The organism is Modestobacter versicolor (genome assembly GCF_041028285.1).
Classification (GTDB): domain Bacteria; phylum Actinomycetota; class Actinomycetes; order Mycobacteriales; family Geodermatophilaceae; genus Modestobacter; species Modestobacter versicolor_A.
This window is the reverse complement of record NZ_JABGDB010000007.1, coordinates 1-57,671: the sequence shown is the minus strand read 5'-3', so window position 1 is coordinate 57,671 and position 57,671 is coordinate 1. Positions and strand designations below refer to the sequence as shown.

General features: G+C 75.9%; 50 protein-coding genes, 1 tRNA gene and 2 pseudogenes. 11 read left to right on the top strand and 42 right to left on the bottom strand.

From position 1 onward, the window contains the following. Nucleotides 1–72: 72 nt before the first annotated feature. Nucleotides 73–1,155: a DNA integrity scanning diadenylate cyclase DisA gene (gene disA / locus HL054_RS18915; RefSeq protein ID WP_369140620.1), complete on the top strand. Its 1,083-nt coding sequence runs from the start codon at nt 73–75 to the stop codon at nt 1,153–1,155. 33 nt (nt 1,156–1,188) lie between these two features. Here disA and HL054_RS18910 read toward each other — a convergent pair whose 3' ends face one another. Next, nucleotides 1,189–1,863 (bottom strand): MucR family transcriptional regulator, encoded by a 675-nt coding sequence (locus HL054_RS18910; RefSeq protein WP_369140619.1) that lies wholly within the window; start codon nt 1,861–1,863, stop codon nt 1,189–1,191. A 172-nt stretch (nt 1,864–2,035) separates the two neighbouring features. On the opposite strand from HL054_RS18910, the gene HL054_RS18905 reads away from it, so the two are divergent. Beyond that, nucleotides 2,036–2,941: an A/G-specific adenine glycosylase gene (locus HL054_RS18905; RefSeq protein ID WP_369140618.1), complete on the top strand. Its 906-nt coding sequence runs from the start codon at nt 2,036–2,038 to the stop codon at nt 2,939–2,941. A gap of 184 nt (nt 2,942–3,125) precedes the next feature. On the opposite strand, the gene HL054_RS18900 is transcribed toward HL054_RS18905, so the two are convergent. The 9 genes from HL054_RS18900 to HL054_RS18860 form a co-directional block, all read right to left on the bottom strand. Then, nucleotides 3,126–5,669, bottom strand: a complete 2,544-nt coding sequence (locus HL054_RS18900) for an ATP-dependent Clp protease ATP-binding subunit (protein WP_369140617.1) — start codon at nt 5,667–5,669, stop codon at nt 3,126–3,128. Between the two features lie 377 nt (nt 5,670–6,046). Further along, nucleotides 6,047–6,400 carry a histone-like nucleoid-structuring protein Lsr2 gene (locus HL054_RS18895; RefSeq protein WP_369140616.1) on the bottom strand — a complete coding sequence of 118 codons (354 nt, stop codon included), beginning with the start codon at nt 6,398–6,400 and terminating at the stop codon, nt 6,047–6,049. Between the two features lie 142 nt (nt 6,401–6,542). Then, a complete protein-coding gene (gene lysS, locus HL054_RS18890; protein WP_369140615.1) occupies nt 6,543–8,048 on the bottom strand; it encodes a lysine--tRNA ligase in 1,506 nt (501 codons plus the stop codon). Nucleotides 8,049–8,057: 9 nt separating this feature from the next. Continuing rightward, nucleotides 8,058–8,882, bottom strand: a complete 825-nt coding sequence (locus tag HL054_RS18885; RefSeq protein ID WP_369140614.1) for a type III pantothenate kinase — start codon at nt 8,880–8,882, stop codon at nt 8,058–8,060. A gap of 3 nt (nt 8,883–8,885) precedes the next feature. Beyond that, the gene (nadC, locus tag HL054_RS18880) at nt 8,886–9,794 is read right to left on the bottom strand and encodes a carboxylating nicotinate-nucleotide diphosphorylase (RefSeq protein WP_369140613.1); all 909 of its coding nucleotides are present in this window, start codon (nt 9,792–9,794) and stop codon (nt 8,886–8,888) included. Nucleotides 9,795–9,864: 70 nt separating this feature from the next. After that, nucleotides 9,865–11,535, bottom strand: coding sequence for an L-aspartate oxidase (locus HL054_RS18875; RefSeq protein ID WP_369140612.1), 1,671 nt, complete (start codon nt 11,533–11,535; stop codon nt 9,865–9,867). Then, nucleotides 11,532–11,957 carry an aspartate 1-decarboxylase gene (gene panD / locus HL054_RS18870; RefSeq protein WP_369140611.1) on the bottom strand — a complete coding sequence of 142 codons (426 nt, stop codon included), beginning with the start codon at nt 11,955–11,957 and terminating at the stop codon, nt 11,532–11,534. The genes HL054_RS18875 and panD overlap by 4 nt, the downstream gene beginning before the upstream one ends. Further along, complete coding sequence (panC, locus tag HL054_RS18865; protein ID WP_369140610.1) at nt 11,954–12,826, bottom strand: pantoate--beta-alanine ligase; 873 nt, start codon at nt 12,824–12,826, stop codon at nt 11,954–11,956. The genes panD and panC overlap by 4 nt, the downstream gene beginning before the upstream one ends. After that, the gene (locus HL054_RS18860; RefSeq protein WP_369140609.1) at nt 12,823–13,788 is read right to left on the bottom strand and encodes a Rossmann-like and DUF2520 domain-containing protein; all 966 of its coding nucleotides are present in this window, start codon (nt 13,786–13,788) and stop codon (nt 12,823–12,825) included. Before HL054_RS18860 ends, panC begins: the two co-directional genes overlap by 4 nt. Before the next feature lie 300 nt (nt 13,789–14,088). Between HL054_RS18860 and HL054_RS18855 the strand changes: the two genes are divergently transcribed. After that, entirely contained in the window at nt 14,089–14,841 is a 753-nt protein-coding gene (locus HL054_RS18855) for an SDR family oxidoreductase (protein ID WP_369140608.1), read from the top strand. Here HL054_RS18855 and HL054_RS18850 read toward each other — a convergent pair. After that, nucleotides 14,838–16,460 carry a DUF6779 domain-containing protein gene (locus tag HL054_RS18850; protein WP_369140607.1) on the bottom strand — a complete coding sequence of 541 codons (1,623 nt, stop codon included), beginning with the start codon at nt 16,458–16,460 and terminating at the stop codon, nt 14,838–14,840. The two genes, HL054_RS18855 and HL054_RS18850, sit on opposite strands and share 4 nt — an antisense overlap. A gap of 93 nt (nt 16,461–16,553) precedes the next feature. Here HL054_RS18850 and HL054_RS18845 point away from each other — a divergent pair, with 93 nt between their 5' ends. After that, on the top strand, nt 16,554–17,162 hold the full coding sequence (locus tag HL054_RS18845; RefSeq protein ID WP_369140606.1) for a DUF1684 domain-containing protein: 609 nt from the start codon (nt 16,554–16,556) through the stop codon (nt 17,160–17,162). Between the two features lie 75 nt (nt 17,163–17,237). Here the strand turns inward: HL054_RS18845 and HL054_RS18840 are convergent, their stop codons facing one another. From HL054_RS18840 to HL054_RS18830, 3 genes are all read right to left on the bottom strand, one after another. Further along, the gene (locus tag HL054_RS18840) at nt 17,238–18,251 is read right to left on the bottom strand and encodes a glycine betaine ABC transporter substrate-binding protein (protein ID WP_369140605.1); all 1,014 of its coding nucleotides are present in this window, start codon (nt 18,249–18,251) and stop codon (nt 17,238–17,240) included. A gap of 149 nt (nt 18,252–18,400) precedes the next feature. Next, the gene (locus tag HL054_RS18835; protein WP_369140604.1) at nt 18,401–19,123 is read right to left on the bottom strand and encodes an ABC transporter permease; all 723 of its coding nucleotides are present in this window, start codon (nt 19,121–19,123) and stop codon (nt 18,401–18,403) included. Continuing rightward, on the bottom strand, nt 19,120–19,815 hold the full coding sequence (locus HL054_RS18830) for an ABC transporter permease (RefSeq protein WP_369140603.1): 696 nt from the start codon (nt 19,813–19,815) through the stop codon (nt 19,120–19,122). Before HL054_RS18830 ends, HL054_RS18835 begins: the two co-directional genes overlap by 4 nt. A 26-nt stretch (nt 19,816–19,841) precedes the next feature. Between HL054_RS18830 and HL054_RS18825 the strand changes: the two genes are divergently transcribed. Beyond that, the gene (locus HL054_RS18825; protein WP_369140602.1) at nt 19,842–21,026 is read left to right on the top strand and encodes an ABC transporter ATP-binding protein; all 1,185 of its coding nucleotides are present in this window, start codon (nt 19,842–19,844) and stop codon (nt 21,024–21,026) included. A gap of 14 nt (nt 21,027–21,040) precedes the next feature. Here HL054_RS18825 and HL054_RS18820 read toward each other — a convergent pair whose 3' ends face one another. The 10 genes from HL054_RS18820 to dacB all read right to left on the bottom strand — a co-directional run bounded on the left by HL054_RS18820 (nt 21,041) and on the right by dacB (nt 31,467). Then, nucleotides 21,041–21,565, bottom strand: coding sequence for a DUF3180 domain-containing protein (locus tag HL054_RS18820; RefSeq protein WP_369140601.1), 525 nt, complete (start codon nt 21,563–21,565; stop codon nt 21,041–21,043). Further along, on the bottom strand, nt 21,562–22,065 hold the full coding sequence (gene folK, locus HL054_RS18815) for a 2-amino-4-hydroxy-6-hydroxymethyldihydropteridine diphosphokinase (protein WP_369140600.1): 504 nt from the start codon (nt 22,063–22,065) through the stop codon (nt 21,562–21,564). The genes HL054_RS18820 and folK overlap by 4 nt, the downstream gene beginning before the upstream one ends. Further along, the gene (folB, locus tag HL054_RS18810) at nt 22,062–22,424 is read right to left on the bottom strand and encodes a dihydroneopterin aldolase (protein ID WP_369140599.1); all 363 of its coding nucleotides are present in this window, start codon (nt 22,422–22,424) and stop codon (nt 22,062–22,064) included. The genes folK and folB overlap by 4 nt, the downstream gene beginning before the upstream one ends. Continuing rightward, nucleotides 22,417–23,277, bottom strand: coding sequence for a dihydropteroate synthase (gene folP / locus HL054_RS18805; RefSeq protein WP_369140598.1), 861 nt, complete (start codon nt 23,275–23,277; stop codon nt 22,417–22,419). Before folP ends, folB begins: the two co-directional genes overlap by 8 nt. Before the next feature lie 90 nt (nt 23,278–23,367). Further along, nucleotides 23,368–23,985, bottom strand: a complete 618-nt coding sequence (gene folE / locus HL054_RS18800) for a GTP cyclohydrolase I FolE (RefSeq protein ID WP_440347956.1) — start codon at nt 23,983–23,985, stop codon at nt 23,368–23,370. Between the two features lie 38 nt (nt 23,986–24,023). Further along, complete coding sequence (gene ftsH / locus HL054_RS18795) at nt 24,024–26,036, bottom strand: ATP-dependent zinc metalloprotease FtsH (protein ID WP_369140597.1); 2,013 nt, start codon at nt 26,034–26,036, stop codon at nt 24,024–24,026. A 153-nt stretch (nt 26,037–26,189) separates the two neighbouring features. Beyond that, complete coding sequence (gene hpt / locus HL054_RS18790; protein WP_440347955.1) at nt 26,190–26,789, bottom strand: hypoxanthine phosphoribosyltransferase; 600 nt, start codon at nt 26,787–26,789, stop codon at nt 26,190–26,192. A gap of 5 nt (nt 26,790–26,794) precedes the next feature. Further along, the gene (gene tilS, locus HL054_RS18785) at nt 26,795–27,799 is read right to left on the bottom strand and encodes a tRNA lysidine(34) synthetase TilS (protein ID WP_369140596.1); all 1,005 of its coding nucleotides are present in this window, start codon (nt 27,797–27,799) and stop codon (nt 26,795–26,797) included. 19 nt (nt 27,800–27,818) lie between these two features. Further along, complete coding sequence (locus HL054_RS18780; protein WP_369140595.1) at nt 27,819–28,910, bottom strand: zinc-dependent metalloprotease; 1,092 nt, start codon at nt 28,908–28,910, stop codon at nt 27,819–27,821. 85 nt (nt 28,911–28,995) lie between these two features. Next, a complete protein-coding gene (dacB, locus tag HL054_RS18775) occupies nt 28,996–31,467 on the bottom strand; it encodes a D-alanyl-D-alanine carboxypeptidase/D-alanyl-D-alanine endopeptidase (RefSeq protein WP_369140594.1) in 2,472 nt (823 codons plus the stop codon). Nucleotides 31,468–31,569: 102 nt separating this feature from the next. Between dacB and HL054_RS18770 the strand changes: the two genes are divergently transcribed. The 3 genes from HL054_RS18770 (at nt 31,570) to HL054_RS18760 (ending at nt 34,285) form a co-directional block, all read left to right on the top strand. Next, nucleotides 31,570–32,067 carry an inorganic diphosphatase gene (locus HL054_RS18770; RefSeq protein ID WP_369140593.1) on the top strand — a complete coding sequence of 166 codons (498 nt, stop codon included), beginning with the start codon at nt 31,570–31,572 and terminating at the stop codon, nt 32,065–32,067. A gap of 123 nt (nt 32,068–32,190) precedes the next feature. Continuing rightward, on the top strand, nt 32,191–33,786 hold the full coding sequence (locus tag HL054_RS18765; RefSeq protein ID WP_369140592.1) for a helicase HerA-like domain-containing protein: 1,596 nt from the start codon (nt 32,191–32,193) through the stop codon (nt 33,784–33,786). Nucleotides 33,787–33,826: 40 nt separating this feature from the next. Next, complete coding sequence (locus HL054_RS18760; protein ID WP_369140591.1) at nt 33,827–34,285, top strand: SRPBCC family protein; 459 nt, start codon at nt 33,827–33,829, stop codon at nt 34,283–34,285. Nucleotides 34,286–34,353: 68 nt separating this feature from the next. On the opposite strand, the gene HL054_RS18755 is transcribed toward HL054_RS18760, so the two are convergent. From HL054_RS18755 to tmk, 4 genes are all read right to left on the bottom strand, one after another. Further along, entirely contained in the window at nt 34,354–34,950 is a 597-nt protein-coding gene (locus HL054_RS18755; RefSeq protein ID WP_369140590.1) for a class I SAM-dependent methyltransferase, read from the bottom strand. Between the two features lie 173 nt (nt 34,951–35,123). After that, nucleotides 35,124–35,196, bottom strand: a tRNA-Thr gene (locus HL054_RS18750). Nucleotides 35,197–35,255: 59 nt separating this feature from the next. Beyond that, nucleotides 35,256–36,434 (bottom strand): DNA polymerase III subunit delta', encoded by a 1,179-nt coding sequence (locus tag HL054_RS18745; protein ID WP_369140589.1) that lies wholly within the window; start codon nt 36,432–36,434, stop codon nt 35,256–35,258. 43 nt (nt 36,435–36,477) lie between these two features. After that, nucleotides 36,478–38,814 carry a dTMP kinase gene (gene tmk, locus HL054_RS18740; RefSeq protein ID WP_369140587.1) on the bottom strand — a complete coding sequence of 779 codons (2,337 nt, stop codon included), beginning with the start codon at nt 38,812–38,814 and terminating at the stop codon, nt 36,478–36,480. A gap of 228 nt (nt 38,815–39,042) precedes the next feature. Between tmk and HL054_RS18735 the strand changes: the two genes are divergently transcribed. Next, entirely contained in the window at nt 39,043–39,843 is an 801-nt protein-coding gene (locus HL054_RS18735; RefSeq protein WP_369140586.1) for a trans-aconitate 2-methyltransferase, read from the top strand. An 18-nt stretch (nt 39,844–39,861) separates the two neighbouring features. Here the strand turns inward: HL054_RS18735 and HL054_RS18730 are convergent, their stop codons facing one another. The 6 genes from HL054_RS18730 to HL054_RS18705 all read right to left on the bottom strand — a co-directional run bounded on the left by HL054_RS18730 (nt 39,862) and on the right by HL054_RS18705 (nt 48,648). Further along, entirely contained in the window at nt 39,862–40,482 is a 621-nt protein-coding gene (locus HL054_RS18730) for a maleylpyruvate isomerase family mycothiol-dependent enzyme (protein WP_369140585.1), read from the bottom strand. Between the two features lie 103 nt (nt 40,483–40,585). Beyond that, nucleotides 40,586–41,329: a class I SAM-dependent methyltransferase gene (locus HL054_RS18725; protein WP_369140584.1), complete on the bottom strand. Its 744-nt coding sequence runs from the start codon at nt 41,327–41,329 to the stop codon at nt 40,586–40,588. Nucleotides 41,330–41,342: 13 nt separating this feature from the next. Beyond that, nucleotides 41,343–44,195, bottom strand: a complete 2,853-nt coding sequence (gene topA, locus HL054_RS18720) for a type I DNA topoisomerase (protein ID WP_369140583.1) — start codon at nt 44,193–44,195, stop codon at nt 41,343–41,345. Nucleotides 44,196–44,392: 197 nt separating this feature from the next. Next, on the bottom strand, nt 44,393–45,931 hold the full coding sequence (locus tag HL054_RS18715) for an alpha/beta hydrolase (RefSeq protein WP_369140582.1): 1,539 nt from the start codon (nt 45,929–45,931) through the stop codon (nt 44,393–44,395). Next, complete coding sequence (locus HL054_RS18710; protein ID WP_369140581.1) at nt 45,928–46,254, bottom strand: hypothetical protein; 327 nt, start codon at nt 46,252–46,254, stop codon at nt 45,928–45,930. Before HL054_RS18710 ends, HL054_RS18715 begins: the two co-directional genes overlap by 4 nt. A gap of 132 nt (nt 46,255–46,386) precedes the next feature. Then, nucleotides 46,387–48,648 carry a sodium-translocating pyrophosphatase gene (locus tag HL054_RS18705; RefSeq protein WP_369140580.1) on the bottom strand — a complete coding sequence of 754 codons (2,262 nt, stop codon included), beginning with the start codon at nt 48,646–48,648 and terminating at the stop codon, nt 46,387–46,389. Between the two features lie 197 nt (nt 48,649–48,845). On the opposite strand from HL054_RS18705, the gene HL054_RS18700 reads away from it, so the two are divergent. Continuing rightward, nucleotides 48,846–51,365 (top strand): DEAD/DEAH box helicase, encoded by a 2,520-nt coding sequence (locus HL054_RS18700; protein WP_369140579.1) that lies wholly within the window; start codon nt 48,846–48,848, stop codon nt 51,363–51,365. 93 nt (nt 51,366–51,458) lie between these two features. Here HL054_RS18700 and HL054_RS18695 read toward each other — a convergent pair. From HL054_RS18695 to ssd, 7 genes and pseudogenes are all read right to left on the bottom strand, one after another. Next, nucleotides 51,459–51,794, bottom strand: a pseudogene (locus HL054_RS18695) (Rv3654c family TadE-like protein); the annotation flags it as partial. Next, complete coding sequence (locus HL054_RS18690) at nt 51,791–52,168, bottom strand: TadE family type IV pilus minor pilin (protein WP_369140578.1); 378 nt, start codon at nt 52,166–52,168, stop codon at nt 51,791–51,793. The gene HL054_RS18690 and the pseudogene HL054_RS18695, both read right to left, overlap by 4 nt. A gap of 3 nt (nt 52,169–52,171) precedes the next feature. Further along, nucleotides 52,172–52,402, bottom strand: a complete 231-nt coding sequence (locus HL054_RS18685) for a DUF4244 domain-containing protein (RefSeq protein ID WP_369140577.1) — start codon at nt 52,400–52,402, stop codon at nt 52,172–52,174. Between the two features lie 143 nt (nt 52,403–52,545). Next, nucleotides 52,546–53,280: a type II secretion system F family protein gene (locus HL054_RS18680; RefSeq protein ID WP_369140576.1), complete on the bottom strand. Its 735-nt coding sequence runs from the start codon at nt 53,278–53,280 to the stop codon at nt 52,546–52,548. Beyond that, nucleotides 53,277–54,062, bottom strand: a complete 786-nt coding sequence (locus HL054_RS18675) for a type II secretion system F family protein (RefSeq protein WP_369140575.1) — start codon at nt 54,060–54,062, stop codon at nt 53,277–53,279. Before HL054_RS18675 ends, HL054_RS18680 begins: the two co-directional genes overlap by 4 nt. Further along, nucleotides 54,059–55,210 carry a TadA family conjugal transfer-associated ATPase gene (locus HL054_RS18670; RefSeq protein ID WP_369140574.1) on the bottom strand — a complete coding sequence of 384 codons (1,152 nt, stop codon included), beginning with the start codon at nt 55,208–55,210 and terminating at the stop codon, nt 54,059–54,061. The genes HL054_RS18675 and HL054_RS18670 overlap by 4 nt, the downstream gene beginning before the upstream one ends. Further along, a complete protein-coding gene (ssd, locus tag HL054_RS18665; protein ID WP_369140573.1) occupies nt 55,207–56,286 on the bottom strand; it encodes a septum site-determining protein Ssd in 1,080 nt (359 codons plus the stop codon). Before ssd ends, HL054_RS18670 begins: the two co-directional genes overlap by 4 nt. Before the next feature lie 125 nt (nt 56,287–56,411). Here ssd and HL054_RS18660 point away from each other — a divergent pair, with 125 nt between their 5' ends. Continuing rightward, nucleotides 56,412–57,272, top strand: a complete 861-nt coding sequence (locus HL054_RS18660) for an HAD family hydrolase (RefSeq protein WP_369140572.1) — start codon at nt 56,412–56,414, stop codon at nt 57,270–57,272. 11 nt (nt 57,273–57,283) lie between these two features. On the opposite strand, the pseudogene HL054_RS18655 reads toward HL054_RS18660, so the two are convergent. After that, nucleotides 57,284–57,671, bottom strand: a pseudogene (locus tag HL054_RS18655) (oxidoreductase); the annotation flags it as partial.

Genomic DNA, 57,671 nt, shown 5'->3' with positions numbered 1-57,671 from the left:
CCCGAGGTGGTCGGGGGGTCGTCACCGCACCGTAGAATCAGCCCCCGTACCGCCCGACTGTCAGGAGCGCTCGTGCCCCCCGCTGTGGACCCTGAGGCCTCGCTGCGGGAGCTGCTCGGCCGGATCGCCCCAGGCACCGCCCTCCGGGACGGTCTCGAGCGGATCCTGGCCGGCCGGACCGGCGCGCTGATCGTCCTGGGCTACGACCGGGTGGTCGAGTCGCTGTGCACCGGTGGGTTCGCCCTGGACGTGGCGCTGTCGGCCACCCGGCTGCGCGAGCTGGCGAAGATGGACGGCGCGGTGATCGTCTCCTACGACGGCACGCGCATCGTCCGGGCCGGCGTGCACCTGATGCCCGACCCGACGATCCCGACCGAGGAGTCCGGCACCCGGCACCGCACCGCGGAGCGGGTGGCCCTGCAGACCGACTTCCCGGTGATCTCGGTCAGCCAGTCGATGCACATCATCTCGGTGTACGTCTCCGGGCGCCGCTACACCCTCGAGCACCCCACGACGATCCTGGCCCGGGCCAACCAGGCGCTGGCCGCGCTGGAGCGGTACAAGCTCCGGCTGGACGAGGTGGCCTCCACGCTGTCGGCGCTGGAGATCGAGGACCTGGTCACCGTGCGGGACGCGATGAGCGTCAGCCAGCGGCTGGAGATGGTCCGCCGGATCGCCGACGAGATCGAGGGCTTCGTCGTCGAGCTGGGCACCGACGGCCGGCTGCTGGCCCTGCAGCTGGACGAGATGCTGGCCGGGGTCGAGGAGGACCGCGGGCTGCTGGTCCGCGACTACCTGCCCAGCGGCCGCCGCAACCGCACCGGCGAGGAGGTCCTCTCCGATCTGCGGGCCCTGTCGGCGACCGAGCTGCTCGACCTCTCCGCGGTCGCCCGGTGCTACGGGCTGCCCACCTCCCCCGACGCGCTGGACTCCCCGGTCAGCCCGCGCGGCTACCGGCTGCTGGCCCGGGTGCCCCGGCTGCCGGCTGGCATCATCGACCGGCTGGTCACCCACTTCGGCGGGCTGCAGAAGCTGCTGGCCGCCACCATCGAGGACCTCCTCGCCGTCGAGGGCGTCGGCGAGGCGCGCGCCCGCGGCATCCGCGAGGGCCTGTCCCGGCTCGCCGAGACCTCGATCCTCGACCGCTACAGCTGAGGCAGGGCCGGGCCCGGCGGGGTCCGGGGACCGTCAGGTGAGGGTGAAGGCGGTGTCGCCGCTGATCGCGGCGTCCAGCCGGCCGCGCAGCACGTAGCTGCCCGCGCCGGGCGTGGTCCGTGCCGCGGCGCACCCCGGCGCGCTGCTCAGCCCGCTCCACAGCACCGGGAAGACGACCGACTCCCCCGGCTGCAGGGTCCGCTGGTCGGAGCTCGCCTCCGGGTAGCAGTCGTTGCTCCCCCAGACCCGGTTGCCCGACCCGTCGAGCAGCACGATCTCCTGCAGCCCCTTGTCCAGGGTGCGCACGCAGGGGACCGCGGAGGTGTTGGTGACCACCAGGTCGAAGGTCGGCTTGCTGCCCACCGCCGTGCTCGACGGGTTCGCGCGCACCCCGACGCTGATCATGTCGTCGCCGCAGGCCCCGCCGCTGACCCGACCGGCCGCCGCCGGCTCCGCCGTGCCCGGGTCGACCGGTCCGCGGGTGGGCACCTGCACCGCCGCCAGCGAGGGCACCACCTGCTCGAGGGCCGGTTCCGGGGCCGCGCCCGTGGCCCCGGCGACCACCGGGTCGTCCGGCGAGGTCCCGCCGGTCGCGACCGTCGCCCCCAGCCAGCCACCACCGCCCAGCACGCCCACGACACCGACGAGCACCAGCAGCCGCCGCCGCCAGTAGACGGCGGTGGGCAGGGGGCCGACCGGGTGGAGCACACGGCGACGCTAACCGTCGGTCGACCCCGGGGTGCGCGCGCCACGCCACGGCAGCGGTGGGCTCGTCCTCGCAGGTCACGCCGGTGTCACCCGATCCCACCTGCCCGGTGACCCACCGTGGCGGACCGGTCCGCTCCCGGGTCCGCCTGCCACCGGGGCAGACTGGTGCCTCGTGAGCAGCGCAGGTCCCGCCGAGCCTCCCGCCGGTGCCGAGCAGCCGGTCGGTGACGTCGTCGTCGACTGGTACGCCGGTGCCGCACGCGACCTGCCCTGGCGCGAGCCGGGCACGGACCCGTGGGCGGTGCTGGTCAGCGAGGTCATGCTGCAGCAGACGCCGGTCGCCCGGGTGGAGCCGGTGTGGCGGACCTGGCTGGCCCGCTGGCCCGACCCGGCGTCGATGGCCGCCGCGAGCCCGGCCGAGGTGATCCGGGCGTGGGGGAAGCTCGGCTACCCCCGCCGGGCGCTGCGGCTGCGGGAGGCCGCGGTCGCCATCACCGAGCGGCACGGCGGTGTGGTGCCCGCCGACGTCGACGAGCTCGAGGCGCTGCCCGGCGTCGGCACCTACACCGCCCGGGCCGTCTCCTGCTTCGGCCACGGCCGCCGCCAGCCGGTGGTGGACACCAACGTCCGCCGGGTGGTCGCCCGGCTCGTGCACGGCCGGGCGGAGGCGGCACCGGCCCGGGCCGCCGACCTGACCGACATCGCCGCGCTCGCCCCGGCGGACGACGCCCGCGCCGTCCGCTTCTCGGTGGCGGTCATGGAGCTCGGCGCCCTGGTCTGCCTCGCCGGCACGCCACGGTGCCCCGCCTGCCCGGTGCGGGACCGCTGCGCCTGGCGGCTGGCCGGCTCACCGGCGTACGACGGGCCACCGCGGCGGGTGCAGGGGTTCGCCGGCACCGACCGGCAGGTGCGCGGGCGGCTGCTCGACGTCCTGCGGGCCGCGACCGCGCCGGTCCCGGCCGACGCCCTGGTGCCGGTGTGGGACGACGCCGTCCAGCGGTCCCGCTGCCTGGACTCGCTGCTGGTCGACGGGCTCGTCGTCCAGACCGAGGACGGCCGCTTCTCCCTCCCCGACTGAGCCCCGGGATCAGCTCAGCTGGTCGTACGTGCTCCTGGCTCACGTCAGCAGGTGAGCCAGGAGCAGGTACGACCAGGTCACCTGATCCCGGGGAAGCGGGGCAGGCGGGCGGCAGGGGGTGCTGGAGACGGCACAGGGCCGCCACCCGCGGTGCGGGTGACGGCCCTGTGCAGGGTCGTGCCGGTTACTCGGCCTGGGCGGCCGCGGGGCCGTCCTCGTCGCCGTCGGCGACCGCGAGGGCCACCGGCGGGGTGTCGGGCAGGTCGACCGGCTTGGCCTCCGAGCGGAAGGTGAACGTCGACTTGGTGGTGTCGGCGTTCTCCTCGACGTCCACCACGATGATCTCGCCGGAGGCGATCTCGCCGTAGAGGATCTTCTCGCTCAGCGCGTCCTCGATCTCGCGCTGGATCGTCCGACGCAGCGGACGGGCGCCCAGCACGGGGTCGAACCCACGGGCCGCCAGCAGCTTCTTCGCCGCCGGGGTGACCTCGAGCGACATGTCCTTGTTCGCCAGCTGCGTCTCGACCCGGGCGAGCATCAGGTCGACGATGTGGACGATCTCGTCCTCGGTCAGCTGGTGGAACACGACGATGTCGTCGATGCGGTTGAGGAACTCCGGCCGGAAGTGCTGCTTGAGCTCCTCGTTGACCTTGAGCTTCATCCGCTCGTAGTTGCTGGTCGTGTCGTTCCCGGCCTGGAAGCCGAGGCCGACGGCCTTGGAGATGTCCCGCGTCCCGAGGTTCGTGGTCAGGATCAGGATCGTGTTCTTGAAGTCCACGATCCGGCCCTGGCCGTCGGTCAGCCGGCCGTCCTCGAGCACCTGGAGCAGCGTGTTGAAGACGTCGGCGTGGGCCTTCTCGATCTCGTCGAAGAGGACCACCGAGAACGGCTTGCGCCGCACCTTCTCGGTCAGCTGGCCGCCCTCGTCGTAACCGACGTAGCCCGGAGGGGCACCGACGAGCCGCGACACGGTGAACTTGTCGTGGAACTCGCCCATGTCGATCTGGATGAGGGCGTCGTCCTCGCCGAAGAGGAACTGCGCGAGCGCCTTGGCGAGCTCGGTCTTACCGACACCCGAGGGGCCGGCGAAGATGAACGAGCCACCGGGACGACGGGGGTCCTTGAGGCCCGCCCGCGTGCGCCGGATCGCCTGGCTGACGCTCTTGATGGCCTCTTCCTGGCCGATGATCCGCTTGTGGAGCTCGTCCTCCATGCGCAGGAGGCGGGTGGTCTCCTCCTCGGTCAGCTTGAAGACCGGGATGCCGGTCCAGTTGGCCAGGACCTCGGCGATCTGCTCGTCGTCGACCTCGGCGACGACGTCCATGTCGCCGGCCTTCCACTGCTTCTCGCGCTCGGACTTCTCGCCGAGCAGCTGCTTCTCCTTGTCGCGGAGCGAGGCGGCCTTCTCGAAGTCCTGGGCGTCGATCGCCGACTCCTTCTCGCGGCGGATGCCGGCGATCCGGTCGTCGAACTCGCGCAGGTCCGGCGGGGCGGTCATCCGCTTGATGCGCATCCGGGCGCCGGCCTCGTCGATCAGGTCGATCGCCTTGTCCGGCAGGAAGCGGTCGGAGATGTACCGGTCGGCCAGCGTCGCGGCAGCCACGAGCGCGCTGTCGGTGATGCTGATCCGGTGGTGCGCCTCGTAGCGGTCGCGCAGGCCCTTGAGGATCTCGATGGTGTGCTGGAGCGTCGGCTCGCCGACCTGGATGGGCTGGAAGCGGCGCTCGAGCGCGGCGTCCTTCTCCAGGTGCTTGCGGTACTCGTCCAGCGTGGTCGCACCGATGGTCTGCAGCTCACCACGGGCCAGCATGGGCTTGAGGATGCTGGCGGCGTCGATCGCGCCCTCGGCGGCACCGGCCCCGACGAGGGTGTGGATCTCGTCGATGAACAGGATGATGTCGCCGCGGGTGCGGATCTCCTTGAGGACCTTCTTCAGGCGCTCCTCGAAGTCACCGCGGTAGCGGGAACCGGCGACCAGGGCGCCGAGGTCCAGCGTGTAGAGCTGCTTGTCCTTCAGCGTCTCGGGCACCTCGCCCTTGACGATGGCCTGGGCCAGGCCCTCGACGACGGCGGTCTTGCCGACGCCGGGCTCACCGATGAGGACCGGGTTGTTCTTGGTGCGGCGCGAGAGCACCTGCATGACCCGCTCGATCTCCTTGGCCCGCCCGATGACCGGGTCGAGCTTGGAGTCGCGCGCGGCCTGGGTGAGGTTGCGGCCGAACTGGTCGAGGACCAGGGAGGTCGACGGCGTGCCCTCGGCGGGGCCACCGGCAGCGGCGGGCTCCTTGCCCTGGTAACCGCTCAGCAGCTGGATGACCTGCTGGCGGACGCGGTTGAGGTCGGCGCCGAGCTTCACGAGCACCTGGGCGGCGACGCCCTCGCCCTCGCGGATCAGGCCGAGCAGGATGTGCTCGGTGCCGATGTAGTTGTGGCCGAGCTGCAGCGCCTCGCGCAGCGACAGCTCCAGGACCTTCTTGGCACGCGGGGTGAAGGGGATGTGACCGGACGGGGCCTGCTGGCCCTGGCCGATGATCTCCTCGACCTGCTGACGCACGCCCTCCAGCGAGATGCCGAGGGACTCGAGCGCCTTCGCGGCGACACCCTCACCCTCGTGGATCAAGCCCAGGAGGATGTGCTCGGTGCCGATGTAGTTGTGGTTGAGCATCCGGGCCTCTTCCTGGGCCAGGACGACCACCCGACGGGCTCGGTCGGTGAACCGTTCGAACATCTGCTGCTTCTCCTCTGACCGGCTGGACCTGCTGTGCTCGTGCCCCCTCGCAGGGGACGGTGGACACCCGACGTTCGTCGGCGCGCTGGGCACCGGTCGCTCCACTGTAGTTCGCACCACCCACCCGGCGTCGAGACGTAGCCGTCAGACCGTGGAGGTGGCTCGGTGGACACAACTGTCGTCCCACGAACGCTGTTCCGCCGCCATTACGCCGTCAGCGGACGCCAGCCCCAGCCGTACCGTGCGCCCCAGCGCCGGAACGCACGACGGCCCGGCACCCCTGGAGGGGTACCGGGCCATGGTGGGGAACTGGAACGGCCCCGCTACAGGGGCCCGCGCTGAGCTCGCGAAGCGTGGGGGGGTAGCGGGGTCCTCCTTCAGTGGGCGGCTTCGAAGGCCTCGACGACGGCGGCCGGGATGCGGCCCCGGTCGCTGACCTCGTGGCCGTTCTTGCGGGCCCACTCGCGGATCGCGCCGGCCTGCTCGCGGTCCATCCGGCCACCGCCACCGGTCGCGCGGGAACGGCCGGCGCCCGAGGCGCGGGTGCCGCGGCTGCTCACCTTGCGGGCGGCGTTCACGTACTTGCCGAAGACGTCACGCATCTCACCGGCGTTCTTCTCGGACAGGTCGATCTCGTAGGTCGTCCCGTCGAGGGCGAACGTGACCGTCTCGTCAGCGGAGATGCTGTCGTCGAGGTCGTCGCTCAGGATCACCTGGACCTTGCGTGCCATTGTCTTCTCACTCCTGTTGCTCCGGGTGCGCGGACTGTCGTCAAAGCCACCCCGTGTTTCGACCAGCCCATGGAATCACACGGCGTCGCATTCCGGCGAATGCCGGCGCATTCCTCCGGGAAAACGCCCCGAAGTGGTGACGCTATTGGTGGAGTGGGCGCACCAAAGGGAACAGGATCGTCTCCCTGATGCCCAATCCGGTGAGCGTCATCATCAACCGGTCCATGCCGAAGCCCATGCCACCGGTCGGTGGCATGCCGTACTCGAGCGCCTCCAGGAAGTCCTCGTCGAGGGCCATCGCCTCGGGGTCACCGGCGGCCGCCAGCAGCGCCTGGGCGGTGAACCGCTCACGCTGGACGACCGGGTCGACCAGCTCCGAGTACGCGGTGCCCTGCTCGATCCCGCCGATGTAGAGGTCCCACTTCTCCGCCAGTCCTGGCGTGGAGCGGTGCGCCCGGGTCAGCGGTGAGGTGTCCACCGGGTAGTCGATGACGAATGTCGGCGACTGCAGCGTGTGCTGGACCAGCGCCTCGAAGAGCTCCTCGACGACCTTGCCGGGCAGCCACGCCGGGTCGACGCCGACGTCGTGCCGCTCGGCGAGGTCGCGCAGCCGCTCGACCGGCGTCCCCGGCGTGACCTCTTCACCGACCGCGTCGGAGACCGCGGTGTAGAGCGGCAGCTGCGGCCACTCGCCGGACAGGTCCAGCTCGGTCCCGTCGTGGTGGCGCGCGACGTGGTCGCCGAACAGTGCCGTGGCACACTCCTGGACCAGTTCCCGCGTCATCGTCGCCATTGTCTGGTAATCCCAGTACGCGGCGTACGCCTCCAGCATCGCGAACTCCGGTGAGTGCGAGGAGTCGGCGCCCTCGTTGCGGAAGTTGCGATTGATCTCGAAGACCCGGTCGAGGCCGCCGACGATGCACCGCTTGAGGAACAACTCCGGTGCGATGCGCAGGTACAGGTCGAGGTCGAAGGCGTTCATGTGCGTGCGGAAAGGGCGGGCGGCCGCGCCGCCGTGCACCGTCTGCAGCATCGGCGTCTCGACCTCGAGGAAGCGCCGCTCGGTGAGCCCGGCGCGCAGCGTGCGCATCACGGTGGAGCGCTGGTGGACGGTGCGCCGGGCCTCGTCGCGCACGATCAGGTCGACGTAGCGGCGGCGGACCCGCAGCTCCTCGCTCATCGGCTTGTGCGCCACCGGCAGGGGCCGCAGCGCCTTGGCCGCCAGCTGCCAGGAGTCGGCGAAGACCGACAGCTCGCCGCGGCGCGACGTCCCGACCTCGCCGGTGACCAGCACGTGGTCACCGAGGTCGACGTCGGCCTTCCAGGCGGCGAGGGACTCCTCCCCCACCCGGTCCCGGCTGAGCATGACCTGCAGCTCGGTGTCGCCCTCGCGCAGCGTCGCGAAGCAGAGCTTGCCGGTGTTCCGGGAGAAGATCACCCGGCCGGTGACGCCGACCTGCTCGCCGGTCATGGTGTCCGGCTCGAGCTCGGGGTGGCCGGCGCGCACCTCGGCCAGCGTGGTCGTCCGGGCGACGGAGACCGGGTACGGGTCGATGCCCGCCTCGCGGAGCCGGTCCAGCTTGGCCCGCCGGACCCTCAGCTGCTCGGGGAGTTCGTCGTCGGGCAGGCCGGAGGGTTCCTCACTCACGTGGCGAGCCTACGGGCGGGACGACGGCGTCCCACCACCGCTGGCACCGAGGGAGGCCTGGTGGCGCTCGAACGCCAGCCGGAGGCCGTGCACGGTGAGGTCCGGCTCGCGCTCGCCGATCGACCGGCAGCTGTCGACGACGAGCCGGTGCAGCCCGCCGGTGGCGACGACGACAGGCGCGGCCCCGAACTGGGCGACCAGTTCCGCGGCGATCCGGGCCACCAGCCCGTCGACCAGCCCGGCGAAGCCCAGCACGAGCCCGGACTGCAGGGCCGCGACGGTGTTCTTGCCGATCGCCTGGGGCGGCACGGCCAGCTCGACCGACCGCAGCTGGGCCGCGCGGTCGGCGAGCGCCTCGAGGCTGACCTCCACCCCGGGGGCCAGCGCCCCGCCGAGGAACTGCCCGTCCGGGCCGATCGCGTCGACGTTGGTCGAGGTCCCGAAGTCCACGACGACGACGGGGCGGCCGCTGCCGTCCGCGCGGCGGCCGAAGAGCTCGTGCGCGGCGAGCGCGGTGACCACCCGGTCCGAGCCGACCTCGCGCGGGTTGTCCACGTGCAGCGGCACCCCGGTGCGCACGCCGGGGCCGATCAGGGTGACCGGGACGGCGAGCCGGTCCAGCAGCTGGCGGATCGCCGGCAGCAGCGCCGGCACCGTGGAGCAGGCAGCGACCCCGGTGACGACGGTGTCGCGGAGCAGCCCGCGCCAGAGCATGTGCAGCTCGTCGGCGGTGGCCCGGGCGTGCGTCGTCACCCGCCAGCAGTCGACCCGCCGGTCGCCGTCGAAGGTGGCCAGCACGGTCTGGCTGTTGCCGACGTCCACGGTGAGCAGCACGGCTCAGACCTCCCGCAGGTCGAGCGCGAGGTCGAGGATCGGTGAGGAGTGGGTGAGCGCCCCGACCGACAGGAAGTCGACGCCGGTGTCGGCGACCGCCCGCGCGACGTCCAGGGTGAGTCCGCCGGTCGCCTCCAGGTCGACGTCCAGGTCGCCGACCAGCGCGACGGCCGCCTGCAGCTGGTCGGTGGTCATGTTGTCCAGCAGCAGGAAGTCCGCGCCGGCGTCCACGGCCTCGCGGACCTGGTCGAGGGTGTCGCACTCGACCTGCACGGTCACCCGCGGCGCGCGCTCGCGGACCAGCCGGACGGCGGCGGCCACGGAGCCCGCGGCCGCGACGTGGTTGTCCTTGACCATCGCGACGTCGTAGAGGCCCATCCGCTTGTTCGCCCCGCCGCCGCAGCGCACCGCGTACTTCTCCAGCGGGCGCAGCCCCGGGGTGGTCTTGCGGGTGTCCAAGACGACGGCGCCGGTGCCGGCCACCGCGTCCACCCAGGCGCGGGTGGCGGTGGCGATCCCGCTGGCCCGGCTGGCGATGTTCAGCGCGCTGCGCTCGGCGGCCAGCAGCGCGCGCACCGGACCGCGCACGGTGAGCAGCACGTCGCCCCGGCGCACCCGGTCGCCGTCGGTCGCGCCGGCGGTGAGCGTCGCGCCGGGTGCGAGCCGGGTGAACACCCGGGCGGCCAGCGGCAACCCGGCGACCACGCCGTCCGCGCGGGCGACCAGGTCCGCCGCCCCGAACTGGGTGCCGGGCACGGTGGCCGCGCTGGTGACGTCGTAGCTGACCGCGAGGTCGGCGGCCCGGGGCAGCGGCGGCCCGCCGGTGAGGTCCTCGGTGAGGGTGCGCTCCACCAGCTCGTCGACCCAGGCGACGGTCAGCCCGGTGCCGGTCAGGTCGGTCGGCTCGCTCACCAGGACACGCCTCGCTCCGCTCGGTGGTTCGTTCCGCTCCTCGCTCGCTGGCGCTCGCTGCGATGCTCGCTCACCAGTGCACCTCCACGGGCTCCCCGACCGGTCGCCGGGACAGGGTCACCTCGCCGCCCGCGTCCAGCCGGACGTCGAGGTGCACCCGCCAGGCGTCCTCGGCGTCGGGGTGGTCCTCCCGCCAGTGGCAGCCACGGGTCTCCTCGCGGGCCGCGGCGGCGGCGGTGATCGCGGTGGCGACGGTGAGCAGGTCGGTGGTCTCCCAGCCGGGCACCCCGGGGACGGCGGTGGTCCGCTCCCCCAGCGCCAGCAGCCGGTCCGCGGCCTCGGCCAGCCCGGTGCCGCTGCGCAGCGCGCCCACCCGGGCCGACATGGTGGCGGTCAGCTCGGTGCGCGCCGCGGCGTCGACCAGGCCCTCGGGGCGGGGGTCGGCCGGCTCGGCGGGCGAGGGCACCGGCAGCTCGCGGGCCAGCGCCTCCCCGATGCGGCCGGCGAACACCAACCCCTCGAGCAGCGAGTTCGAGGCCAACCGGTTGGCGCCGTGCACGCCGGTGCAGGCGACCTCGCCGCAGGCGTAGAGCCCGGGCACCGTCGTCCGGCCGGACAGGTCGGTGGCCAGCCCGCCGGAGGCGTAGTGCGCGGCCGGGGTGACCGGCACCAGCTCGGTGACCGGGTCGATGCCGGCCTCCCGGCAGCGGGCGACGATGGTCGGGAAGCGCTCGGCGAGCCCGGCCACCTCGCGGGCGTCGAGCCACACGTGGTCGACGCCGTCGCGCAGCTGCACCCGGGTGATGGCCTTGGCGACGACGTCGCGCGGGGCCAGCTCGGCGAGCTCGTGGACGCCGACCATGAACCGCTCGCCGGCGCCGTCGCGCAGCACCGCACCTTCGCCGCGCAGCGCCTCGGAGACCAGGGGCTGCTGGCCGCGGGCGCCGGGGCCGAGGTAGAGCGAGGTGGGGTGGAACTGGACGAACTCCAGGTCGGTGGCGACCGCGCCGGCCCGCAGGCCCAGGGCGACGCCGTCACCGGTGGAGACGCCGGGGTTGGTGGTGGCCGCGTAGACCTGGCCCATCCCGCCGGTGGCCAGCACCACGGCCCGCGCCCGGACGGCGCCGACCCCGTCGGCGCTGCCCTCCCCCAGCACGTGCAGGGTCACGCCGGCGACGCGGCCGGCCTCGTCCCGGACGACGTCCAGCACCATCGCGTGCTCGACCAGCGTCACGCCCGGGTCGGCGGCCACCGCGTCGCGCAGGGCGCGCTGCACCTCGGCGCCGGTGGCGTCCCCGCCCGCGTGCACGATCCGGTCGGTGGAGTGGCCGCCCTCGCGGGTGAGCAGCAGGTGGCCGGCGCCGTCCCTGTCGAAGGCGGCACCCCAGGTGATCAGCTGGTGCAGCCGCTCGGGCCCCTCGGTGACCAGCGCCCGCACCGCCTCGGCGTCGCAGAGCCCCACACCGGCGACCTCGGTGTCCCGGGCGTGCGCTGCGGGGGTGTCGGTGGCGCTGAGCACGGCGGCGATCCCGCCCTGCGCCCACCGGGTCGACCCGTCGTCCACCTCGACCTTGGTGACGACGGCGACCGAGAGCCCGGCGGCGCGGGCGTGCAGCGCCACGCAGAGGCCGGCGACGCCGGAGCCGACGACGCAGACGTCGGCGGTCAGCTCCCAGCCGGGCGCCGGCGCCCGCAGCCGCAACGGCAGCCCGGCGGCCTGGACGACCGCCGTCCCGGTCAACGGACCGGGACGCCGAGCGGGCTGCGCTGCTGGTCCACGGCTCCCGGGACCGGGGCGGACGGGTCCCCGCCGAGCTCGACGACCCGGTTCGCCGCGTCGACGTGCACGACCTTCGGCAGGTAGGACTTCACCTCGGTCTCGTCCATCAGGCCGTAGCTGATCAGGATCACCAGGTCGCCGGGGTGCACCAGGTGCGCGGCGGCACCGTTGATGCCGATCACGCCCGAGCCGCGCTCGCCGGGGATCACGTAGGTCTCCAGCCGGGCGCCGTTGGTGACGTCCACGATCGCCACCTGCTCGCCGGGCAGCAGGTCCGCGGCGTCGAGCAGGTCCTCGTCGATGGTCACCGAGCCCACGTAGTGCAGGTCGGCCTGGGTCACCGTGGCCCGGTGGATCTTGCTCTTGAGCATGGTGCGCATCATCGGGTGGCTCCCGTGGGCTGGTGGGTGGGTGAGCCGAGGCTGACCGCGGTGTTGTCGATGAGCCGGGTGCTGCCGGCGCGGGCGGCGACCAGCAGCCGGGCGGGTCCGGCGGTCGGTGCCGGCCCCAGGTCGGGGCCGGTCAGCTCCAGGTAGTCCGGGAGCAGGTCCGGCTCGGCGGAGAGCACCCGCCGGGCGGCGGCCAGGACGGCGTCGGGCCCCTCCGGACCTGCGGCCGCGCCGGCCCGGAGTGCAGCTGACAACGCCGCGGCGGCACCCCGCTGTTCCGCCGACAGCCAGCGGTTGCGGCTGGACAGCGCCATGCCGTCGTCCTCGCGGACGGTCGGGACGCCGACCACCTCCACGCCCAGCGCCAGCTCGCGGGCCATCGCCCGGATGAGCGTCAGCTGCTGGTAGTCCTTCTCACCGAGGACGGCGACGTCCGGCCGGACCAGCCCGAACAGCTTCGCGACGACGGTGAGCACCCCGGCGAAGTGCCCGGGCCGCACCGCGCCCTCCAGCACGTCGCCCAGCGGACCGGGCTGCACGGTGACGCCCACCTGCCCGGCCGGGTAGACCTCGTCGACCGGCGGGTGGAACACCAGGTCGGCGCCCTCCTCGGCCAGCGCGGCCAGGTCGGCGTCCCAGGTGCGCGGGTACCGGTCGAAGTCCTCGCCCGGACCGAACTGGGTCGGGTTGACGAAGACGGAGACCACGACGCTGCCGCCGAGCTCGCGCGCCGCGCGGACGAGCGCGCGGTGCCCCTCGTGCAGGGCGCCCATGGTGGGCACCAGCACGACCGGGCCGGGCAGCTCGCCGCGGAGCTTGCGCAGCTCGGCGGTGGTCTCGGCGACGACGGGGGCGGCGGTCACCGCGCGGCGTCCTCGGTCGAGCCGCTGAGCAGCTCCAGCAGCGGGGCGCCCTCGTGCCGCTTGAGCCGGCCGGCGGCCAGCGCGCGCTCGGTGGTGCGCCGGGCGAGCGCCACGTAGGCGTCGACCGCGGACGGCGCCCGCTCGCCGAGGGTCTGCAGGTGCGCGGCGACCGTGCCGACGTCGCCCCGGCTGACCGGACCGGTGAGCCCGCGGTCGCCGCGGCGCAGCCCGTTGTCCAGGGCGGCGGTCAGCAGCGGGCCGAGCACCTTGGCCGGGTCGGCCACGCCGGCGGTGCGCAGCAGGTCGGCCGCCTCGGCGACCAGGGTGACCAGGTGGTTGGCGCCGGTGACCAGGGCGGCGTGGTAGAGCCCGCGGTCGGACTCGTCGACCCAGAACGGCTCGCCGGCCATCTCCAGGACGAGGGTCTCGGCGACCGCGCGGTGCTCGGGCCGGCTGGTGACCCCGAACGGCGCGGCGACCACCCGGTCGGCGTCCTCGGGGCCGCCGGAGAAGGTCATCGCCGGGTGCAGCGCGAGCGGCAGCACCCCCGCCCCCTCGGCGGGCGCCAGCACGGCGAGGCCGTGCGCGCCGGAGGTGTGGAAGACGAGCTGGCCGCGGCGCCAGGCACCGGTCTCGGCCAGGCCGGCGACCAGCCCGGCGAGGATGTCGTCGGGCACGGCGAGCACGACCAGGTCGCTGGCGGCGACGACCTCGTCGGCGGGGAGCAGCGGGACGCCGGGCAGCAGCCGGGCGGCGCGCTCCGCGGAGGCGGCGGACAGGCCCGAGGCGGCGACGACGTCGTGCCCGGCGGCGGCGAGCGCGGCACCGAGGACGGCTCCGACGCGGCCGGCGCCGACGACCCCGACACGCAGCCGGGCGGGCGCCTCGGCGGCCGGGGCCAGGCCCGCGGCGGGGAGGACAGGGGGTCGCGGGGCAGGACCGCGCGAGGGACGGACGGACATCCCGGTGCACCTCTCGTTCCAGTCCCTCGCGGGTACCGGACTCAGGTCGCTCGGCGACCCACGTCGTCGTGGGCCGTGGTGCTGGGTCGTGCTGGTCGGCGCTCGGCCCGCTGCAACCACCCGTCGCCGGGTGTGTCACGCGGGTGTCCCGCCGTAGGCGAGTGTGTGTCCGCCCGTCGTCCGCCGCAACGGTGCGGAGGTGTGTGCTGACTCACCCGGGTGGCCGGACCACGCCCCGGGGCCCCGGCTAGGTTGGCTCCGCGCCGGCAGCGGAGCCGGCCGACGAGCAGGAGGAGCACGGTGAGCAGCTTCGAGGGACGCACCGCACTGGTCACCGGGGCGAGCCGCGGCATCGGCCTGGCGATCGCGCAGAGCCTGGTCGACCGGGGCGCCCGGGTGGTGGTCACCGCCCGCAAGGCCGACGCCCTCGCCGCGGCCGTCGAGCAGCTCGGCGGACCGGACCGGGCGGTGGCGGTGGCCGGCAACGCCGGCGACCCCGAGCACCGCGCCGAGGCCGTGCGCACGGCGGTGGAGACCTTCGGCAGCCTGGACCACCTGGTCGGCAACGTCGGGATCAACCCGGTGTTCGGCCCGCTGATGGACGCCCCGCTCGACGCGTTCCGCAAGATCCTGGACACCAACGTCGTGGCGAGCCTCGGCCTGGTGCAGGAGGCGTGGAAGGCGTGGATGGCCGAGCACGGCGGCTCGGTGCTGATCGTCGCCTCGGTCGCCGGGCTGAAGTCCAGCGAGGGCATCGCCGCCTACGGCGTGAGCAAGGCCGCCCTGGTCAACCTCACCACCCAGCTGGCCGTGGAGCTCGGCCCGAAGGTGCGCGTCAACGCGGTCGCCCCGGCGGTGGTGAAGACCCGGTTCGCCGAGGCGCTGTTCACCGGCCGCGAGGACGAGGTCTCCCAGCAGTACCCGGTCGGCCGGCTGGGCACCCCGGAGGACATCGGGGAGGCGGCGGCCTACCTGCTCGGCGACGGCGCCGGCTGGGTCACCGGGCAGACGCTCGTGCTCGACGGCGGCGCGCTGTCCCGCGGCCCGATCTAGCGGCCGAGGAGCCGGGCGAGCACGTCGTCCTCGCCGGTCCCGCCGTCCTCGTCGCGGTAGCGGCGCCGGCGGGACCGGCTGCCGCTGGGCGCCTCGACCCCGCTCTCGGCCAGGATCTGCTCGAGCCGGGCGTGCCCGGACGGCTCGCGCGGCGCGGCCGGGCCGTCGCGGTAGCCGGCCGGGTCGTGGTCCCGCGCCCCGAAGGACGACCCGCCCGGGGCGGCCGGGGACCAGGGCTGACCGCCGGGCCCGGGCTCGTCGGCCGGGACGTCGGTGGACGGCCGGAGGACGGACGTGCCGAAGAGCATCTCGTCGTAGGCCGAGCTGTCGTACCGCGACGGCGCGGGGTCGGCCGGGGCAGCCGACGAAGTCCCGGAGGACAGCGGCGGCAGGGCCGGCGGCTCGTCCGCCGGGACCGGTGGCAGCGACGGCGGCTCGTACGCCGGCACGGGGAGCGGGGACGCGGGCCGGTCCAGCAGCCCGTCGTCCGCGGGCTCCGGCGCGCGGCGCCGGTGGCGGCGGGGCTCCTCGGGGACGGCGACCGGCAGCTCTCCGGTCGGGCGGCCGTGCTCGTCGACCAGCGACCGCTCACCCAGCCACTCCAGCGGCGACGGCGGGACCACCCGCGGTGGCGCCGGTGGCGGCACCGGGGGCGGGCCGCCGACCAGCCGGGGCGCGGGCTCGTCCGCGGCGACGCGGGTCTCCGGCCGCGCCTGCGTCACGTCCGCGGAGCTCACCGTCGGGACGGCGGGTGGGTCGGCGCGGGAGACGTGGACCTCGGGGCCGTCGGCGGCGGCCGGCCAGAGGTCGGGAGCCGCTGCCCGGGGCTCGGCGGGCACGACGTGGGTCTCCGCCCAGCGGTCGACCTCCCAGCCCTCCGGCGCCTCCCAGGCCGGGACGCCCTCCAGCGTGCGGGCGTCGGACGGCTCTCCGGTCGGCTGTGCCGGGCCTCGGACGGACTGGGCGCGCATGACCATCCGCTCGACCAGCAGCTCGCCGGAGAGCTGCTCGGTGAGCTCGGAGCGCATCCGGCCCAGGTCGGTGCGCAGCTCCCCCAGGCCGGCCAGCTCGCCGCGCAGCTCGGTGAGCGCGGCCAGCTCGGTGCGCAGCTGGCCGATCGCGGCGACCTCGTCCCGCAGCGTGCCGAGACCGGCCAGCTCGCCGCGCAGCTGGGTCAGCTCGGTGCGCATGGCGTCCTCGGCCTCGCGCCGCAGCCGGCTCTCCAGCTGCACCTCGTAGGCGTGCCGGGCGGACACCTCGCGCTCGAGCTCGAGGGCGTAGGCGTGCCGCAGCTCCGCCTCGCGGCCGGCGGCGGCCAGCCGGTCGGCGCGGCGGTCGCCGGCCAGGAACGCGGCGACGACGAAGGCCCAGCAGACGGCGAGCAGGGCCACCCGCAGGTACAGCGGGTCGTCGGTGAAGAAGACCGCAGCGGTGGCGGCGGCGGCCAGCACGAGGCCGACCACGAGCCAGCCCCGCCGGCCGCGGGGCGCCGGGGCGGGCAGCTCCGCGGGGGCGGCGGGCGCCGGGGCCAGCGCGATCGCCAGCGCGGACGCCGGACGCGCGGGCACCGGGGGCAGGCCACCCCGTGCCGGGGCGCTGTCGTCCCGGCGACCTCCCATGCCGCCCAGCTTAGAGGCCGGAGCACCCCGCACCGGGGCAGCGACGCGGCGCGAGCACGCCGGGTCGCAGGCCCCGGTGGCAGGGTGGGGCCGGTGACCCTCACCCTGCTCGACTGGCGGCGGCGGGTCGCCGCCCTCTACGCCGACGTCCGCGCCGCCGACGACCCCGAGGAGGGCTGGGCGACCTGGCGGGCCGGCCGCGACGTGCTGGTGCGCGACCACCCGGACTCACCGCTGGCCCCGGAGGCGCGGGCCGCGTCCCCCGGGCTGCCGTTCGCGCCCTACGACCCGGCGCTGCGCTTCGTCGTCCCGGTGGACACCGACGTGGAGCCGGAGCGGCGGGAGGTGCCGACCGCCGCCGACGGCGTCGTGGTGCTGGACCGGATCGGCCGGGTGACGCTCGGCGACGTCGGCCGGCTCGACGTCTGGTGGGTCGGCGGCTACGGCGGCGGGCTGTTCCTGCCGCTGCGCGACGGCAGCGCCGGGACGACGACGTACGGCGGCGGGCGGTACCTGCTCGACACCATCAAGGGCGCCGACCTCGGCGGGGACGACGGGCGGCTGGTGGTCGACCTCAACCTGGCCTACCACCCGTCGTGCACCTACGACCCGCGCTGGACCTGCCCGCTGGCCCCGGCGGGCAACCGGGTGGACACCGTCGTCGCCGCCGGGGAGCAGCTGCCCCCCGGCGGCTGGTACTGACGGCGCAGCCGGCAGTCGGCCTGCCTGCAGGGTCCCGCCCCGAGCTTGCGAGGGGTGGGGGGCAGGGAGGTCCTTCTACTGGGCGAGGGCGCCGTCGGAGCTGAAGACCAGGCCGATGGAGACGTCGCCCTGCTGGATGGCGGCCTTGGTCAGCGGGCCGCCGGCGTCGTACTCGTCGAAGCTGGCGAACTCGAGGCCGTAGGTCTCCTCGAGGCCGAGCTGGCACTGCGGCCGGGTCGGGCACTCGCCCGGGCCGCCGAGGGTCAGCGAGCCGTCGCCGCAGGCCTCGGCCAGCTCGGACAGCGTGGTCACGCCGACGGCGTCGGCGAACTCGGTCGTCACCGCGAAGGCGTTCTGGTCGGTCGCCTCGGCCGGCTGGCCGAAGACCAGGCCGTACTGCTCGGCGACCGGCTCGAGCGCGGCGAGGGTCTCGTCGGCGTCGCTGGTGGCGATCGGGTCGGCGTTCGGGTCGACCGAGGTGTTGATGATGTCGGCGACGGTGGCCAGGTACTCCGGGAACGCCTGGATCTCGCCGCGCTGCAGCGCCGGGAGGTAGAGCTCGCGGTTGCCGACGGTCTGCACGGTGGCCTGGAAGCCGGCGGCGGTGAGCGTGCCGGCGTAGACGTTGGCCAGCACCTGGGACTCGCTGAAGTCCGCAGCACCGACCACGACCGGCCCGCTGCCACCGGTGACGCCCTCGCCGAGCCCGTTCTCCGACACGTAGGCGGCGGCCACGTCGGCGGCGCTCTGCCGGTCGATGTCCACGGCCTTGTTCATGCCGATGAGGTCGTCCTCGGTGAGCTGCGCGGACACCGTGTCCAGCGCCTCGACCAGCGCCGGGTTGGCGGCCGCCGCGGCCGCGTTGACCGCGGGGACGATGTTGTCGGCGTTCTGCAGGCCCTTGTCGTCCTCGAGGACGACCAGCTGGTCGCCGGGGACCGGGGCGCAGGCGTCGCCGGAGGCGGAACCGCCGGCCTCGGCGCCACCGCCGGTGCCGGACGAACCGGACTCCCCGCAGGCGGCGGTCGCGAGCACGACGGCGATGGCCGCGATCGGGAGGATGTTCCGGGAACGACGACGCGTGCGCATCAGGTCCGCCTTCTGTGTCCCGTGGAGCCCGGTCGGAGCCCCACGCGTGTCTGGCGGGAGGTGTCCCGCGTCGGACACTCAACCCCTCGCACGGCCTCCGGGGCAAGTCCGTTGTGCACCACCGTGACCTGCCGGTGACCCGGGCGGGCTCAGGCCGCGGCGGCGACCTCCGCGGCCTCCGGGCGCCGGGTGCGCACCCGGCCCAGCGGCAGCCGCCGCGGCCCGGGGGTGACGGCCCAGGACAGCGCGGAGAGCAGCAGCTCGGTGAGCACCGCCAGCGCGGCCACCAGGATCGCGCCGGCCAGCACCGCGCCGTAGTCCTGCTGCCGGAAGCCCAGGGTGATGATCCGGCCGAGTCCCCCGCCGGCCACCAGGGCGGCGAGGGTGGCGGTGGCGACCACCTGGACGGCGGCCGTGCGGACGCCGGTCATCAGCAGCGGCACCGCCAGCGGCAGCTCGGCGCGGACCAGCACCTGCCGCTCGCCCATGCCCATCGCCCGGGCCGCCTCCACGACGTCCCGGTCGACGCCGCGGAAGCCGACGTAGGTGTTGGTCAGCACGGGGGGCAGGGCGAACAGCGCCAGCGCGATCGTCGTCGCGGTCGGCCCGAAGCCGATCGGGGTGACCGCGAACACGGTCAGCAGGGCCAGCGTCGGGACCGCCCGGGAGATGTTGGACAGCGCGACGGTGAACCCGCCGCCGCGGCCGACGTGGCCCAGCAGCGCGCCCACCGGGATGCCGATGGCCATCGCGGCCAGCACGGCGATCAGCGAGATGCGCAGGTGCTGCGCACCCAGGTCGAGGATCCCGTTGGGCCGCGACCAGTTGAACGGGTCGTTGAGGTAGCTGACGGCCTCCTGCAGCAGGTTCACGACCGCGCCCGCCGGGCCCAGGGGGTCAGCGCCCGCTCCGCGCCGGCCAGCAGCAGGTCGGCGACCAGCGCCAGCAGGACGCAGCCGAGGGCCCCGGTGACGATCTGGGCCCGGTAGAAGTTCGCGTTGAACCCACCGGTGATCAGCTGGCCGAGGCCGCCGTGCCCGACGATGACGCCGACCGTGACCAGCGCGACGGTGGAGACGGTGGCCACCCGGATGCCGGCCATGAACGACGGCAGCGCCAGCGGCAGCTCGACCTGCCAGAACAGCCGGCCCGGCCCGTAGCCCATGCCCCGGGCCGCCTCCTGCACGTCCGGCGGCACCGACTGCAGGCCGGCGAGGAAGTTCCGGACCAGGATCACCAGCGAGTAGAGCACCAGGCCGACCAGCACCGTCGTCGCCGAGAGGCCGGTGACCGGCGCGACGAAGGCGAACATCGCCAGCGAGGGGATCGTGTAGACCAGCGTGGACAGCGCCAGCACGGGCGCGGCGAGCCAGCGGTTGCGGCGGGCGACCAGCGCGAGCGGGAGGGCGATCAGCGCCCCGAGCACCACGGCGGCCACCGTCAGCCTGACGTGCTCGCCCAGGTAGGACAGGATGGTGTCCCAGTTGTCGGACACGTACGAGGGGTCGAACCAGGGGTTCGGCGCCGCATCGGCGGCGAGCACCGTGCCGCCCGCGCTCAGCACCGGGCGCCCGTCAGGAAGGCCACGTCGTGGACGTTAGCGCTCCCCTCCCCCCGGTCGCAGCCTCGCCGGCCCAGGCCATCCGGCTCGAGGGCGTCAGCAAGACCTACGCGGACGGCACGGTCGGCGTCCAGCAGCTGGACCTGACCTTCGCCGCCGGCGAGCTCACCGTGCTGGTCGGCCCCTCGGGCTGCGGCAAGACGACCACGATGAAGATGATCAACCGGGTCATCGAGCCCACGACCGGGCGGATCATGCTCGGCGACGACGACGTGACCCGGGTCGACCCGGTGCAGCTGCGCCGGCGGATCGGCTACGTCATCCAGAACGTCGGGCTCTTCCCGCACCAGTCGGTCCGCAAGAACGTGGCGACCGTGCCGCGGCTGCTCGGCTGGGACAAGCGGCGCACCGCCGAGCGGGTGGAGGAGCTGCTGGAGCTGGTCGGCCTGGACCCGGCCACCTACGGCGACCGCTACCCGCACCAGCTCTCCGGCGGCCAGCGCCAGCGGGCCGGCGTCGCCCGGGCGCTGGCCGCCGACCCCGCCGTCCTGCTGATGGACGAGCCGTTCTCCGCCGTCGACCCGATCGTCCGGGAGCGGCTGCAGTCGGAGTTCCTGCGGCTGCAGGAGGCGGTGCGCAAGACGATCGTGTTCGTCACCCACGACATCGAGGAGGCCGTGCGGCTCGGCGACCGGATCGCGGTGATGAGCCAGGGCGGCAAGGTCGAGCAGTTCGCCCCGCCGGCGGAGCTGCTGGGCTCCCCGGCCACGCCGTTCGTGGCGGACTTCGTCGGCGCGGACCGCGGGCTCAAGCGGCTGGCGGTCACCGGCATCGACCTGGCCGACCTCGAGCAGCCACCGGTCGTGCACGTCGACGACGGGCTGGCCGACGCCCGCGCCGCGCTGGACCGGGCCGGTGCCCGCTGGGCGGTCGTGCTGGACGACCGGCAGTCGCTGCACGGCTGGATCTCCGCCGAGCGCGCCGCCGGCTCCGGCACGGTGCGCCAGGCCTGCAAGCGGATGGAGGCCTGGGTGCCGGTGGCGGCCACGCTGAAGACAGCGTTCGCGACGATGCTGCAGCTGGAGGCCGGCTGGGTCGCGGTGCTCGACGGCGACCGGTTCTGCGGCGTGCTCACGCCCGAGTCGCTGCACGCCGCGCTGCGCCGCTCGGTCGAGGGCCAGGCGCCCGAGGTGGCCGGGGCCACGCACTCCTAGCCGGCAACGCACTCCTAGGCCGGGACGCCCCCGGGCGGGCGGCCGTCGCCCTGGTCGTCGTCCTCGCCGCCCGGTGGGACCTTGCAGACGTGCTCCAGCCAGAGCGCGGCGGCCGACAGGCCGGCGGCGAGGACCACGCCGAGCCCGGCGGTGACGGTGTCGCCGGTGGCGGCCGTCAGCCGGCCGACCGCCGGACCGGTGTGCGCCAGCACACCGGCCCAGGCCCCGGCGAGCACCGCACCGACCCAGGCGCTGGCCTGGGCGAGCACCGCCAGCCGGGCCACCAGCATCGGTTCCACCGGCCGGGCGGCGGTCGCCGGGGCGCGGCCCGGGCTGCGCCGCCCCTCCCGCTGGGCGGACAACCGGGCACGCAGCGCGTGGGCGCCCAGCGCCTCGGCCACGGCCAACACCCCGAGGGGCACCGGCAGCCACCAGCGGAACGGCGGCAGCGAGCCGTAGGCCGACCGGACCACCAGCCAGGTGGCGAAGGCGACCGCGACGGCCAGCACCACCAGCTCGACCCGGCGGACGGGCTTCACGCCAACTGCTCCCAGCGGACGACGCCCGCGACGTCCTCGGCCGGCAGCGCCGCGACCAGGTCGGCGACCCGGCCGTGCCCGGGCAGCGCCGCGGTCGGGTCCAGCGCCAGCCACGGCACGAGCACGAACGCCCGCTCGTGGGCTCGCGGGTGGGGCAGCACGAGGTCGGGGTCGGTGGACAGCACCGGCGTCCCGTCGTCCGCGGTGACCGTGACAACGTCGACGTCCAGGGTCCGGGCCCCCCAGCGCACCTCCCGGGTGCGGCCGGCGGCCTGCTCCAGCTGCTGCGCCAGGGCCAGCCACCCGGCCGCGTCCCGGTCGCCCCGGACGACGGCGATCGCGTTGAGGAAGGGCGGCTGCTCGACCGGGCCCCAGGGCGGGGTCTCGTAGAGCGTCGACCGGGCGACCAGGCCGTGCTCCTTCAGCGCGACCAGCGCCGACCGCAGCGTGCCGGCCCGGTCGCCCAGGTTCCCGCCGAGGGACAGGACGGCCCTGCTCACCGGCGGGAGCGCCGGATGGCGACCGTGACGTCGTCGGCGGGCACCCCGAGGTCGACCTCGGGCTTGTGCACGGTGATCTCCACCGCGTCGACGACGGGGTAGGCGAGGCAGACGTCGGCCAGCCGCTGCGCCAGCGTCTCGAGCAGGTCGACCGGCTCGCCGACCAGGACGGCGTGCAGCTGCTGGGCCAGCTCGCCGTAGTGGACCGTCTTGGTCAGGTCGTCGGTCGCGGCGGCGGGAGCGGTGTCCAGCTCCAGGACGGCGTCGACCCGGAAGGTCTGCCCGTGCTCGCGCTCGGGCGGGTAGACGCCGTGGTGGCCGTGCCCGGTCAGCCCGTGCACGGTGATCCGGTCAGCCACGCGGGCCTCCCCCGGCCGCGGCCGCCTGCACCGCGGCGACGGTCCGGATCGCGTCCAGCGACTGCACCGGGTCGTGCACCCGCACGCCCCACGCACCGGCCTGGGCGGCCAGCACCGAGATCGCCACGGTCGCCGCCTCCCGGCCCTCCACCGGCCGCACCTCGCCGTCCGGTCCGGCCAGCAGCCGGCCCAGGAACGTCTTGCGCGAGGCCCCGACCAGCACCGGCAGGCCGAGCCCGACCAGCCGGTCCAGCCCGGCCAGCAGCGCCCAGTTGTGCTCGGCGTTCTTGGCGAACCCCAGCCCGGGGTCGAGCACCAGCTGGACCGGGTCGACGCCGGCGGCCACCACGTCCTCGACCCGGGCGGTCAGCTCGGCGCCCACCTCGGTGACGACGTCGCCGTAGCGCGCCGCGGCGTACATCTCCCGGCTGTGGCCCCGCCAGTGCATGAGCACCCAGGGCACGCCGGCCTCGGCGACCAGCGCGGCCATGCCCTCGTCGGCCAGCCCGCCGCTGACGTCGTTGACCAGCGAGGCGCCGGCCTCCAGCGCCGCGGCGGCGACCTCGGCGCGGGTGGTGTCGACGCTGACCCGCGCGCCGGCGGCGGCCAGGTCGCGGACGACCGGCACCACCCGGGCGCACTCCTCGGCGGCCTCGACCCGGTCGGCGCCGGGCCGGGTCGACTCCCCGCCGACGTCCACGTAGTCCGCTCCGGCGGCGTGCATCTCCAGCCCGTGCGCGACCGCGGCGTCCCGGTCGGCGTAGCAGCCGCCGTCGGAGAACGAGTCGGGCGTGACGTTGAGGACGCCCATCACCAGGCAGCGGCCGGGACGCGGCAGCAGGGTGGCCGTCACTGCGCCGTCACCGGCCCGGCCTCCCGAGGCCGCTTCCGGCCCCGCTCCGCCCTTCGCTCGCCGGCGCTCGCTGCGGTGCTCACGGCGCCGTCACCGGCCGAGGATGAGGCTCATCGCCTCGCTGCGGGTGGCCTGCTTCTCGCGGAAGATCCCGCGCACCGCCGAGGTCATGGTGGTCGAGCCGGGCTTGCGGACCCCGCGCATCGCCATGCACAGGTGCTCGGCCTCGATGACCACGATGACGCCGCGCGGCTTGAGCACCTCGTAGAGGGCGTCGGCGACCTGCCGGGTCATCCGCTCCTGCACCTGGGGGCGCCGGGCGTAGACCTCGACCAGCCGGGCCAGCTTGGACAGGCCGGTGACCCGTCCGTCGGCGCCGGGGATGTAGCCGACGTGCGCGACCCCGTGGAAGGGCACGAGGTGGTGCTCGCAGGTCGAGTACATCGGGATGTCCTTGACCAGCACCAGCTCGTCGTGGTCCTCGTCGAACGTGGTCGCCAGGACGTCGTAGGGGTCCTGGGCCAGCCCGGCGAACATCTCCGCGTAGGCGCGGCCGACCCGGGCGGGGGTGTCCTGCAGCCCGGGGCGGTCGGGGTCCTCGCCGATCGCCGCCAGCAGCTCCCGGACGGCGGCCTCGACCCGGGCGGTGTCGACCGCGCCCGCGGGCAGGGCGGCCACGGGGTCGGCGGTGCGCGGGTCCTGCCCCACGCCGTCGACCTCGCCCGCGCCTCCCCCTGGTGCGGCGGTCACCGGCCCTGGACCGGGGCGCCGACGTCCCCGACCGGGGCGGGCGGACCGGCGACGTCCGGGGAGTGCGCACCGTTGCCGTTCACCCGGGACGCCTCGGCCGGGGTGAGCACCGGCGGGCGCTGGGACGGGGTGCGCTTCCCGAATCCGTTGTACGGGGCCATCGACGGGCGCTTGACCACGCCCTCGCAGATCCGGTCCATGTCCTCGCGGGACAGCGTCTCCTTGTCCAGCAGCTCCAGCACGAGCCGGTCCAGGGTGTCCCGGTACTCGACCAGGATCTCCCACGCCTCGTCGTGCGCGGCCTCGATCAGCGCGCGCACCTCGCTGTCGATGTCGGCGGCGACGGCGTCGGAGTAGTCCGGGCGCGAGCCCATGTCCCGGCCCAGGAACGGCTCGGAGTCGGTGCTGCCGTACTTCACCGCGCCGAGCTTGGCGCTCATGCCGTACTGGGTGACCATCGACCGGGCCAGCGACGTGGCCTTCTCGATGTCGTTGCCGGCGCCCGTGGTGGGCTCGTGGAACACCAGCTCCTCCGCGGCCCGGCCACCCAGCGCGTAGGCCAGGGTGTCGATCATCTCCGAGCGGGTCTGGTTGTACCGGTCCTCGGTCGGCAGCACGAGGGTGTGCCCCAGCGAGCGGCCGCGCGGCAGGATCGTCACCTTGTGCACCGGGTCCAGGTTGGGCAGCGCGTGCGCCACCAGGGCGTGCCCGCCCTCGTGGTACGCGGTGACCTTCTTCTCCTTCTCGCTCATCGCCCGGGTCTTGCGCTCCGGACCGGCGATCACGCGGTCGATCGCCTCCTCGAGCGTGGCGTCGGTGACCTGGGTGCCACCGTGCCGGGCGGTGAGCAGCGCGGCCTCGTTGAGGACGTTGGCCAGGTCGGCACCGGTGAACCCGGGGGTGCGGCGGGCCACGGTCTCCAGGTCGACGTCGTCGGCCAGCGGCTTGCCGGTGGCGTGCACCTTGAGCACCGCCACCCGGCCGAGCAGGTCGGGGCGGTCGACGGCGATCTGCCGGTCGAAGCGACCGGGGCGCAGCAGCGCCGGGTCGAGGATGTCCGGCCGGTTCGTCGCGGCGATCATGATGACGCCGCCCTTGACGTCGAAGCCGTCCATCTCGACGAGCATCTGGTTCAGCGTCTGCTCGCGCTCGTCGTGCCCGCCGCCCATGCCGGCGCCGCGGTGCCGGCCCACGGCGTCGATCTCGTCGATGAAGATGATGGCCGGGGCGTTCTCCTTGGCCTGGGTGAAGAGGTCGCGGACCCGGCTGGCGCCGACACCGACGAACATCTCGACGAAGTCGGACCCGGAGATCGAGTAGAACGGGACGTTGGCCTCCCCGGCGACCGCACGGGCCAGCAGCGTCTTGCCGGTCCCGGGCGGGCCGAACAGCAGCACGCCCTTGGGGATCTTCGCGCCGATCGCCTGGTACTTGACCGGGTTCTGCAGGAAGTCCTTGATCTCGTGCAGTTCCTCGATCGCCTCGTCGGCCCCGGCGACGTCGGCGAACGTCGTCTTCGGGGTGTCCTTGCTGACGACCTTGGCCTTGGACTTGCCGAAGGCCATGACGCCGCGGCCGCCGCCCTGCATGGAGTTGAACAGCCAGAACAGCAGCAGCAGGAGCAGCACGAACGGCAGGAAGCTGACCAGGATGCTGACCAGCAGGTTGTCCTGGGTGACGTTGGTGTCGAAGGAGTCGGTGCCGGCACCGGAGCCCTCGCCCGCGCCACGGACCGCGGAGAACACGTCGTCCGCTGCGCCGGCCGGGTAGGACGCGCTGACCTTCTCGCTGCCCTCGACCGGGGACTCGAGGTCCAGGTCGAGGGTCTGCTCCTTGTCGTTGATCGTGGCCGAGCTGACGTTGCCGTCGGCGAGCTGGGCCAGGGCGGTCGACGTGGACACCTGCTGGTACTCGCCGTCACCGCGGAAGAAGCTGGAGCCGACGAAGCCCAGCACGACGACGATGACGACCCAGAACCAGACGGACCGGAAGATCTTCTTACGTTCCATACACCGTTACCGGGCCGCCGGGGAGCCCGGACCGCCCGTCGACCCTCCTGATCGTCGCAGGACGCCGCGCACGAACCTGGGGGGCACCCCGCCGCGGGGCGACGTCGTTGGCACGAAGGTACACCGGGGGGCTGTGCCCTCCGGCTCGTCGCGCTAGGAGGAGTAGACCTCGGGCTTGAGCGTGGCGATGTAGGGCAGGTCGCGGTACCGCTCGGCGAAGTCGAGGCCGTAGCCCACGACGAACTCGTTGGGGATGTCGAAGCCGACGTAGCGGACCGGGACGTCGACCTTCACCGCGTCGGGCTTGCGCAGCAGGGTGCAGACCTCGAGGGACGCCGGCCGGCGGCTGCCGAGGTTCTTCAGCAGCCAGGACAGCGTCAGGCCCGAGTCGATGATGTCCTCGAGGACGAGCACGTGCTTGTCGGCGATGTCCCGGTCGAGGTCCTTGAGGATCCGGACGACGCCGGAGGAGCTGGTGGCGCTGCCGTAGGAGGAGACCGCCATGAACTCCATCTGGGTGGGCAGCTGCAGGGCCCGGGCGAAGTCGGACATGAACAGCACCGCGCCCTTGAGGACGCCGACGAGCAGCACCTCGCGGCCGGCGTAGTCGACCGCGATCCGGGCGGCGAGCTCGGCGATCTTGCCCTGGATCTGCTCCTCGGACAGCAGCACGTGGTCGATGTCGGGGCCGTAGCCGTGGTCGGGGCCCAACGGCCCGGGTGCCTGCGCTCCAGGGGTGGCGGGCTCGCTCACGGCGCTCAGGGCTCCTCGGGGGGATCGACGGCTGCGGGGGCCGCGGCACGGGGGCCGCGCTGCACCGTCAGCCTGCCAGACGCCCGGACCACCCCCGTACCACCGGGTAGGTCGGCCCGGCCCTGCCCGCGCCAGCGGGTGAGCAGCGCGTCGACCGCCGCCAGGTGCACGCCCTGCAGGTCGGGCACCCCGGCGCGCAGCAGCCAGCTGCGCAGCACCCGCCGGCGCAGCGCGGCCGGCAGCTCGGCGAGCGGGCCGGCGGGCAGGCCGCCGTCCGGGCCGGTCAGCGCGCCCAGCTCGTGGGCGGCGAGGGCGTCCAGGGCGTCCAGGTCCTCGCGCAGCAGCGCCGCGGTGCGGGCCAGCGCCGGGCCGACGCCGCCGCCGAGCACGTCCTCCAGCAGCGGCAGCACCTCGGTGCGCAGCCGGACCCGGGTGTAGGCCGGGTCGGTGTTCCACGGGTCGTCCCAGACCGGCAGCTCCTGGGCGAGGCAGGCCGCGCGGGTGGTCTCCCGGCGCAGCCCCAGCAGCGGGCGCCAGAACGGGGGCCGCTGCTCGACCATGCCGGCCACCGACCGCGGGCCCGACCCGCGGGCCAACCCGAGCAGCACGGTCTCGGCCTGGTCGTCGAGGGTGTGCCCCAGCGCCACGGTGCCGCCGTGGGTGGCGGCGACCCCGCGCAGCGCCGCCGCCCGGGCGTCCCGGGCGGCCCCCTCCGGGCCACCGGCCGAGCCGACCGTCACCGGGACGACGAGCACCGGGTCCAGCCGCAGCGAGCGGAGCAGCGCCGCGGTGCGCTGGGCCTGCTCGGCGGAGCCGGGCTGCAGGCGGTGGTCGACGGTGACCGCGCCGACCCGGCGGCCGGCCCGGGGTGCCTCGAACGCCAGCGCCGCGGCCAGCGCGACCGAGTCGGCCCCGCCGCTGCAGGCGACCAGCAGCGGCCCCGTCGTCGAGGTCAGCCCCGGGCGCACCGCGGCCCGCACCGCGGCGACGGCGGGATGCGGCCCTGCCATGGCCTCGCTGCCGCCCCGGTCAGGCCGGGATCGCCGGGCGGGTGCCCAGCACGCGCTCCACCCAGCGGGCGGGCTCGGTGAGCTCGTCCTTGAGCGGCAGGTTGGCCGGGCCCGCCCAGACCTGGTTGAAGCCGGCCATGCCGACCAGGTCGACCACGCCGGCGACGAAGACCCGGCCGTCGGCGTACTGCTGCATCTTCTGCTCCAGCCCCAGCAGCCGGCGCAGCACCCGGTCGACCGGGCCGCGGCCCTTGCGGCGCTGGGCGAAGCGCTTGCGCAGGGTGCGCACGGAGGGGACGACGTCCGGGCCGACGCCGTCCATGACGTACTCGGCGTGCCCCTCGACCAGGCTCATCACCGCCGTCACCCGGTCCAGCGCGGCCCGCTGCGCCGGGTCCTTGACCAGCGCCATCAGGCCCTGCGGGGTGTCGTCGTCCCCGTTGCCCCGGACGACGTCGGACAGGCTGCGCAGCACGTCGGTGAGCCGCTCGCGCAGCACGTCGGGGGTCAGGTCGGTGGCCTCGGCGAAGGAGCTGACCTGCTCCTCCAGGTAGCCGCGCAGCCAGGGCACGGCGGTGAACTGCAGCTGGTGGGTGACCTCGTGCAGGCAGACCCAGAGCCGGAAGTCGGTGGGGTCGACGCCCAGCCGGCGCTCGGTCTCGACGATGTTGGGAGCGACCAGCAGCAGCCGGCCGCCGCTGCCGAACACCTCGTACTGGCCGAGCACCCGGCTGCACAGGAAGGCCAGCACACCACCGGCCTGGACGCCGGTCGCGCGCGAGCCGATCGCGGTCGCCACCGGCCCGGGCGCCTTGCCCTGGGCCGCCTGCAGCGCCTCGGCCAGCGGGTCGAGGAGGGCGGCCATGCCGGCGGTGTTGGCGTCGACCCAGCCGGGCCGGTCGACGACGGCGACCGTGGGCTCGGGGCCCCCGGGCACCGGGTGCAGGCCGGTGAGCTCCTCCACGTGGGCGACGGCGGTCGCGGCGGCGCGGTGCAGCTCCGCGACGACGGCGGCGGCCTCCTCGCGGGTGGTGTCCGGCCCGGGCTTCGCCAGGCGGCGGGCGGTGCGGCCGGCGAGGTCCCAGTCGACGAGGGACGAGGGGCGGCTCATCGCCTCACCGTACGTGAAGGACCACCTCTCCCCCCACAGCTCGCACGCTCGCTGCGGGCCCCTGAGAGGTGGCCGTTACAGGGGGTCACCTGCACCCGCAACCGGCCAGGGCGTCGGCGACGAGGTCCAGCGAGCCCTCCCCCGCGGTGAGGCTGCCGACCGTGCCGTCGGCGAGCACGGCGAAGGCCAGCAACCGGCCCTCGGCGGTGACCACCGTGCCGGCCAGGTCGTTCACGCCGAGCAGCGTGCCGGTCTTGGCCCGCACCGAGCCCGGGGCGGCCTGGCCGGCCGCGACGGCGCGCTCGGTCAGGGTGCCGGTGTACCCGGCGACCGGCAGCCCGGAGAGCAGCCCGTCGGCGCCGTCCAGGCTGCCGTCGGCCACGCCCCGGAGGACGTCGACCAGCAGCCGGGCGGGCACGCGGTCTTCCACCGAGAGCCCGCTGCCGTCGGAGAGGGCCAGCCCGGTGGTGTCCAGGCCCGCCTCGGCGACGGCCGCGGTGATCGCGTCGGCTGCGCCGTCGAAGGTCGCCGGCAGCCCGCGGGCGAGCGCGACCTGGCGGCCGAGGGCCTCGGAGAGCAGGTTGTCCGACGCGGTCAGCGCCTGGTCGACCAGCCGGGCGACCGGCGCGGACTCGACGCTGCCCAGCGTGCGGGCGCCCGCCGGTGCGGTGCCCAGGGAGAGCGCCGCACCCGGTGCGCCCAGCGCCGCGGCGAGCGCGCGGCCGGCGTCGGTGCCGGGGGCGCCGCTGCGCTGGTCCTGGCCGGGCCGGACCCGGGCGCCGTCGACGGCGGTGGCGGTGACCGGGGCGGCGTAGGTGGACGGCGCGTCCTCCGCCCCCCAGCCGGAGGCGGTGAGCGGACCGGTGAACAGCGAGTTGTCCACGACGACGCTGGTCACCGGCGTCCCGCCGAGGGCCTGCTGCACCTGCGCCGCGAGGTCGGCGACCGTCGCCGCACCGGGGTAGTCGGTGGACGGCGAGGTGGTCGACAGCGTGGGGTCTCCTCCGCCGACCAGCACCACCTGACCGGGGGCGGCGCCCTCGACCACGGTGGTGGCGAGGGTGGCGGTCGGGCCCAGCGTGGTCAGCGCGGCCAGCCCGGTGAGCAGCTTCGCGGTCGACGCCGGGGTGCTGGGGTCGGCGGCGTCCCGGTCGAAGAGCACCTGCCCGGTCGCGACGTCGACGACCTGCGCGGACAGCCCGGCGCCGAGCGCGGGCGCCGCCAGCAGCGGTGCCAGGACGGCGGACAGCGCGGCCGGCGTCGGGGCCGGGGCGTCGGCGGACAGCTCGGCGAGCACCGGGGCGGGGTCGGTGAGCTCGGGCAGCACCGCGTCGGGCACCTGCTCGGCGTCCTCGGCGACGGTGCTCTCCCCGCCGGTCAGCCGCAGCGCCAGGACGACGCCACCGGCGACCAGGGCCAGCGCGAGGACGGCGGCCAGCAGCACCACCAGGCCCCGACGTCGGCGGACCGGCTCGGCGGCCGCGGCGGTGGCGCCGCGGTGGGCGGGCGCGGGGCCGCGGGTCCCGGCGCGGGGGCCCGGGGTGGGGCGCCGGGCAGCCTTGTCCGCGGCGGCCTGGCGCTGCTCGGCCCACACCGCCTGGGCGCGCTCGACGTCGGCGCGCTCGCCGGCTGCACGGTCCCGGGCCGCCTGCTCGTCGGCCGCGGCCTGCCGCGCCGCGGCGGCCCGGTCGGTGGCCTCCTGCTGGGCGGCCGCCCGCTCGGCGGCCATCGCGGCAGCGGTGGCGGCGCGCTCGGCCTCGGTGCGGTCGGCGGCCCGGCGCTCGGCGTCGAGCCGGTCGGCCTCGGCCTCCGCCTCGGCCTGCTCCGCCGCCCGGTCCGCCTCCGCCTGCTCGGCCGCTGCCTGGTCCGCCGCTGCCTGGTCCGCCGCTGCCTGGACCGCCGCTGCCTGCTCCGCCTGCGCGGCCTCCTCGGCGGCGGCCCGTTCTGCCTGGGCGGCCTGGTGGGCGGCCCGCTCGTCGTCCGCGGCCCGCTGCGCCGCGGCCTGCTCCGCCTGGTCGGCGGCGGCCCGCTGGGCGGCCCACTCCCGGACGGCGGCGAGGTCGGCAGCGGCCTGCTCGGCGCGGGCGCGCTCGAGCTCGGCCTCGTCGGCGGCCGCCTGGGCGGCGGCGGCCAGCTCGGTGGCCTCGGCAGCGGCACGGTCGGCCGCAGCCCGCTCGGCGGCCCACCGCTTCACCTCGGCGAGGTCGGCGGCGGCCTGCTCGACGGCGCGGCGCCGGGCCTGCTCGGCGGCGGGGTCGGCACCTGCGGTCGGCAGGTCCGCCGGCGGCACCTCGGCAGCCGGCCCGACGGGCGCCGGGTCGTCGGGCGACGGTCCCGCGGCAACGTCCCCGGCGGTCGCCGTCGCGTCCGCGGTCACCGGTCCCGGCAGGGCGTCGTCCGGCGGGGCGTCGTCGGTCGAGGCGTCGTCGGTCGAGGCGTCGTCCGGCGGGGCGTCGTCCCCCTCGACGGGCGGGCCGGGCTCTGCTGCGGGGGGCCCGGGAGGCGTCGTCGCGCTGTCCTCGGTCTGCTCCGGGAGGGCGCCGGCGGACCCGTCCACCGGCTGCTCGGACGCCTGCTCGCGCGGACTGTCCGCGATCTCCCCCACCCCCTGGAGTGACCTGCACCGACACGACGGCCGGTCGTACGACACACTATCGGCGTGCAGTTCGACGTGACGGTAGAGATCCCCAAGGGCCAGCGGAACAAGTACGAGCTGGACCACGCCACCGGACGCATCCGCCTGGACCGGATGCTGTTCACCTCGACCCGGTACCCCGCCGACTACGGGTACATCGAGGAGACGCTCGGGATGGACGGTGACCCACTCGACGCGCTCGTGCTCCTGGAGGAGCCGACCTTCCCGGGGTGCCTCATCACCTGCCGTGCCATCGGCATGTTCCGGATGACCGACGAGAAGGGCGGGGACGACAAGGTCCTCACCGTCCCGGCGACGGACCCCCGGGTAGCGCACCTGCAGGACATCAACGACGTCTCCGAGTTCGACCGGCTGGAGATCCAGCACTTCTTCGAGACCTACAAGGACCTCGAGCCGGGCAAGTCGGTCGAAGGTGCCGAGTGGGTCGGCCGGGCCGAGGCCGAGGCCGAGATCATCGCCTCCCGCGAGCGCGCCATCGACACCCCTTACGGGAAGCACTGACCCCAGCACGCACCGACGCCGACGGCGGCGCACCCACCCGGGTGCGCCGCCGTCGGCGTCTGGCGGGACGGCCCGGTCCCCGGCAGGCTTGCCTGCGCCCAGCCCCCGGACGGACAGGACGACGTGAGCACACCTGAGGAACAGACCGCCGCTCCCGATGCCGTGGCGCTGGAGATCGCGGCGGGCTACGCCACCCCCGGTCCGGCGCTGGAGCTCGGCGCTGTCGTGCACGGCGGACGATCGCACCCCGGGGCCCAGGTGCGCGTGCCGCTGTCGATGATGAACCGGCACGGCCTCATCGCCGGCGCCACCGGCACCGGCAAGACCAAGACGCTGCAGCTGCTGGCCGAGCAGCTCTCCGCGCAGGGCGTGCCCGTGGTGCTGGCCGACGTCAAGGGCGACCTGACCGGCCTGGCGCGTCCCGGCGAGGACGGCGACCGGGTGCGCGCCCGCGCCGCGGACACCGCCGACGACTGGACGCCGACCGGCCACCCCGTCGAGTACCTGGCGCTCGGCGGCCTCGGCGCCGGGGTGCCGCTGCGGGCGACGATCACCTCCTTCGGCCCGCTGCTGCTGAGCAAGGTGCTGGACCTCAACGCCACCCAGACCAGCTCGCTGTCGCTGGTGTTCCACTACGCCGACTCCGCGGGTCTGCCGCTGCTGGACCTCAAGGACCTCCGGGCGGTGATCAGCTTCCTCACCAGCGACGAGGGCAAGCCGGCGCTCGCCGAGCTCGGCGGGCTGTCCCGGTCCACCGCCGGGGTGCTGCTGCGCGAGCTGATCGAGCTGCAGGACGGCGGCGGCGACGTGTTCTTCGGCGAGCCGGAGTGGGAGACGACCGACCTGCTCCGGACCGCCGCCGACGGCCGCGGCGTGATCAGCTCGGTGGAGCTCAGCGAGCTGCAGGGCCGCCCCCAGCTGTTCTCCACCTTCCTGATGTGGCTGCTCGCCGACCTGTTCGAGGAGCTGCCCGAGGTGGGCGACCTGGACCGGCCCAAGCTGGTCTTCTTCTTCGACGAGGCCCACCTGCTGTTCTCCGGGGCCAGCAAGGCGTTCCTGGAGACGGTGACCCAGACGGTGCGGCTGATCCGGTCCAAGGGGGTCGGGGTCTTCTTCGTCACCCAGAACCCGACCGACGTGCCGTCGGCGGTGCTGGGCCAGCTGGGCAACCGGGTGCAGCACGCGCTCCGGTCGTTCACCCCCGAGGACGCCGACGCGCTGAAGAAGACGGTGCGGACGTACCCGAAGAGCGAGGCCTACGACATCGCCGAGACCCTCGGGGCGCTCGGCACCGGCGAGGCGCTGGTGACCGTGCTCAGCGAGCGGGGCGCCCCGACCCCCGTCGCCTGGACCATGCTCCGCGCGCCCCGCTCCACCATGGGCCCGCTCGACCCGGCCGAACTGCAGCGGGTGGTCGACGCCTCGCCGCTGCAGGACCGCTACGGGCAGCCGCTGGACCGCGACTCCGCCTACGAGCGGCTGGCCGCCCGGATGACCCCGCCCGAGCCGGCCCCGCGCGGTCCGGAACGCCGCGCGCCCTCCTCCCGCGACGACGAGGCACCGGCCCGCCGGCGCGCACCGCGGCAGGAGCCGGCGGACGACGGGGTGCTGGGCGGCGTGCTGAGCTCGCCGGTGTTCCGGTCCTTCGCCCGCTCAGCGGCGTCGGCGCTGGGCCGGGAGATCACCCGCGGCCTCTTCGGCACCCGACGCCGCCGCTGAGGACGGTCTGCTCCCCGGCCGCCGGTGCTTGACTGTCGCGGTGACCAGTGACCAGCAGGAACAGCGTCGCGTCGAGGCGAGCCGGGAGATCGCGGCCGGTGCGGAGGAGGTCTTCGAGCTCATCGCCGACCCGGCCCGCCAGCCCGAGTGGGACGGCAACGAGAACCTGTCCCGGGCCGCCGACGGGCAGCGGGCCCGGGCGGTCGGCCAGGTGTTCGTCATGGCGATCACGAACGGCACCGTCCGGGAGAACCACGTCGTGGAGTTCGAGGAGGGCCGGCGGATCGCCTGGCGACCAGCCGAGCCGGGTCAGCAGCCCCCCGGGCACCTGTGGTCGTGGGAGCTCGAGCCGCTCGATGCGGGGCGGACGCGGGTCACCCACACCTACGACTGGACCGAGCTGACCGACGAGAAGCGCTTCGTCCGGGCCCGGGACACCGGCGTCGGCCGGCTCGAGGCCTCGCTCGCCCGGCTCGCCGCCATCGCCGAGCGCGACTGACGGCCTGGGACAGCGCGGCGCGATTCCCGGCCGACGTCCCGCGTGGCGATGGCGGCGCGGCCGCGCCGTCACTCGGACGAGGTCGCGGCCGTCCCCGTGCCGTCGCCGCCCGAGCAGGCGAACAGGAAGGCGGGCGGGACGTTCCGCGGCGACATCCGCTGGCGCACGACGGGGAAGAGCCGCCGCAGCTCCGGGAGGATCAGGGGTGAGTACTGGATGACGACGGCCACCCCGCGCCGTCCGAGGACCTGGGGCAGCAGGTCGAGGATGCGGCGTCTCGTTGCCGGCTCGAGGGACGTGAAGGGCAGGGCGCAGACCAGCACGTCAGCCGCCGCGCCGTCCAGGTGACGCCGCACGTTCTCGGCGGAGTCGCAGACCACCTCCAGGCGCGGATCGGCGTATCGCTGAGCCAGCAGCCCGGCCAGTCGTGGGTCGATCTCCAGCGCCACCAGGCGGGCGGACCCGTGCATCCGGTCGAGGATCTGCCCCGTGGACACCCCCGTCCCGGCCCCCAGCTCCACCACCAGATCGGCACCCGCCACGTCGGCGAGGTCGAGCATGTCCCGCACCGCCCACCGGGACGTGGGCAGGATCGCGCCCACCTGGCGGGGGTTGGACGCAAAAGCACGCAGGAAGCGCAATCGGTCACTGACGTTCTGGCTCATGAGCTCCCCGGACACGCTGGAGCGGGTCCGGCTTCCCGCCCTCGGTTGCACGATGACACGGCGGTCCGTGGGCCGCGAACGGTGGGGCGTTCCTCAGACCGGTAGCCGTAGCAGGACGCTCTGGCCACCTCGTCGACCGACAGCGTCCGCTGCGAGCTGGCTGGTCAGATGTGAGCCGCCTGTCGGAATCGAACCGACGACCTTCTCATTACGAGTGAGATGCTCTACCGACTGAGCTAAGGCGGCGGACTGCGCGGGTGAGCTTACGGCACCGCGCTTGCCCGGCTGCGGACCCCCTGCCGGGGTCAGGCGGGCAGCCGCAGCGCCACGGTGAGCGCCTCGACGGCGATCTGCGGCTTCACGTTCTGCTCCAGCGCGGTGCGCGCGGCGAGGATCGCGTCGATCCGGCGGACCGCACCCTCGGGGCCGATCCGGCGGGCCAGCTCCATCGCGTCGGCCCGGCGGTCCGGGTGGGCCAGCGGCAGGCCTCGCTCGGCCGGGTCACCGCCGACCGCCGCGACCACGAGCGCGTCCCGGTAGAGGGCGGCCAGGTCGACCAGCGCGCGGTCCAGCGAGTCCCGGCCGATCCGGGTGGCCCGCCGCTTCTGCCGGGTCTCCAGCTCCTTGAGGGCACCGGCGTTCCGGCTGGCCGCGGCCACGCCCGGGCCGCGGGCGCCGACCCCGAGGCTGGCCTTGACCGCCTCGGTCTCCGGGCCGTCCACCTCGGCCACCGTCTTGTCCGACTCCTCCTTGGCCGAGCCGACCAGGTCGTCGGCGGCGTTGAGGCAGGCGGCCAGCGACACCAGCGACAGCGGGATGTCCAACACGGCCTTGCGGGCCAGCCGGGCCGACTCGTCGCGGGCCAGGTGCCTGGCCCGGCCGATGTGCCCGGCGGCGGCCGCCGCCGACCAGGCCGCCAGCGCCGGGTCGACGCCGTCCCGGCGGACCAGCACCTCGGCGACCGACTCGACGGTCGGCGTCCGCAGCGGCACCACCCGGCAGCGGGAGCGGATGGTGACCGGGACGTCGTCGGGGTGCAGGGACGGCGCGCAGAGCAGGATGACGGTGCGCGGCGGCGGCTCCTCCAGCATCTTCAGCACGGCGTTGGACGCCGCCTCGCTCATCCGGTCGGCGTCCTCGACCAGCACGATCTGCCAGCGGCCCTGCGACGGCGCCCGTGCCGCGGTGCGGACGATGCCGCGCACCTCGGCGACACCGATGGACAGCCCCTCGGGCACGACCCGGTGCACGTCGGCGTGGCTGCCGTGCAGCACGGTGCGGCACTCGTGGCAGGTGCCGTCGCCGCCGGCCGGGCACTGCAGCGCGGCGGCGAAGGCCCGCGCCGCCACCGAGCGGCCCGAGCCGGGCGGTCCGGTGAACAGCCAGGCGTGGGTCATCGACCCCGGCTGGGCCACCGCGGCCCGCAGCTCCGCGACCACGTCGGGCTGGCCCACGACGTCGGCCCACACCCCACCAGCGGTCACCTGTCCATCCTCCCCCACGCGCTCACCGGCCCCTCGGGGTCCGTCAGGGGTGCAGCTGCGGCGTGGTGCCGGTCTGGACGGTGGTGTCGCCGTGCCGCCGCGGGTGCGGGGCGTCCGGCGGGAGCTGCTGCAGCGGCAGCCCCTGCATCAGCTCGCTGACCCGGGCGCGGATCGCCGCGGCCAGCTCGTCCGGGGTGCGGCGGGCGTCGAGCACCAGGTACCGGTCGGGCTGCGCCTCGGCCAGGGCGTTGAAGGTGCGCCGGACCCGCTGGTGGAAGTCCAGCGACTCCGACTCCAGCCGGTCGGCGCTGGCCCGGCCGCGGGCCCGGGCCAGCCCCACCTCGGGGGGCAGGTCCAGCAGGATCGTCAGGTCGGGCTGCAGCCCCTCGGTGGCCCAGCGGGAGATCGAGCGGACGTCGTCCATCGGGATGGTGCGACCGGCGCCCTGGTAGGCCAGCGAGCTGTCGACGAACCGGTCGGTGATCACCACCTCGCCGGCGTCCAGGGCCGGCCGGAGCACGTCGTGCACGTGCTGCGCGCGGTCGGCGGCGTAGAGCAGCGCCTCGGCGCGCGGCGAGAGCCCGGCGCTGGCGTGGTCGAGCACGATCGCCCGGATCCGCCCGCCCGACGGCGTCGCCCCCGGCTCGCGGGTGGCCCGGGCGACCAGGCCCTCCTCGGTGAGCCACTCCTGCAGCCGGCGGACCTGGGTGGACTTGCCCGCGCCCTCGCCGCCCTCGAACGCGATGAACACCCCGCCGCCGGCCAGCCGGCGCCGGGCCGTGGTGTCCCGGCGGAGCGCGGTGACGACGTCGGCGACCAGCGGCACCGGCCGGCCGTCGTCCATCTGCCGGTAGGACAGCACGCCGACCGCGACGGTGAGCAGCGCGGCCACCAGGAGCATGACGCGCTCGCCGGTGACCGGGAGGGTGAAGGCGCCCAGGTCGACCCGGTGCTGGCCGATCAGCGCCACCCCGAACGGCGCGATGCCCAGCGACACGATCAGCGCCGCCCGCACCAGCGACTGGACCAGCGCGAAGGTGCGGCCGCGGAGGGCGTCCTCCACCTCGGTGCCCAGCAGGGTGAACCCGGCCAGGTAGGCGATGCCGGCGAAGAAGCCCATCGCCACGACCAGCAGCAGCGCGATCCAGAGCGTGAGCGAGCAGGCCAGCAGCAGCAGCGAGGCCCCGGCGCCGACCAGGGCGACGCCGAAGAGCCGCTCGCGGGAGAGGTCGCGGGCGATGCCGGGACCGCAGGCGATGCCCAGGCCGAGGCCGAGGAAGACCGAGCCGAACAGCAGCCCGTAGGCGGCCTGGCCGCCGCCGAGGGCGTTGACGAACGCCTGGCCGGTGGCGATCACGACGCCGGCGGCGACGAATGCCCCGGTGATCCCGACGACCAGCCCGCGGACCAGCGGGGTGTGCCCGGCGAAGGAGAAGCCCTCGCGCAACGAGCCGAAGAAGCTCTCCCCGGTGACCTGGGTGCCCGCGGCCCGGCGGCCGCTGATCGAGGGGAGGTTCCAGATGACCACCGCGGCGACCAGGAAGGTGACCGCGTTCAGGTAGAGGGCCAGGTCGATCTCGTCGACCCCCGGGACGAGGTCGCTCAGCCGCCCGCCCACCGAGCCGAGGACGGCGAACACGACCGCGGCCAGCAGCGGGGTGAGCCCGTAGGTGGTCACCAGCGACAGCTGGTTGGCCGGCTCCAGCTGGTCCTTGCGGAGCATGTTCGGGACCGCCGCCTCCTTGGCGGGGATCCAGAACAGGCTGATCGCCTCGATCAGGAACTGGGCGATGAACAGCCAGACCAGCTCGTCGACCAGCGGGATGGACGCGAAGAGGGCGAAGCGGAAGACGTCGGTGACGACCATCGTCTTGCGCCGGTCGAACCGGTCGGCGAAGGCGCCGGCCAGCGGGCCGAGCACGATCGCCGGGAGCAGCCGGAACAGCAGCACGCCGCCGAGGGCGAAGTTGGCCGCGGCGAAGCCGTCCACCAGCGAGGTCGCGGTCGCGGTGATCGCCAGCAGGCCCAGCCAGTCGCCGAAGCTGGACAGCGACATCGACAGCCACAGCTTGCGGAAGTCGCGGACCCGCAGGACGGCGCGCACCTTCGCGGCCGTGCTCACCCCGCCGCCGAGCCCGTCGTCGTCACCGGCGTGCGGTCCCTCGTCGCGCCCGGTCCCCGTCGCGGGGTCGTGCGCGGGGGTGGGCGCGGGGGTGGGCGCGGGGGTGGGCGCGGGGGTGGGCGCGGGGGCTGGCGCGGGGGTGGCGTCGAGGTGCAGGCCGACCAGCGGCACGCCGGCGCCGTCGGGGGTGGGGGTGCCGGCCGGCGGCAGGCTGTCGGCGGGCACCGCCCGGCGCGGCTCCGGCGGCGCGCCGGTCACCCCGCCGGACCCGGTGCCGGGCACCGCGGCCGGGCCGTCGGCAGCCGGCCGGTCGGCGGACGGGCCGCCGGCGGACGGGCGGTCCGTCGGGTCGGAGCTGATCGGGACTCCCCGGGGTGTGGCGGCACGGGTGGTGTCGCGTCGGCCCGGCCACCGTACCGGGCGCGGACGACGGAACCGGGCCGTCGCCGTCCGCCTCGCGGGGCCGTCCGGCGCTAGCCTCGGCCGGTGCAGAACCCCGGCAGCTGGGACCCCGCCGCATACCTGCGGTTCGCCGGCGAGCGCGCCCGCCCGTTCGCCGAGCTGGTCGCCCGGGTCGGCGCCGAGGACCCGCAGGTCGTGGTGGACCTGGGCTGCGGGGACGGCTCGGTGACCGCGACGCTGGCACAGCGCTGGCCCGACGCCGCCGTCACCGGGGTGGACAGCTCACCGGCGATGCTCGCCGCCGCCGCGCCCCGCGCCGTCCCGGGCCGGCTGGAGTTCGTCGCCGGCGACCTCACCGACTGGCAGCCGGACGGCCCGGTCGACGTGCTGCTGAGCAACGCCGCGCTGCACTGGGTGCCCGGCCACGGGCCGCTGCTGTCCCGGTGGGCGGCCGCGCTCGCCGAGGACGGCTGGCTGGCGGTGCAGGTGCCCGGCAACCAGGCCGCACCCACCCACGCGCTGCTGGCGGCGCTGGTCGACCGGCCCCGGTGGTCGTCGCGGCTGGCGCCCGGGGACGACACGGTCCTCGACCCGGCCGCCGTCCTCACGCCCACCGGCTACCTGGACGTGCTCAGCGCGGCCGGGCTGGACGCCGACGTCTGGGAGACGACGTACCTGCACGTGCTGACCGGCCCGGACCCGGTCCTCCGCTGGGTCTCCGGGACGGTGCTGCGCCCGGTGCTCGCCCGGCTGTCCCCGCCGGACGCCGACGAGCTCACCGCCGAGTACGCCGCGGCCCTGCGGGAGGCGTACCCGCAGCGGGCCGACGGGACGACGGTGCTGCCGTTCCGCCGGCTCTTCGCCGTGGGCCACCGCTCCGGCTGAGCGGGGGTGAGCGGCGGGTCAACGGCGGCGCAGGGCCCGGCCGTCGGGGAGCCGGCGCCCGGCCAGCAACGACACCAGCGCACCGCTGTCCGCCCGGACGACGTCGCCCACCCCCTCGCCCCAGCTCCATCCCGCGTCGGGAGCCTCGAGGCGGACGCCGGTCAGGTCGATGCCGAAGACCGCGCCCTCCGCGGCGGTGAGCTCGTCGAGGACGGCGAGGACGGCCGGGGCCGGGGCGACCGAGGGCCGGCCGAGCGCCACGGTCACGTCCAGCGCGTGGACGACCGCGTGGTCGAGGGCCCCGGCCGCGCCACCGCCCGGCGGCTGCCAGGCGTGCAGCACCGGCGAGCGCAGCGCGGCGAGCAGGTCGGCGCCCGGCAGGGCGGCATCGCGGGCGGCGACGGTGTCGGACAGCCGCTGGAAGTCCCCGCCGGCGGCCGCCATCTCGGCGCCGAACTGCTGGGGCGTCAGCCGGGCCGGCATGGTCACGTGCGCCACCACGTGCCGGACCTGCCAGCCCGCGCACAGCGAGGGGGCGTCCCAGGTCGCGGTGGGCTCGGCGGCCAGCAGGTCGGCCAGCCCGTCGCAGGTCTGCCCCACCCACGGCTGGAGGTCGGCGTCGTTGCTGCTCTCGGTCATCTCGGTCCCTTCGCTGGCCCGGGCGGGCGCGGGTCGTCCGGCACCCCGTCGGGGCACCGACGTGCAGACGCCCGCGAGCGCCCGGACTCATCGCCGGCCCTCGTCACCGCGGCGTGAGGCGGTAGGCGCGGGTGGTGTGCGGCAGCTCGAGCCGGTCGCGGCCCGCGGTGTCGGGGTGGGCGGCCAGCAGCTCCCGGACCCGGCCGAGGAAGGCCGTGCGCCGGTCGTCGTCCATGGTCGCGACGTAGCTGCGGGTGCCGATCCCGGCGACGACCTGCTCCGGCGTCACCTGCTGGACGACGCCGGAGTCGAAGACCTCGACGGTCGCCGGCAGCTCCGCGGCGAACCGGTCGACGACGCCCTGGTCGGCCTCGTGGTCCCGCGACTCCTCGGCCAGCAGCTCACCGAGCGCCCGCACCCAGGGCACCCGCACGTCGCGGGTGTTCCAGATCAGCCCGACGACACCGCCCGGACGGAGCACCCGGCGCAGCTCGGCGGCGGCCGGGGCCACGTCGAACCAGTGCGCGGCCTGACCAGCGACCACCGCGTCGACGTCCGCGTCGGGCAGCGGGAGGCTCTCCGCGCCGCCGACGGCCGTGGGCACCTGTGGCAGCCGCGCGGCCAGCTGCTCGAGCATCGGAGCGGACAGGTCGACGGCGAGCACCTCGTGCCCGGCGGCGAGCAGGACGTCGGTCAGCAGGCCGGTGCCGGCGCCCAGGTCGAGCACCCGTCGCGGCCGCTCCCCGAGCAGGAAGGCGACCGCGTCGGCCGGGTAGCCCGGGCGCAGCGCGGCGTAGGCGGCCGCCACCTGACCGAACGACGTCCGCCGCTCCTGCCAGCCCTCCACCCCGCGCCTCCGCTCAGCTGCCCGCGGGCACCGGTGCGGCCACGGCCGGCTCGGCGGCGGCCGCCTTCTTCACGGTCGTCTTCTTGGCGGTGGCCTTCTTGGCCGTCGCCTTCTTCGCCGGCGCCTTCTTGGCCGCGGCCTTCTTGACGGCCTTCTTCTTCACCGGCGCCCGCTCGCGGCGGTCGGCCAGCAGCTCGGCCGCCCGCTCCAGGGTGAGCGTCTCGATCTCGTCGCCCTTGCGCAGGCTGGCGTTGTGCTCGCCGTCGGTGACGTAGGGACCGAACCGGCCCTCGCGCACCGTGACCTGGCCCTGGCTGACCGGGTCGGGGCCCAGCTCCTTGAGCGGCGGCTTGGCAGCCGCCCGGCCGCGCTGCTTGGGCTGGGCGAAGACAGCCTCGGCCTGCTCCAGCGTGACGGTGAACAGCGCGTCCTCGCTCTCCAGCGAGCGCGAGTCGGTGCCCTTCTTGATGTAGGGCCCGTACCGGCCGTTGAGCGCCTGGATCTCCACGCCCTCGGCGTCCACGCCCACCGTGCGCGGCAGGGTGAGCAGCTGCAGCGCCTGCTCGAGGGTGACCGTCTCCGGCGTCATGGTCTTGAACAGGCTCGCGGTGCGCGGGGCCTCCTTGCTGCCCTCCGGCACCAGCGTGGTGACGTAGGGGCCGTAGCGGCCGGCCTTCACGGCCACCGGGAACCCGGACTCCGGGTCGGTCCCCAGCTCGCGGTCCGACGACGGGGCGTCGAGCAGCTCGGTGACCTTCTCGGTGGTCAGCTCGTCGGGGGCGATGTCGTCGGGGATGCTGACCCGCGCGCCCTCCTCGCCGCCGGCCTGCAGGTAGGGCCCGTACCGGCCGACGCGGACCATCACCGGGTCGCCGTTGGGGGCCACGGCCTGCAGCGGGATGGAGTTCACGCCGCGGGCGTCGATCTCCTCCAGCCGCTGCCCGATGACCGACTTCAGGCCGCCGGACGCCGCGATGCCGCCGGCGTGCCCGCCGCCACCGCCGAAGTAGAACTCGGTCAGCCAGTCGACCCGCCGCAGGTCACCGGCGGCGATCTCGTCGAGCTCGGCCTCCAGCGAGGCGGTGAAGTCGTAGTCGACCAGCGCCGCGAAGTGCTGCTCGAGCAGGTTGACCACGGCGAAGGCGATGAAGGTCGGCACCAGGGCCGCGCCCTTCTTCCACACGTACCCGCGGTCCTGGATGGTCTGCATGATCGAGGCGTAGGTGGAGGGCCGGCCGATGCCGAGCTCCTCCAGCGCCTTGACCAGGCTCGGCTCGGTGTACCGGGCGGGCGGCGAGGTGGTGTGGCCCTTGGGGTCCAGCGTCCGGGTGTCCAGCGGCTGGCCGCGCTCCAGGCGGGGCAGCCGGCGCTCGGCGTCGTCGGCCTCGGCGTCGTCGGACCCGGCGTCGTCCTTGCCCTCGACGTAGGCGCGCAGGAAGCCGGGGAAGGTGATCGTCCGCCCGCTGGTGGCGAACTCCACCGACTCCTCGCTGCTGGACCGGCCGGCCAGCCGCACGCTGACGGTCTGGCCGACGGCGTCGGCCATCTGCGAGGCCACGGTGCGCTGCCAGATCAGCTCGTAGAGCCGGAACTCGTCGCGGGCGAGCTGGCCGGCGAGCTGGCCGGGGGTGCGGAAGGAGTCACCGGCGGGGCGGATCGCCTCGTGCGCCTCCTGCGCGCCCTTGGCCTTCTTCGAGTAGCGCCGCGGCTCGGCCGGCACGTACGCGTCGCCGTAGAGCTCCCGGGCCTGGCTGCGGGCCGCCGACAGCGCCGTCTCCGACAGGTTCGTCGAGTCGGTGCGCATGTAGGTGATGAAGCCGTTCTCGTACAGCCGCTGCGCGGTGCGCATCGTCTGCGCGGACGACCAGCCGAGCTTGCGGCCGGCCTCCTGCTGCAGCGTCGAGGTCATGAACGGGGCGTAGGGGCGGCGCCGGTAGGGACGCTCGTCGACCCGGGTGACCGCCATCCGGGTGCCCTCGAGCCGGGCGGCGAGCCCGCGGGCGCCGGCCTCGTCCAGGTGCACGACGTCGCTGGTGACCCGCCCGGTGTCCGGGTCGAAGTCGCGGCCGCTGGCCACCCGCCGGTCGTCGACGGTGACCAGGTTGGCCGACAGCTGCCGGGGCTCCCCCGCGTCGGTGCCGGTGGTCTGGCCGACGACGTCGAAGGTGCCCTCGACGCTCCAGTAGTCGGCGGCGTGGAAGCGCATCCGGGCCCGCTCGCGCTCGACGACGATGCGGGTGGCCACCGACTGCACGCGGCCGGCCGAGAGCTTCGGGAGGACCTTCTTCCACAGCACCGGGCTGACCTCGTAGCCGTAGAGGCGGTCGAGGATGCGCCGGGTCTCCTGGGCGTCGACCAGCGCGGTGTCCAGCTCGCGGGGGCTGGCGACGGCGCGGGCGATCGCCTCGCGGGTGATCTCGTGGAAGACCATCCGGCGCACCGGCACGGTCGGCTTCAGGGTGTCGATCAGGTGCCACGCGATGGCCTCGCCCTCGCGGTCCTCATCGGTGGCCAGGTAGATCTCGCTGGCTTCCTTGACGAGCTGCTTGAGCCGGCTCACCTGCTGCCGCCGGTCGGGGCTGACCACGTAGAGCGGTTCGAAGCCGTTGTCGACGTTCACGCCGAGCCGGGCCCACGACTCCCCCTTGTGCGCCGCGGGGACGTCGGCGGCGTTGCGGGGCAGGTCGCGGATGTGGCCGATGGAGGCCTCCACGACGTAGTCGCTGCCCAGGTAGCCGGCGATGGTCTTCGCCTTCGCCGGGGACTCCACGATGACCAGCGGCTTGCCTCCGGACGCGGCGGTGCGCTTGCGCGGCGCGCGGTCGCTGGTGGACGAACTGGACTTCGCGGTCCTGGTGGGCGGCACGGTGCTCCTGTCGGGGGTGCTGGTGCAGGCGCCGGGACGGGACCCGGACGCACACGGGGCAGAGCGAGCTGCACCCGTTCGGCGAGGCCACGGTAGGCCACGGCTCCGACGGGAGCCCGTGCGGAGAGCAGATCCGGGCGCGCCGTCGCCTGTCCAACGGCCGGCGGCGCGCTCCGTTCCCGCCCCGGCCCGGGCTCTCACCCGCCGTCCCGGACGCCGGCGACGACCTCGCCGATCGCGGCGAGCGTCGGGTGGTCGGCGTCGAGGTAGCCGGTGTGCCCCTGGGTCAGCGCGGTCGGCAGCGGGGAGTCGCCGTAGGACATGTCGGTCGGCGAGCCGCCGAACCAGCCGAGCCAGGACACCGGGTCCGCCGGGGACGCCGCCCCGTGCACCTCGGCCGCCTCCAGCCGCTCCGCTCCCCCGCCGGCCAGCCCCGGGCTGCCCAACAGCACCAGCGCATCGGCGGCCAGCGGGCCCGGCGCCCGGACCGCCTGCCCGGTCACCACCGTGCCGTAGCTGTGCGCGACCACCGTCGTCCGCGGGGCCGGGACCGTCGTCGCGGTCGCGCGCGCCGCGGCCAGCCCGTCGAGCGCGCGGTCCAGCGCCGGGCCGCCGCGCCGGGACGCCCGGGTCAGCGCGGCGGTGGCCAGGCCCGGCGTGCGGTAGCCGAGCCAGGCGACCGTGGCGACGGCGAGCCCCGGTGCCGCGGCCTCCGCCGCCCGCCCGACCGCCGCCGCGTCGTCCAGCACCGCGGGCAGGTCGTCGTCCGGCGTGGTGAGGATGCCGGGGACCAGCACCCCCACGGCGCCCGCCGCGTCCAGGTCCCCGAGCGCCACGGCCACCAGACCGGCGGCCGGGGCGAACTGCAGCAGCTGGACGGGGGTGCCCGCCCGCTCCTGCGCGGCGAGCTGACCGGCCACCACCCCGGCCAGCTGGCGCTGCTCCCCGGCAGGTCCGCCCGGCGCGAGCGCCGCGGCGAGGACGAGCCGGTTGGCCCGGTCGCGGGCCCAGGCCGGCAGCCCGTCGAGGGCGCCGACCAGCGCCGGCCGGGCGGCGATCTCGGCCAGCTGCGCGGCCGCCGTCAGGCCGGACCACCAGTCGGCGGCCCGCTGCGGGTCGCGACGGCGCGGGAGCGGGGGCGGCACCGGCGCCGGGCGCAGCGCGGTCGGGCCGGCGGGCTGTCCGGGTGCCGCGCCGGCGTGGAGCAGCGGCAGCTGGGCCTCCCGGGCGCAGGCCAGCGCCCGCGCCGCGGCCGCCCGCGCCTCCGCGGCCCGGGCGCCGGCCAGCTGCGCGCCCCGCTGGACGGCCAGCACGTCGGCCCGCTGGTCGGCGGCCGTGGCCGGGCCCGGCGCGGCGGGGAGCCCGTGCGCGCCGCCGGCGTCGTCCAGGACCACGCCGACCGAGGCCGCGGTGGCCAGGGCCCCGGCGGCCCACTCCTGCGCCTCTGCGGCCGCGCCGGACAGCCCCCGCAGGCTGGTCAGCGACGTGCCCATCGCCCCCGCCGCGCCGGACGCCTCGGTGGACAGCTCGACGACCGCCGCCGCCGCTGCCCGCCCGGCGGGCCCGGACCAGCACTCCGCGGTGCCCAGGCGGCGGCCCAGCACGTCGAGCCGGTCGCGCCAGGGCCGCAGCCGGTCGGCGGCCTCGCCCAGCCGGGCCACCCCGCTGCGCAGGCCGGCGACGTCCCAGCCGGCGAGCTGGACGAGCGAGGCCGGGGCGGTCACCGGGGCGGTCATCGGGGCACCGCCCGGTCCCCGACCCGGCCGGCGCCGGAGAGCTGCCCGGCCAGCCCGAGGTCGGCGGCGCGGTAGGCGGCCAGAGCGGCGTCCAGGGACGCCGCGACCGCGAGGGTCCGGGCGGCCAGCGTCGTCAGCGCGGCGTTCCACTGGCCGCCCGCCAGCGCGGCCTCCTCCCCCACCGGGCCGGCCAGCGCCCCGGCCAGCGACCGGCTCGCGCCCGCGGTGCCCCGCTCCTCCTCCGTGAGCTCCCCGGCCAGCCCGCGCAGCTCGGCGAGCAACCCGCCCAGCACCTCGAGCTGGACGGAGATCAGGTGGGACACGGGGCCTCCCGGCGCTGCGGTGGCCCCGCGACGAGGGCCTGTACCGCGACGCTAGGGACGCCGGACCGGGGCGCGGGCGCCGTCGTCCACACCCCGTGCGGGTGTCCACAACCGGCGCTCCGCGCCCCCGGCTCAGGGCGCGCTCGTGGTCAGGCTGCTCGTCGTCGTGTCGCTGGCCCCGCCGACCACGATGGACCGGCGCTTGCTGATCACGACGGCGGTGACGATCACCAGCGTGGCCGCGAGGGCGATCAGCACCCGCACGGTGGTGTTCTCGTCGTCGCCCACCGACAGCCCCACGACGGCCGGGGCGATGAGCAGCGCCACCAGGTTCATCACCTTGATGAGCGGGTTGATGGCCGGGCCGGCGGTGTCCTTGAACGGGTCGCCGACGGTGTCGCCGATGACCGTGGCGGCGTGCGCCTGGCTGCCCTTCCCGCCGTACGCGCCGTCCTCCACCATCTTCTTGGCGTTGTCCCAGGCGCCACCGGAGTTGGAGAGGAAGACCGCCATCAGCGTGCCGGTGGCGATCGCCCCGACCAGGTAGGCCGCCAGCGGACCGAAGCCGAGCCCGAAGCCGACGGCGACCGGGGCGAGGACGGCGAGCAGGCCGGGGGTGGCCAGCTCGCGCAGCGAGTCCTTGGTGCAGATGTCGACCACGGCGCCGTAGTCCGGGCGCTCGCTGTAGTCCATGATCCCGGGCCGGGTGCGGAACTGCTCGCGCACCTCGAACACCACCCGGCCGGCGGCGCGGGAGACGGCGCTGATCGCCAGGCCGGAGAAGAAGAACACCACCGCGGCGCCGATGACGGCCCCGACGACGTTGTTCGGCGACACCAGCGTGAACGCGTCGCCGAGGGTGGCGCCGGCGTCCTCCAGGGCGTCGCCGATGCTGGCGTTGTAGGAGCCGAAGAGCGCGGTCGCGGCCAGCACCGCGGTGGCGATCGCGATGCCCTTGGTGATCGCCTTGGTGGTGTTGCCGACGGCGTCGAGGTCGGTGAGCACCTGGGCGCCCGCCTCGTCGATCTCGCCGGACATCTCCGCGATGCCCTGGGCGTTGTCGCTGACCGGCCCGAAGGTGTCCATCGAGACGATGACCCCGGCCGTGGTGAGCAGGCCGCAGCCGGCCAGCGCGACGGCGTAGAGCGCCGCCGCACCGCCGATGAGGAACGCCCCGTAGACGGCGGCACCGATGAGCAGCGCGGCGTAGACCGCCGACTCCAGCCCGAGGGAGATGCCCGACAGGATCACCGTCGCCGGGCCGGTGAGGGAGCTGCGGCCGACGTCCTTGACCGGGCGGCGGGAGGTCTCGGTGAAGTAGCCGGTGAGCTGCTGGATGGTGGCCGCCAGGACGACGCCGATGAGCACCGAGACGAAGCCGAGCACCTGCGGGCTGACGGCGACGTCCAGGCCGTCGGAGATCGAGGGCAGCACGGTGAAGGAGGCCACCGCCACCAGCACCAGCGAGACGGCCGCGGAGGTGAAGAAGCCGCGGTTGATCGGGGCCATCCACGAGCTGTCCCCGGCGCTCGGGTTGCTGGCCAGGATGCCCACGACCGAGGCGATGATCCCGACCGCCGCCACCACCAGCGGGAAGACCATCCCGACGGCGCCGAAGAAGACCTGGCCGAGGATCAGCGCGGCGACCAGGGTGACGGCGTAGGACTCGAAGAGGTCCGCGGCCATGCCCGCGCAGTCACCGACGTTGTCGCCCACGTTGTCCGCGATCGTGGCGGCGTTGCGGGGGTCGTCCTCGGGGATGCCGGCCTCGACCTTGCCGACCAGGTCCGCGCCGACGTCGGCGGCCTTGGTGAAGATGCCGCCGCCGACCCGCATGAACATCGCCAGCAGCGCGCCGCCGAAGGCGAAGCCCTCCAGCACCACCGGCCCGGTCTCCTGGAACAGCAGCAGCGCCAGCGAGGCACCGAACAGGCCCAGGCCGACGGTGATCATCCCGCAGACGCCGCCGGTGCGGAACGCGATCCGGAAGGCCGGCCGGTGGCCGCCGGCGGCCGCTGCAGCAGCCACGCGGACGTTGCCGCGGGTGGCCAGGGTCATCCCGATGAAGCCGACCGAGGCGGAGAACGCGGCGCCGATGAGGAAGAACCCGGCGCGGCCGAGCCGGGTGCCGAGCCCGCCGTCGGAGACCGGGAGCAGCAGCAGCAGGACGAAGACGATGACGGCGAAGACCCCCAGCGTGCGGAACTGCCGCCGGAGGAACGCGCCGGCCCCCTCCTGGATCGCGAGGGCGATCTCCTGCATCTTCGGCGTCCCCGGGTCGGCGGCCATGACCGCGCGGGACAGGTAGAAGGCGAAGCCCAGGGCGGCGAGGGAGATGACGAGCACGACCGCCACCAGGGTGAGGTCGCCTCCGGAGAGTTCGGTGTCGGGCATGTGTTCCTCCGCAGCGAGGTGGGGGCGCGCACCTGCCTGGCGCCCCCGGGCCTTCGCGCGGGGAGGGCCCGGCGTGGGACGCACTGTGCCGCAGGAGCGACGACAGGTCCAGACCTGTTTGTGATCTGTTTCACACGGTGCGTCATCCGGGCAGGACCCCCCGGCACGGGCTTGCGCCGCGGTGTGACAGTGGGGTGGTGACGTCCTTGCGCTCCGTCGGTCTCCCCGCCGACGCGCCGGACCGGACAGCCGACACCGCTGCCCCGGCCGGGCCCGCCGGGGGGACGCTGCCGGGAACCGACCTGCTCGCCTCGCTGCTGTCCGGGACCGACCCCGAGGACGACCCGGTCACCCACGTCCACCGGTTGCCGGTCCGGCCGCCCCGCACCGCGCCCTGGCCGGCCTGGGTCGACCCGGCGCTCCGGCAGCGGCTGGCCGACCGCGGGGTGGTCGCCCCGTTCAGCCACCAGGTCGCCGCCGCGGACCTCGCCCGTTCCGGGTCGAACGTCGTCGTGGCCACCGGCACGGCGTCGGGCAAGTCGCTGGCCTACCAGCTGCCCGCGCTCACCACGCTGACCGAGGACCCGCGGGCCTGCGTGCTCTACCTCGCCCCGACCAAGGCGCTGGCCCGCGACCAGCTGGCGTCGGTGGCCGCCCTGGCCGGGCCCACGGTGCGGCCGGCCGCCTACGACGGGGACACCCCGACCGAGGAGCGGGAGTGGGTCCGGCGGCACTCGCGCTGGATCGTGACCAACCCGGACATGCTGCACCGCGGGATCCTGCCGGCCCACCAGAAGTGGTCGAGCACGCTGCGGCGGGTCGCCTACGTGGTGGTCGACGAGTGCCACGCCTACCGCGGGGTGTTCGGCTCGCACGTCGGGCACGTGCTGCGCCGGCTGCGGCGGATCTGCCGCCGGTACGGCGCGGAGCCGGTGTTCGTGCTCGCCTCGGCGACCGTGGCCGACCCGGCCGCGGCCGCGAGCCGGCTGGTCGGGGCACCGGTGACCGCGGTGACCGACGACGGGTCGCCCCGGCCGGGCGCCACCTTCGCGCTGTGGGAGCCCCCGCTGACCGAGCGCACCGGCGAGCACGGTGCACCGGTGCGGCGCTCCGCCGCCGCCGACGCGGCCGGTCTGCTCGCCGACCTGGTCGAGCAGAACGCCCGGACGCTGGCCTTCGTCCGCTCCCGGCGAGGCGCGGAGTCGGTCGCCGAGCAGGCCCGGGCGGTGCTCCGCTCCCGCGGCCGCAGCGACCTGGCGGCGAAGGTCGACTCCTACCGCGGCGGGTACCTGCCCGAGGAGCGCCGGGAGCTGGAGCGCGCGCTCTCCGCCGGCGACCTGCTGGGCGTGGCCACCACCAACGCCCTGGAGCTCGGCATCGACATCGCCGGCCTGGACGCCGTGGTGCTGGCCGGTTACCCCGGGACGCTGGCCTCGATGTGGCAGCAGGCCGGCCGCGCGGGGCGGGCCCAGACCGAGTCGCTGGTCGTGTTCGTCGCCCGGGACGACCCGCTGGACCACTACCTCGCCCACCACCCGCAGGCGGTGTTCGGCCGGCCGGTGGAGGCGACGGTGACCGACCCCGCCAACCCCTACGTGCTGGGCCCGCAGCTGTGCTGCGCCGCAGCGGAGCTGCCGCTGGTGCCCGCGGACCTGCCGGACTTCGGCGGTGACGTGGCCGCCGCCCAGCTGGAGGAACTGGTTGCCGACGGCCTGGTCCGGGCCCGCCCGGCGGGCTGGTACTGGGCCGGCCGCGGTCGCCCGGACGTCGACATCCGGGGCAGCGGGCAGGCGCCGGTGTCCATCGTCGAGGGCGCCACCGGCCGCCTGCTGGGCACCGTCGACGGCGACGCCTCGCACGCCACGGTGCACACCGGGGCCCTCTACGTGCACCGCGGGGAGACCTACGTCGTCGACGAGTTCGACGTCGAGGACGCCTGCGCGATGGTGCACCCGGAGAGCCCGGAGTGGACCACCGTCGCCCGGGACGTCGTCGACCTGGCCATCGTCTCGGTGGACCGCACCCGTCCGCTGGGCCCGGTCACCGCGCACACCGGCGTCGTCGACGTCACCAACCAGGTGGTCGCCTACCAACGGCGGCGCCTGGGCACCGGCGAGGTGCTCGCCGAGTTCCCGCTCGACCTGCCACCGCGGCAGCTGCGCACCCGCGCGGTGTGGCTGACGCTGGACGACCGGGCGGTGACCCGCGCCGACGTGTCCGACGCCGCGCTGCCCGGTTCGCTGCACGCCGCCGAGCACGCCTCGATCGGGATCCTGCCGCTGCTGGCCACCTGCGACCGCTGGGACCTGGGCGGCGTCTCGACCGCGCTGCACCCCGACACCGGCGCGGCCACGATCGTCGTCTACGACGGCCACCCCGGCGGTGCCGGCTTCGCCGAACGGGGGTACGCGGTGCTGCGCGAGTGGCTGCAGGCCACCCGGGCGACGGTGGCCAGCTGCGAGTGCGAGTCCGGCTGCCCGTCGTGCGTGCAGTCGCCCAAGTGCGGCAACGGCAACGACCCGCTGGACAAGGCCGGCGCGGTCCGGGTGCTCGACGTCGTCCTGGACGAGCTGGCGAACGCGCCGGAGCTGACCCCCGAGCAGGCCGAGGCGACCAGGCGGCCGGCACCGCGGTCGGGCCTGTTCGGCACCAGCACCACGCCACCACCGGAGATCCCGACCACCGACCGGCCCGACCCCGACGACCTCGTCTTCTGACCCTCCGGCCGGAGGCCCGGCTCCGGGCGCTCGGTCAGGCGCTCTGTCGGGCGCGGCGTCGGGCGCGGCGTCGGGCGGCGCGGGACCGGCGCGGGCCCGGGCCGGCGCGTCCACCACACCGACCGGGCCGAGCCGGACCGGCACGTGCACCCGCAGCTCCACCACCGCCGCGTCGCTGACCGCGCAGGAGTCGAGGACCGCACCGTTGGCGGCCGCCACCTCACCGGCCACCCCGCAGGCGTCCGGGTCGCCGAGCACGGCCCGCCCGGCCGCGGCCAGCGCGGCCAGGTCCGCGGCGGTGGTCGCCCGGTGCCGCGCCACCACGGCCGACCCGACGAGCACCACGGCCGCGCCCACGGTGGCCAGCACCGTGGCCAGCGCGATCGTCCACACCGTCGCCGCCCCCCGCTCCGGGTCGTCGCGGGTCACGGGTCCTCCTCGGCCGCCGGCTCGCGGAGCCCCGTGGCGGTGGCCGACACCTCGACCCGCCAGGGCAGCGGGCCCAGCGGGGAGACCGTCGCGGAGACGGTGACCTGCACGGTCCCGCCGGCACCTCCCAGCTCGGTCACCGCGCCGTCGGGCGCCGCGCCGGCCGCCACGTCGGCGACCACCCCGGCCGGCTCGCCGCGGGCCGCGGCCCGCGCGCCCTCCCGTGCGGCGTCCACGCAGCGCAGCTGGGCGCCGACCAGCACCACCGCCGACACGGCGCCGGCCAGCACCAGCAGCAGCACCGGCAGCACGACGGCCGTCTCCGCGGTGACCATGCCCTCCTCGTCGCGGGGCCTCCGCCGGGTGTGCGCCACCGGTCAGGAGAGGGTGGCCAGGGCGTCCTGCACCAGCTCGCCCAGTGCGCCGACGACCGAGCCACCGGTGACCACCTGGTAGAGCACCGCGGCGAACGCACACGCCGCGACCGTGCCGACGGCGTACTCCGCGGTGCTCATCCCCTCCTCGCCGCCGGCGCGGACCTCCGCCCACCGCCGCGCCAGGGCACGCCGGTACCCGGCCGGTCCGGTGACGTCCGACTGCTCGTCCATGTCCCCTCCTCCACCCGGACCGCCCACCGGTCCGTCGTCGTCGAGCCTGCGGTCGGCGGCGGTCGCGCCCCAGCCCTGCGGCGCAGGTGTGGACAGCCGGGTCCGCTGTGGACGGCCGCCCCCGCGCGGCGCCGGCACGTGCCTCAGCCGAAGACGTCGGCGGCGATGCCGAGCACCAGCGGGACGACGCCCAGGCAGAGGAACGCGGGCAGGAAGCACAGCCCCAGCGGTGCCAGCACCCAGACCCCGGCCCGGCGGACGGCCGCCTCCGTCTCGCTGCGGCCGGTGCTGCGGAGGTCGGCGGCGAGCCGCTGCAACGCGGGGACCACGGCGGACCCCGACTCGCCCGCCCGGACCACCGTGCGGCCGAGCGCCTCGAGCGCTCCTGGGGCGCCCGACCACGCGCGGCGGGGCGCGGCACCCAGCCGGTACAGCGCCCCCACCTCGGTCAGCTGCTCGCCCAGCGGCCCGGCGACCGCGCTCCCGACCGCGGTCAGCGCGGCGCCGACCGGCGTCCCCGCGGTGAGGCAGACGGCGAGGAGGTCACAGGCCACCGGCAGGTCGCGGACCATCGCGGCGCCTCGGTCCGGCGGGGCGCCGGACCGGCGGAGCAGCCGGTCGATCGCGATCCCGGCACCGGCCCCGGCGAGCGCCGCCGCCCAGCCGCTCCCCAGGAGCAGGAACACGACGAGCCCGCCGCCGGCCGCCTCGAGCCGGCGACGCACCGGCCCGGGCGGCGCGCCCCGGGCTCGGGAGGACCACCGCGCCGCTCGCGCCGGTGCCCGGACGAGGGCGGTCGCGCGCCGGCGGCGGACCGCCCCCGGCGGCACCCAGAGCAGCAGGGCCGCCGCCAGCGCGAGCGGCGCCCCGCCGGTCACCGCTGCACCGCCCGCCGCACCAGCCGGGCGGACCAGGCGGTGCCGGCCAGCTCGAGGGCGACCCCGGCGACGAGCAGCACGGCGCCCGGGCGGGTCGTGGTGAGCACCCGCCACGGGTCGGCCCCCACGCCGCTGCCCATCAGCAGCCCCAGCACCGGCAGGCCGGCCAGCACGGCGGCGCTGGCCCGTGGTCCGGCCACCGCTGCCCGCAGCTCCTGCTCGGCGACCAGCCGGGCCCGCAGGTCGTCCTCGACGGCGGTGACCACGCCGGCCAGCGAGCAGCCGGTGCTGCTGCTGAGCCGGACCGCCGCCGCCAGCCGCACCAGCGCCCGGGCCGACTCGTCGGCAGGCGCGCCGGGTGGCGGCTCCCCCAGCCGGAGCACCGGGCCGAGCGCAGCGGCGGTGCCGGCGTCCGGGCAGCTGTCGACGGCGGCGCCGGTGGCCTCGTCCAGCGGGCGGCCGGCGCGCAGCTCGGCGGCCAGCGCGCCCAGCGCCTCGACCAGCGCCCGGCACCGGCGGGCGGCGTCGGCGGCCGCCGCCCGCCGGTGCAGCGCCCGTCCGGCCGCCGCGCCGCAGAGTGCCGCGAGCGCGGCGACGAGCGGGGTGGACGACAGCAGTCCGGCGAGACCGGCGAGCACGGCCGGCCACAGCGGGCCGGTGCGGCGACGCAGCACCGAGCCGACGTCCGGCCGCCGGCCGCGTGGACCGGAGAGCCGGGCGGCCGGCGCGACCGCCGGCCAGCCGGCCAGCGCCGCCGCCAGGCAGAGCAACGCCGCGCTCATCCGGGGGCCGGCCCGTCCAGCAGCTGCAGCAGCTCGTCGCGGGCCGGGCAGGGACCACCGTCGGCCCGCCAGCCGGCGGCCACCTCGATCAGCGACCCGTCGCGCCGGACCACGCCCAGCTCGGCCACGTGCCGGCCGGCCGCGGAGCGCCGGAGGTGGACCACCACGGACAGCGCGGCGGCCGCCTGGCTGTGCACTGCCGCCCGGCCCAGCCCCGCCGCCTCGCCGAGCGCCTCCAGCCGCGCGGGCAGGTCGCCGGCCCGGTTGACGTGCAGGGTGCCGCAGCCGCCGTCGTGGCCGGTGTTCAGCGCAGCGAGCAGGTCGACGACCTCGCCGCCGCGCACCTCGCCGACCACCAGCCGGTCCGGGCGCATCCGCAGCGCCTGGCGGACCAGGTCGCGCAGCGCCACCGCGCCGGCGGCCTCCACGTTGGGCGGGCGGGTCAGCAGCCGGACGACGTGCGGGTGCAGCGGGGCGAGCTCCGGGGCGTCCTCGCACAGCACCAGCCGCTCCCCCGGGTCGACCAGGCCGAGCAACGCGGAGAGCACCGTGGTCTTGCCGGTGCCGGTGCCGCCGGTGACCAGGAAGGCGAGCCGGGCGCGCACCAAGGCCGTGAGCAGACCGGCCGCCTCGCCGGGGAAGGCGCCGCGCGCGGCGAGGTCTGCGAAGGACAGCACTGCGCGGCGCAGCACCCGCAGCGACAGGCAGGTGCCCGACCCCGACACCGGCGGCAGCACCGCGTGCAGCCGGGTGCCGTCGGGGAGGCCGGCGTCGACCCACGGCGCGGCGTCGTCCAGCCGCCGGCCGGCGGCCGCGGCCAGCCGGACCGCCAGCCGGCGCACGGCGGCCTCGTCGGCGAACCGGACGTCGGCCGGTTCCAGGCCGGCGCCCCGGTCCACCCAGACCGCGTCCGGGCCGTTGACCAGCACGTCGGTCACCCCCGGGGTGCGCAGCAGCGGCTCCAGCACCCCGGCGCCGGACAGCTCGTCGGTCGCCGCCCGGACGGCCCGGAGCACCCCGCGGTCGCCGAGCAGCCCGCCCGCCTCCTCGCGCACCAGCGCGGCCACCGCGACCGGGCTGGGGGCGCCGCTGCCGGTGGCCAGCCGGGCCCGCACGCGCTCGACCAGGGGGCCGGCCTGGTCGTTCACGCCGGACGCCCGGCGAGCCGCGCCAGCAGCTGCCGGCTGAGCAAGCCGAACGGAGACCGTGCGGCCACCGAGGGCGGCTCGCCGCGCTCGCTCCGGGGCACCGCCGACCGGTCCTGCCCGAGCTCGGCCACGACCGGCCGGCCCACCACGTCGGCCACCGTCCTGCGGTCCAGCCCGCCGGGCACCGGGCGGCTGACCACCACCGCCGCGGACCAGGGAGCCCGGTCGCCGGCCAGCAGGGTGCGGGCCACCGCCGCCGGACGGACCCGGGCCGGCACGAGCAGCACGGCCAGGTCCGCCTCGGCGAGGACCGGCTCGGCCGCTGCGCTGCGGACCGGCAGGTCGACCACGACACCGCAGCCGGTGTCCCGGGCGCCGGTGACCACCGCCAGCAGCGCCTCGGCCGGCACGTCGCCCGGCTGCTCCCGGGAGGCGGCCAGCACCGGCACGCCACCGGCCTCGGGCAGGGCCGCCGCCAGCGCGGCGCCGCCCACCCGGCCGCTGACCCCGGCGAGCTCGGGCCAGCGGAGCCCGGGCGACCGCTCCGCGCCGAGCAGCAGGTCCAGCCCGCCGGCCCACCCGTCCCCGTCGACCAGGAGCACGCCGTCTGCTGCCGAGGCCCGCGCCGCCAGCGCCAGCGCGGTGGCCAGCGTGCTGGCACCCGCTCCACCGCACGCGCCGCCGACGGCGACCACCCAGCCCGGCCGCACCGGCGCCCGGACCGCGGTGGCGACCCGCTCGACCAGCCACGTCTCGTCCCGGGGCAGGACGACGACCCGCTCGGCACCGACCTCGACGGCGGCGGGCCACACCGCGGCCGACGGCTCTCCGGCGACCACCACCACCACACCGGGGCGGCGCGGCAGCCCCCGCACCGCTGCGCTGTCCAGCACCCCGGCGTCCAGCAGCACGAGCGGGGCGTCCCGGTGGGCGCGGCGCAGGGCGCTCCCACCGGAGGTCAGCTCACCGGTGGTGCCGGCGGCGGCGAGCAGGCGGAGGAGGTCGTCGACCAGCCCGGGGTCGGTGCCGACGACGAGCGGGTGGGCGGGGCGGGTGAGGTGCGCAGCGACGGACACGGGTCCAGCGCAGGGCACCGCCGCCCGCCGGGGAAGCCCGGGACGGGATCTGTGGACGACCCTTCCGGGTGAGGACGACGGCGCGCCCCGCCGCCGGGCCGGCCGGTCCCCTTACCGTGTGAGAGGTGACCCGCGCTGCGGCGTTCTTCGACCTGGACAAGACGGTCATCGCGAAGTCCAGCACCCTGGCCTTCGGACGACCGTTCTTCCAGGGCGGGCTGATCAACCGGCGGGCGGTCCTCAAGGGCGCCTACGCGCAGTTCGTGTTCTCCCTGTCCGGCGCCGACGCCGACCAGATGGAGCGGCTGCGCCGGCAGATCACCGCGATGACCACCGGCTGGGACGTCGCCGTGGTGCACGACATCGTCCAGGAGACGCTGCACGAGATCGTCGACCCGCTTGTCTACGCCGAGGCGGCCGACCTGATCGAGGCGCACCAGGCGGCCGGGCGCGAGGTGGTCATCGTCTCCAGCAGCGGCGCGGAGATGGTCGGTCCGATCGGCGAGATGCTGGGGGTCGACCGGGTGGTCGCCACCCGGATGGTCACCGTCGACGGCCGGTACACCGGCGAGATCGACTTCTACGCCTACGGGGAGAACAAGGCCGCCGCCATGCGGGAGGTCGCCGCCGAGAAGGGCTGGGACCTCGCCGAGTGCTGGGCCTACAGCGACTCGGTCACCGACCTGCCGATGCTCGAGGCGGTCGGGCACCCCACCGCGGTCAACCCCGACCGGGGGCTGCGCAGGGTCGCAGCCGTTCGGGGCTGGCCGTTGCTGGAGTTCACCCGCCCGGTCCCGTTGCGGTCCCGCGCCGCCAGCTCCCGGACGCCGGTGGTGACCAGTGCCGCGGTCGGGGCCGCCGTGGCGGGCCTGGCCTGGTACGCCCGGCGGCGCGCGCTGCGGGCGCCGTCCGGCGGCACGCTCCCGGCCACCCAGCTGCCCGCGTCGATCGCCGCGGCCGCCCGCTGGCGGCGCCGGGAGGCCTGAGCCCCGGCTCGTCAGCCGCGGAGCAGGCTCTCGCAGATCGCCAGGCCCTCGGCGGCGCCCAGCTCGGTGGCCCGCGCGCAGTGCACCAGCCAGGCCGCGAGCCCGGCTGGCCGGCCGGAGCGGTAGCCGGCCAGCGCGTCGGCGTGGGCGGCGGCGCCCAGCTCGGCGAACCCGACCTCGGGGACGGTGACCGCCTTGGGGTCCAGCCCGCGGGTGACCACCATCAGCCGCCCGGCGGCCCGGGCGACCACCCCGTCCTGGACGCCGAACGGGGCGAGCGCGGCCAGCTCGCCGTGCACGACGGCGGCGAGCACCACGGCCGGCACCGTGCTGGCGCCGGTGATGACGGAGAACAGCCCGCTCAGCCGGGGTCCGGCCTGCCCGGTGGGCCGGCCGAGG

What these genes read in the sequence shown, in the direction of transcription:
- HL054_RS18850 (WP_369140607.1), bottom strand. Translation starts at nt 16,460, where the DNA reads ATGGGAGGTCGCCGGGACGACAGCGCCCCGGCACGGGGTGGCCTGCCC.
- ftsH (WP_369140597.1), bottom strand. Translation starts at nt 26,036, where the DNA reads ATGGAACGTAAGAAGATCTTCCGGTCCGTCTGGTTCTGGGTCGTCATC.
- HL054_RS18860 (WP_369140609.1), bottom strand. Translation starts at nt 13,788, where the DNA reads ATGTCCGTCCGTCCCTCGCGCGGTCCTGCCCCGCGACCCCCTGTCCTC.
- panD (WP_369140611.1), bottom strand. Translation starts at nt 11,957, where the DNA reads ATGATGCGCACCATGCTCAAGAGCAAGATCCACCGGGCCACGGTGACC.
- HL054_RS18780 (WP_369140595.1), bottom strand. Translation starts at nt 28,910, where the DNA reads ATGAGCCGCCCCTCGTCCCTCGTCGACTGGGACCTCGCCGGCCGCACC.
- HL054_RS18840 (WP_369140605.1), bottom strand. Translation starts at nt 18,251, where the DNA reads ATGCGCACGCGTCGTCGTTCCCGGAACATCCTCCCGATCGCGGCCATC.
- HL054_RS18705 (WP_369140580.1), bottom strand. Translation starts at nt 48,648, where the DNA reads ATGCCCGACACCGAACTCTCCGGAGGCGACCTCACCCTGGTGGCGGTC.
- HL054_RS18900 (WP_369140617.1), bottom strand. Translation starts at nt 5,669, where the DNA reads ATGTTCGAACGGTTCACCGACCGAGCCCGTCGGGTGGTCGTCCTGGCC.
- tilS (WP_369140596.1), bottom strand. Translation starts at nt 27,799, where the DNA reads ATGGCAGGGCCGCATCCCGCCGTCGCCGCGGTGCGGGCCGCGGTGCGC.
- HL054_RS18675 (WP_369140575.1), bottom strand. Translation starts at nt 54,062, where the DNA reads ATGAGCGCGGCGTTGCTCTGCCTGGCGGCGGCGCTGGCCGGCTGGCCG.
- HL054_RS18755 (WP_369140590.1), bottom strand. Translation starts at nt 34,950, where the DNA reads ATGAGCCAGAACGTCAGTGACCGATTGCGCTTCCTGCGTGCTTTTGCG.
- HL054_RS18685 (WP_369140577.1), bottom strand. Translation starts at nt 52,402, where the DNA reads ATGGACGAGCAGTCGGACGTCACCGGACCGGCCGGGTACCGGCGTGCC.
- HL054_RS18715 (WP_369140582.1), bottom strand. Translation starts at nt 45,931, where the DNA reads ATGACCGCCCCGGTGACCGCCCCGGCCTCGCTCGTCCAGCTCGCCGGC.
- HL054_RS18730 (WP_369140585.1), bottom strand. Translation starts at nt 40,482, where the DNA reads ATGACCGAGAGCAGCAACGACGCCGACCTCCAGCCGTGGGTGGGGCAG.
- HL054_RS18895 (WP_369140616.1), bottom strand. Translation starts at nt 6,400, where the DNA reads ATGGCACGCAAGGTCCAGGTGATCCTGAGCGACGACCTCGACGACAGC.